Origin of the sequence: Mycobacterium sp. IS-3022 (assembly GCF_001500065.1) — a bacterium.
Taxonomy (GTDB): Bacteria; Actinomycetota; Actinomycetes; order Mycobacteriales; family Mycobacteriaceae; genus Mycobacterium.
In genome coordinates this window covers 171,051-217,494 of record NZ_LQIN01000050.1, presented here as the reverse complement: position 1 = coordinate 217,494, position 46,444 = coordinate 171,051, and the positions used below count along the sequence as shown (strand labels likewise).

The window sequence follows — 46,444 nt, the reverse complement described above, 5'->3', positions numbered from 1 at the left end:
CAGATATCGACCGCCTGCTCCACCGATGGCGCCCCCGCCACCACCGGCACCGCCTCCGCCGCCCGCGAACCCATTGCCGCCTCCGCCGGCGAACCCGTTGGCGCCGCCACCGCCACCAGCACCCCTGCCACCGGCCTGACCGCAGCACGCGCCCGGATAACCTCTGCGGCGTGATCGTGCTTCTTCCGCCCTCGGAGACCAAACGGTCCGGAGGCGACGGGCCACCGCTGCGCCTCGAATCGCTCAGCTCGCCGGAGTTGGAACCGCTGCGCACGGAGTTGCTCGACGAGCTGGTGGAGCTGGCGCGGGACCGGTCGGCCTGCCGGCGTGCACTGGGGCTGTCGGCCGCTCAGGACGCAGAGATCGATCGCAACGCGGAGCTGCGCACCGCGCCGACGCTGCCTGCGATCAACCGCTACACCGGTGTCCTCTACGACGCCCTGGATGTGGAGTCGCTTCGGGGCGCCGCTGCGAGCCGTTCCCGAGCCCGACTGGCCGTCGGTTCGGCGCTGTTCGGACTGTTACGCGCCGACGATCCGGTACCGCCGTACCGGCTCTCGGCGACGTCGAAGCTGCCCGGCCGGCCGACGCTGGCCGCGCGGTGGCGTCCCGTGCTGGAACCCGTGCTCACCCGGTTGGCGACCGAGGACCTCGTCGTCGACCTCCGATCCGGTTCCTACGCGTCGCTCGGCCGGCTGTCCGCCGCCGTCCGCGTCGACGTGGTTGCCGAGCACTCCGACGGTAGGCGCACCGTCGTGACCCACTTCAACAAGGCACACAAGGGGCGACTCGCCCGCGTCCTGGCCGCAAGCCGAGCCGAACCCGACGATGCGGCCGGGGTTGCCGCCATCGCGCGACGCGCCGGGATGCGGGTGGAGCGACGCGGCGACGACCTGACCGTTGTCGTCGCCGCGTGACCCCGCGCGTCAGATGTCTTCGATCCAGTCGCTCGTGTAGAACTCCGCGGGGTTCTGCGAGAAGGCGTCGGGACGGGTGATGAACACCCACGCGCCGGTCGCGCCCGGTTCGACGGCGTCGTGAAGGGTGACGGAGCCGTAGCCGGCCCCATCGATCTGCAACACGCCCGCCGCCACACCGGGGTCGCCGCCGTGGCAGGTGGCCGCCGATGGCCGTGGCGCCTGGATGAGCCGGACGTCGTAGCGCATGTTCGGTATCGCGGTGTTCATCTCGACATCCGCGGAAACGCCCGAACCCGTGCTGCGGATGACGCTGGTGGCGCGTGCGTAGCCGGTCGGCCCGTTGAATTCGGTTCCGCTGTAGTCGCAGCGCCGCAGGACTTGATTCAGCGGAACGAACGTGCCACCGCGCCCCGCGCCGACGGGCCCGTCCGCGACGGCGCTGCCGGTGCTGCTTGCCAGTCCGAGGGGCGCGGTGACGGCGACCGCGGCGGCCAGGGTCATCAACCGGATCGATCGGCGCATGTCTGCCTCCCCGTTCCTCGTTCGCGGCGGTGTGCTTTGCTCACGGGATTGACCTCCGTCGTTACGGTAAACCACGTATCACGGGTCCCGGACCAGTTCGGCGGGTGTTTGGCGCGACTGGAACACGGCCGTACCGTGGAGGCATGACGGTGTTGCCGGATCTGGGTGCCGTGCGCAAGACCCTCGGCCGCGGCTTGTTCGGCATGGTTGCCGGACCCGACGGCCCCGCCAATCGCACGCGAATCCACCACACTCCCGGCCCCCGGTGGTTCGCCGAAGACCGCCCGATCCGCCGGGTGCACGCTGACGCCTCGATGTTCGTGGGCGGTCTACGCGCGTTGTTACTGCAGTCGTTGCATCCCTTGGCGATGGCAGGCGTCGCCGAGCACTCCGACTACCGGGGTGACCCGTGGGGTCGGTTGCAGCGGACCAGCACCTTCCTGGCGGTGACCACCTTCGGACCCGCCGACGAGGCTCAACGCGCGGTCGACCGCGTACGCGGCATCCATCAACGGGTGCGCGGCGTCGCTGCGGACGGCACGCCCTACCACGCCGCCGACCCGCATCTGCTGGAGTGGGTGCACATAGCCGAGGTTGACAGCTTCCTGCTCGCGCACCAGCTGTATGGCGAGACGCCGCTGGACCAGGCCGGCCGAGACGGCTACGTCGCCGACACCGCCCGGGTGGCGTCGGCGTTGGGCGTCGTCGACCCGCCGCGGAGCGAGAAAGAGCTGGCCGAGCGGATCGAGCGATTCCGGCCGGAACTGCGCGGCACCGCCGCCGCCCGCGACGCCGCCCGGTTCCTGCTGCTGACTCCCCCGCTGCCGATCGCAGCCAGGGCTCCGTACGGGATACTCGCGGCGACGTCGGTGGCGATGCTGCCGGCCTGGGCTCGAATGCCGCTGATGCTGCCGTACTTTCCGCCGGTCGAGGCGACCGTCATCCGATTGTCGGGTCGTGTCCTTGTCGGCGGGATCCGGTGGGCGCTGACCGCCGAGCGCGGCGGTTAGTCTCGGCACTCCACGACGTCGTATTCGCCGTCCGCGTACCGGGACCTGATCAGCTTCTTGTCGAACTTGCCGACGCTGGTCTTGGGTACTTCATCGATGAACGTCCAGCGTTCGGGCAGCCAGAAACGGGCGACCTTGTCGCTCAGATGTTTCCGCAACTCCGTGGCGGTTACGGACTCGTCGCTGCCGACGACGACCGCCGCCAACGGCCGCTCCTGCCACCGGTCGTCCGGTACGGCGACGACAGCGGCCTCGAACACCGCGGGATGCTCCGTGATCGCCAGCTCCAACTCCACCGACGAGATCCACTCGCCACCGGACTTGATGACGTCCTTGGCGCGGTCGGTCAGCGTGATGAAGCCCTGTGGATCGATGCGGCCGACGTCGCCGGTGCGCAACCAGCCCGCGTCGAACTTCGACGGGTCGGCATTCTGATAGTAGGAGCCGGTGATCCACGGACCGCGAATCTCGATCTCGCCCACCGCTTTTCCGTCATTGGGTAGCACGGCGCCGTCGTCGTCGACGATGCGGATCTCGACCCCGCACAAGACGCGGCCCGCCGAGGCGCGCAGCGTCCAGTGCTCCTCACCGGTGACCTCCGGCGGCGGTGCGGCGGTGGCCGCCAGCGGCGAGGTCTCCGTCATACCCCATGCCTGGCGGATCTCCACGCCGTACCTGTCCTGATACTCCTTCATCATCCCGAGGGGCACGGCCGATCCCCCGCAGGCGACCCTCTTCAGGGAAGAGATGTCGCGCTCGGGGTTGGCGTGCAAAAACTTCAGGACGTCGTTCCAGATGGTCGGCACCGCTGCAGCGACGGTGGGCCGGTGCCGTTCGATCATGTCCACCAGCGGAGCGGCCTGCAGGAAGCGGTCGGGCAACACCAAGTCCGCGCCGGCCATCATGGCCGCATAAGGTTGCCCCCACGCGTTCGCATGGAACATCGGCACCACCGGCAGTACCCGGTCACCGTCGACGAGGCCGAGGTTGTTGGCCGCGCACACCGCCATCGAATGCAGATAACTCGAGCGGTGGCTGTAGACCACGCCCTTCGGGTTACCGGTCGTTCCGCTGGTGTAACACATTGCGGCGGCGCTTCTCTCGTCGAGCTCGGGCCAGTCGTAGTCGAGCGGCTGCCCGGCGAGAAGGTCGTCGTAGTCGATGACGGTGTGACCCGACGCAGTGAGCTCGGAAACATCACCCTCGCCGACCACCACCACCGTGTGCACGGTCGTCATCTGCGGCAGGATCGGAGACAGCAGCCCGGAAAGCGAGATGTCCACCAGCACAACCGAATCTTCGGCCTGGTTGGCGATGAACGCGATCTGCTCACCGGCCAGTCGGATGTTGAGCGTGTGCAGCACCGCCCCCATGCACGGCGCGGCGAAGTACGTCTCGAGGTGTTCCTGGTTGTTCCACATGAACGTGGCGACCCGCTGCCCGTCGGTCACTCCGAGCGAACGTAGCCCGTGCGCAAGCTGCGCGACCCGTGTCCCGAATTCGCCGTAACTGATCTCGCGATGTCCGTCGGGCGTCGCGGTGATCACTTTTCGGCCGGAATTCCAGCCCGTGCCGTGCCGCAGAATCCCGGTCACGGTCAGCGGAAAGTCCTGCATCGTACTGTCCATGGCATCTCCCCGGTGCCGGCGTGTTAGCGACATGATCGCCGATGTGCACGCGCTGGGGCGGGGAAACCACGCAAGGCGCCGACAGCATCTGCCGTCGGCTGAAACAACTGAGTGAGGCTACGGTTTGGCCTACCGTTAGCCGGGTGGAAGCACACCCGGCAAAAGCCCCCGGCCTGGTAGCGGTCGAGGCACTGCGTTCAGGGGACCCGATCGTCGATGTCAACGGTGGCGGTCAGCACTACACGGTGTTGGAGGCGAAGGACCTCGGCGAAGGCTGCGTCGTCCTCGAACTGGAGTCCAAGGCCCACGACGAACTGCGGGTGATCGAGATGACGTTCCCCGCCGGCTATCAGATGGAAAGATCGCCCCGCCGACTGCTGTAGACCGCCGTCGTCGAACCCTTTCGAGATGGGAGTGCCGGTGTTGCGCGATATCCGGGAGTTGACCGATTCGCCCGAGGAGTACGCCGAGGAACTGCGCAGGCGGTGGGGCGGGCTGTTGAGCTACCGCTACATCGGCCGCAGCTACGCGCAGATGGACCTCGTCGAGGAGGACAACACCGTCGCCGTGCGCCGCGATATGCGCGACGCCGCGGGTGGACTGCTGTTCGCGGTGCTGGGCATCTCCGCGCCCGAGAGCGGGCACATGTCGGACCTGGAGGCGGTGCCCAACCCGGTGATCCACTCCTGCCAGCTGCTCGACCCGGGCCTCGACGTCCGTCGAATCGAGGTGGTGTCCGAGGAGCTGCGGGTCGGCCGCCAGATGGGCTACAGCCGGGCGAAGATCGTCGACGCCGATCGACCCGACCGGGTGCTTGCACTGATCGAAGGCCAGGGCGTCAGCATCGGTACGCCGCCGGAAGGGCTGGACCGGATGGAGGCCAACCCTCTCGAGGTGGTCGACTCCCCCGACCTGCCGCCGCTGTGGCAGGTGTTCGGCGGCCACCGCAGGCCCGACGGTCGGTGGGGACTGCCGGAGTTGTCGGTGGAGGTGGCCTCGCCCGACGCGGCGCTGCACGTCGGGCCGCAGTTCGTCATCCTTGAGACGGCGGCGATCGACGCCGCGGCCAGTGTGGCCGGCACCGACCGTCTGCATGGGGTGTCATGCCATGTCATGTTCATGGCTCGCGGCAAAGCCGGGCCGTTTCGGGTGGATACCGAACCGGTTCGCGGGTCCGACGGCACCGTCGCGGTACGGGCACTGATGCGCGACGAAGGCGTCGGCGATCGCGTCACCACCACCGCGTCCTACGTGTTCCGGGTGGCATAGCTCAAAAGCGCGCCGGCGCGCCATGAGACACTTCGGACATGGTTGTCGCAATCGCCCGCCCCAAGCTCGAAGGCAACGTCGCCGTCGGCGACGATCGTCGGATCGGGTTCGCCGAGTTCGGCGCTCCACAGGGCCGCGCCATCTTCTGGCTGCATGGCACCCCGGGCGCCCGGCGCCAGATCCCGATGGAAGCGCGCGTCTACGCCGAAAAGGCCAACATCCGGTTGATCGGCCTCGACCGCCCCGGTATCGGATCGTCGACCCCGCACCGCTACGACACCGTCGTCGCGTTCGCCGACGACCTGCGCACCATCGCCGACACGCTCGGCATCGACAAGCTGGTCGTCGTCGGCCTGTCCGGCGGCGGGCCGTACACGCTGGGCTGCGCCGCGGCGATGCCCGACCGGGTGGTGGCCGCCGGCGTGATCGGCGGCGTCGCGCCCACGGTGGGTTCCGACGCGATCACCGGCGGCCTGATGGGCAATGTCGGCACGCGCGTGGCGCCGTTGCTGCAGTACGCGGGAACACCGATCGGCCTGGTGGCGTCGGCGCTCATCCGGTTCATCAAGCCCGTCGCCTCCCCGGCCACCGACCTGTACGGCCGGGTGTCCCCGGAGGCCGACCGCCGGCTGCTGGCCCGCCCCGAGATCAAGGCGATGTTCCTCGACGACCTGCTCAACGGCAGCCGCAAACAACTGGCCGCGCCGTTCTCCGACATCGTCGTGTTCGCCCGCGACTGGGGCTTCCGGCTCGACGAGATCAAGGTGCCGGTGCGCTGGTGGCACGGCGACGCCGACCACATCGTCCCGTATGCGCATGGGCAGCATGTGGTGTCCAGGCTCGCCGACGCCGAGCTTTACCCGATGCCCGGTGAAAGTCACCTCGCCGGCCTGGGCCGTGCCGAGGAGATCCTGCAGACGATGATGAAGGTCTGGGACGAGTACGTCCCGTCCTGAAGCACCGAACCGATCGGCCGCCTACGCTCAGCGGTTCAGCCAGCCGGTCACCGTGGGTAGGTCGCGGCTGTAGGCCATCAGGATGTCGTCGTGGTACAGCGCTCCGCCGCTGATCGCGTCGGGTCCCTGCCAGATCACGTGTATCCGCACCGGATGCCGGGTGTAGTAGTCGGTGCGGTCGGCGTCTCGGCGGTCCCATCCGGCCTCTACGGCGCGTTGGGACATCTCGTCGCGCGCGGTTGCCGTCATCGTGCTCCTCCTGTGTTTCACGGACACGGTATCGGAACGGCGGACCGTGTCGGCACGCGCGGCGCTACGGCACCTTCGGCGCGAAGGTGACGACGAGGACGTCGCGGCGCGCCGGTTTCGCTGGGTCCAGGGGTCGGATCGGCGTCACCCCATGCAACGTACGACGGTCGTCGCCGAGCAACAGCGTGCCCGGTTCGCTCAGCGTGGTCGAAAGCAGAAGGCGGCCGTCGGCCGTGAACACCGAACTCTCGCCGCCCACCGCGTTGTCGCGACCGATCAGCAATGAGGTGACCAGCGTGACGCCGTCGCGGTGCAGCCCCTCCGGCGTGGGTTCGCCACCGTCGGACGTCGAGGCCAGTACACGGAACGGGGTCACCTTCACACTCCAGCGGGGCAAGTCGTCCAGCATCGTGGCCACCTGGCCCAGTAGCCGCAGAAACCGTTGCAGCAGGGGCTCTTCGACGAATGCGTCGGTGAGCGGCTCGAAGCGGCGACTGCGGTCGACATAGAGCGGGTTGGATGCCTGCGGCTGTACGAACGCGTCGTGCGGCAAGGGGTCGATGGCACCGTCGGCGGGGACGAAGACGAAATGCCCGTAGCGGCGTAGTCGCCGGGTGCCCAGCTCTGCGGCGTACGGATCGTCGGCCAGGGCGTTCCAGTGCCGGCCGAACCGCTGCCAGGCGTGCCGGTCGGTGCCGAGACCTGCATTGAGTTCCGCGGGGGCCATCAGATAGGCCCCATCGGTGAGCAACCGGTGCTGTGCGAGTGTCATCTCGCCGCCCGAATACCCGCGTGCACGCGGATTGAACGCGGGGACCGCTCAGCTCAGCGCGCGGCGCAGCATGTGCATCGCGACGGTGGTGGACCGCTCGCGGATGTCGGCGCGGTTGCCGGGCAACCGCATCGTTCTGGTGACCGTGGGACCGTCGGTCAGCTTGACAGTGAAACACACGGTGCCCACCGGTTTTTCGGCTGTCCCGCCGCCCGGGCCCGCGACGCCGGTGATCGCGACGGCGGTGTCTACCCCGAATCGGTTCAACGCGCCGTCGGCCATCGCCTCGGCGACGGGCTCGGACACCGCGCCGTGCGTCTCGATCACGGCGGGGCCGACGCCGAGCAGCCCCGCCTTGATGTCGTTCGCGTAGGCGACCACTGCACCGGCGACATACGCCGATGAGCCCGCGAGGTCGGTCAGCCGAGCGGCAAGCAGCCCGCCGGTGCAGGACTCGGCGGTCGCGATGCGTCGACCGCCGAGCAGCCGGGCGACCTGGTCGTCGACGCGGGAGCCGTCCTCGGAAAAGATCGCCTCGCCGTGCCGCTCGCGCAGCAGCGCCATCAGCTGCCCGTAGCTCTCGGCGGCATCGGGCTCGTAGCGTGTGACCACTTCGAGCTCGCCGCGCCGCAGGCAGGTCGTGATCTCGAGGCGGTCGAAACCGGCGATACCGCGCTCGGCGTCGCGCAGCGTGTCGGCGAGGCCGGACTCCGGCAGCCCGAACATCCGGACGGTCTCCTGGCGGTACGCGGTGCGGCCGGCGATCGCCTCCTGCACGGCGGGGGTCTGCACCGCCAGCGGCCACATCGGCTGCAGTTCGCGCGGCGGCCCGGGCAGCACGACGATCGTCGGCTTGCCCGGCACCACCACGCCCGGAGCGGTGCCGACCGGATCGATCACGTCGGCACCGTCGGGAACCAGCGCCTGCTTGCGGTTCGACGCCTGGATCGCCTCGGCGTCGACTTTCGGGAAACGCGCCATCAAGCGAGCCACGATGCCGGCGATCGTAGCCTCGAGTCGTTTGTCCAACACCAACTTTCGGCCGGCGAACCGGGCCACCGTCTCGACTGTCATGTCGTCGGCGGTCGGGCCGAGGCCGCCGCTGGTGACGATCAGATCCACGCCGTCGTCGGCCAGGAACCGCAGCTGTGCCTCGATGTCACCCGGGCGGTCGCCGCAGATGGTGATGTGCGCCAACTCGACACCCAACTCGAGTAGCCGATCGGCGATCCACGGTCCGTTGAGATCCTGCACCCGGCCCGTGAGTACTTCGGTGCCGGTGACGACGATGCCCGCGCGTGCGCTCACGAGCTACGACACTACGGGGCGCCGCGGTCGGAGCTCGCTCGCGAGTGCGGGGTTGGTCGACGCTCGGCGCGGCGGAGCGTCCGGGTAACCCACGTTCGGCGCAGAAGGGGTGGGATGCCGCTACTTGTGCGGGACGTCGTTGGTCAGGCCGCCGTCCATGATGTACTCGGCGCCGGTCGAATAGCTGGACTCGTCGCTCGCCAGAAAGACCACGAACGTCGCGACCTCTTCGGGCTGGCCCGGGCGGCCCAGCGGGATCCGCAGCATGTTGTCCGGGAAGTGTTTGGTCATCGGCGTGCGGATGAAGCCCGGGTGCACCGAGTTCACCCGGATGTTGTGCGCGCCCAGTTCGAGCGCCGCCGACTTGGTCAGCCCGCGTACCGCCCACTTCGAGGCCACGTACGGGTGCACCATGACGGCGCCGCGCAGGCCCTCGATCGAGGAGATGTTGATGATCGAGCCGCCGCCGGCGGCCTTCATCGCCTCCACCGAGTGCTGCATGCCCAGGAAGGTCCCGGTGAGGTTGACGTCGATGACCTTCTGCCACTTGGCCATGTCGAACTGACCGATCTGGCCCAGCGCCACCGTGCCCGCGTTGTTGACCAGGACGTTGAGCTTGCCGAACTCGTTGACGGCGGTCGCGACGGCGGCTTCCCACTGGTCGGCCTGCGTGACGTCGAGGTGGACGTAGCGGGCGGACTCGCCGATCTCGTCGGCCAGAGCCTTGCCCTTCTCGTCGAGGATGTCACCGATCACGACCTTGGCCCCCTCGGCCACCAGCGCCCGGGCGTCGGCGGCGCCCATCCCCTGGGCACCGCCGCTGATCAGTGCAACCTTGTCGTCCACGCGTCCCATGGGGCGTCAGGCTACCGCACGGCTCCGGTGAACTAGAACCTGTTCCAATTTCGCTGTGCAACACGCATACTGCTCGCCATGGCTATTCGGGTGGCGCTCGTCGGGACCGGCAACTGCGGCAGCCTCGCGCTGAAGCAACTAGTCAACGACGCGCGGTTCGACCTGACCGGGGTGTGGGTCTCGTCGGATGCCAAGGTCGGCAAGGACGCCGGCGAGTTGGCCGGCCTGGACGTGACCACCGGCGTCACCGCAATCAACGACCTCGACGCCATCATCGCCGCCGGACCGGACTGCGTCGTGTACTGCGCGATGGGCGACACCCGGCTGCCCGATGCGATGGCCGACGTGCGCAAGATCCTCGCGGCGGGCATCGACGTCGTCGGATCCGGTCTCGGCGTGTTGCAGTATCCGTGGCAGGTGATTCCGGACAAGTACATCCAGCGGGTGGAAGACGCTGCGCGAGAAGGCGATTCGACGGTCTTCATGACCGGCGTCGACCCGGGTTTCGTCACCGACCTGCTGCCGTTCGCGTTGGCCGGCACGTGTCAGAGCATCGAGCAGATCCGCACCATGGAGATCGCCGACTATGCGACCTACGACGGCGCGACGGTGATGTTCGACGTCATGGGCTTCGGCAACGAGATCGGCGACCTGCCCATGCTCTACCAGCCCGGCGTGCTGAGCATCGCCTGGGGCACGGCGGTTCGGCAGTTGGCGGCCGGCCTCGGCATCGAGGTCGACGAGATCCGCGACTCCGTCGAACAGGAACCCGCGCCCGAGGATTTCGACGTCGCCGTCGGCACCATCAAGAAGGGCACCGTGGCGGCGGTGCGCTTCCAGATCGAAGGCATGGTCAAGGGCAGGCCGGTGATCGTCGTCGAGCACGTCACCCGCCTTCGGGAAGACCTGCGACCGGACTGGGCCCAGCCCGCGCAGCCCGGCGGCTCGTACCGCGTCGAGATCGTCGGCGAACCGTCCTACACCATGGACATCTGCCCGACGAGCCGCAACGGCGACCACAACTACGCCGCCATCCTCGCCGCGGCGGGCCGGATCGTGAACGCCATCCCCGACGTCGTCGCGGCCCCGCCGGGCATCCGGACCACCCTCGACATGCCGCTCGTCACCGGGAAGGGCCTGTACGCGGCTCAGTAGGCTAGAGCGCGCCATGCATGCGCAGCCCGCAGCACCCGACCCGATCGCCGAAATCGCCGCGAGCCCGGCCGGGCCGGAGGTGGGCGCATTCTTCGATCTCGACGGCACGCTTGTCGACGGATTCACCGCCACCGCGCACGCGGCCGACCGCATTCGGCGCAGACAGGCGCGCATCGGCGAAGTGCTCGGCGTCGTCGAGGCGTCGCTGCGGTACCGGCTGGGCCGCATGCAGTTCGAGCGGCTTCTGACCCGCGCGGCGGGCTACCTGCGCGGCGAGTCGCTGGCCGAACTCGACGAACTGGGCGAGCGCCTCTTCGTCGAGCGGATTGCTGCGCGCGTGTTCCCTTACATGCACGAGATCGTCCAAGCGCACCAGCAACGCGGTCACACGGTCGTGCTCAGCAGTTCGGCGCTGACCATCCACGCCGAACCGGTCGCCCGGTTCACCGGAATCGATCACGTTCTGTGCAACCATTTCGAGCTCGATGCGGCCGGACTGCTCACCGGCCGGATCGCCAAACCAGTCATCTGGGGACGCAACAAATCCACCGCGGTGCAGGTCTTCTGTGAGACCAATGGCGTTGCCTTGCAACGCAGTTACTTCTACGCCGACGGCGACGAGGACGCGGCGTTGATGGCGCTGGTCGGCAATCCGCGGCCGGTGAACCCACGCCCCGGCCTCGCCGCGATGGCTGCCCGGAACGGTTGGCCGGTGCTGCGGGTCGAGGGTTCGGGCGACCGCAGGCGGGTGTCGCTTCGAAGACTCATCGGCTACGACTGATTTGCGTCGATGCCGAATCGCGCGACCGCCCGACGTGCGGCCGGCACGCTGAAACCGTCGAGGGTGCACATGAGCGCCGCCCGCCAGGCCGCCAGCCATACCCGGGCCGCTGGGCCGCGCTGGTCGAGGACTTTGCGCACGGCGGCTTCGAGCAGGTCGTCCCGTGCGGGCGGCACCGGGGCGCCGACCAGACGAACGCGGCCGGTGTCGACGACGTAGTCGAAACCGACGAGCAGCGCCGCCCTCACGGCAACTTCGGGGGGATCCTCGGCCCGAGCGGCTAGCGCCCCTGCGATGCGGTCCAGCGTGCGTCGTTCAACCTCGAGCCGAACGACCTCGTACAGCCCGAGTTTCGTCTGGAAGTGGTGGTAGAGGGTGCCCGTCGTGACATCCGCCGTCTTGCAGAGTGCCACGACGTTCACATCGTCGAATGCCTCGGCGCTGAACGCGTCCATGGCCCGCAGGACAAGGCGGCCCTTCGGCGAGCTCTCGGTCGGGATCCACTCCGGCACCCGCCCATCATAATCGATTGTGTGCGTGCCATAATTCGATTACGGTACTGTCATGAGCACTCTCGGCTTCTTCTACCTTCCCGTTCCGGATCTGGCGCCGGCGCTTTCCTTCTACCGCGACACGCTGGGATGGCCGGAGGGATGGCGCGAAGGCGACCACACCGTGGCTCTGAACATGCCCGGCGTCGCCGCCCAGCTGATGATCGACGTCGACCCGGAGCGGGTGGGTCGGCCGGGGCCGATGCTCATGGTCGACGACGCGCGCAGCTGGATCGACGAGCGACGGGATGAACTGACGGTGTGGCTCGAACCGGTCGAGATTCCCGGTGGTTGGTGGGCGGGCTTCGAGGATCCCCATGGCAACGCTGTCTATGTGCTCGACCAGTCCAACGACTGAAGTCGAGGACCTCACGATGAGGGTCGTCGAATAGCCGTCGTACACCGTACTTGCGCCGACAGCGCCGCCGGGTACTAAACTAGAACACGTTTCAATTTGTGGCGGCCCATCAAGGAGCAGGCATGCGCACCCCCATCTGTGACGACCTCGGCATCGAGTACCCGATCTTCGCGTTCACCCACTGCCGCGACGTGGTCGTCGCCGTGAGCAAGGCCGGCGGTTTCGGCGTTCTCGGGGCCGTCGGCTATACCCCGGAGCAACTCGAGATCGAGCTGAAATGGATCGACGAGAACATCGGCGACCACCCGTACGGCGTCGACATCGTGATCCCCAACAAGTACGAGGGCATGGACGCCGCCGACCTGTCGCCCGAGGTGCTCAAGAAGACGCTCAACGACCTGGTGCCGCAGGAGCACATCGACTTCGCCAAGAAAGTCCTCGCCGATCACGGCGTGCCGGTCGAGCACAGCGACGACGACGCGCTGCAGCTGCTCGGCTGGACCGAGGCGACCGCGACCCCGCAGGTCGAGGTCGCGCTGCAGCACCCGAAGTGCACGCTGATCGCCAACGCGCTGGGCACTCCCCCCGCCGACATGATCAAGCACATCCACGACGAGGGTCGCAAGGTCGCCGCGCTGTGCGGATCGCCGTCGCAGGCCCGCAAGCACGCCGACGCCGGCGTGGACATCATCATCGCCCAGGGCGGCGAGGCCGGCGGCCACTGCGGTGAGGTCGGTTCGATCGTGCTGTGGCCGCAGGTCGTCAAGGAGGTCGCGCCGGTGCCCGTGCTCGCGGCCGGCGGGATCGGCAGCGGTGAGCAGATCGCCGCGGCCCTTGCGCTCGGCGCTCAGGGCGCCTGGACCGGTTCGCAGTGGGTGATGGTCGAGGAGTCGGAAAACACCCCGGTGCAGCACGCCGCCTACGTCAAGGCCAGCAGCCGCGACACCGTGCGCAGCCGGTCGTTCACCGGCAAGCCCGCGCGGATGCTGCGCAACGACTGGACCGAGGCGTGGGAGGATCCGAACAACCCCAAACCCCTCGGGATGCCGCTGCAGTACATGGTGTCGGGCATGGCCGTCGCCGCCACCCACAAGTACCCCAACGAATCCGTCGACGTGGCGTTCAACCCGATCGGTCAGGTCGTCGGCCAGTTCACCAAGGTCGAGAAGACCTCGACGGTGATCGAGCGCTGGGTGCAGGAGTATCTCGAGGCCACCGGACGGCTCGACGCGATCAACGAGGCCGCTTCGGTTTGATACGCGGCTCGGCCGCGGCGGTCTGATTCGCGGCTCGGCCGTCGGCGTTTCGCGGGTCGGCGTTCACGGTGGCGTGGTACGCCGTACCCATGACGCATATCAGGCGGTGGGGCGCGGTCTACATACTTCTACTGCTGTTCGCCGGGTCGTGGGCCGGTCAGTTCGTCACGCAGCTGGCCGAATTCACCAGCACCCAGCAACAGCACGGGCAGCCCTTCGAGTGGGGCGAGTACCTGCACCAGTTCTTCGCAAGCACTTTCGAGAACTGGCAGAGCGAGTGGCTGCAACTGATCTTCCAGGCGATTCTGTTGCTTGGGGCCAAGCACTGGCTGTTCAAGGTCGACGCCGAAGACCTGGAGCGTATCGAGGCCAAGATCGACGACATCAAGGACCGGCTGGGTCTGCCGACGCCCCCGCCCTGAACGGGTGATTTGGGTGTAGCTGGTTGCGCTGTCCGCAACTAAGTGCACCGAAATCGCTCCAAGTTATGTAAGGTGTCATACATAGCTGGATCGGCGGGAGGTTTCGGCGCATGGCCAGTCATCGCGAGCGGATGGTCGCTTCGGCGGCACTGCTGATCCGGGAACGCGGTGCGCACCCGACGGCGATCGCCGACGTACTCGCGCACAGTGGCGCGCCCCGCGGTTCGGCCTATCACTACTTCCCGGGCGGGCGCACTCAATTACTCTGCGAGGCAGTCGATCTTGCGGGCACGTACGTCGCATCACAAATCGAGGAGGCGGAAAGCGGCGTCGATGCGCTCGACCGGTTGGTGCTCGGTTTCCGAAAGCAGCTCATCAACAGCGAGTTTCGCGCCGGATGCCCGGTCGTCGCGGTGGCCGTCGAATCCGGCGCCAAGGGCGATCAACTCGCGCCGGTGGTCGACCGGGCCGCGGTCGCGTTCGCCCGGTGGAACACGCTGATCACCGACCGGCTGAGAGCCGACGGCGTCGACGCGGATCGCGCCGAGGAACTGGCGACGCTGGCCTTGACCGCCGTCGAGGGCGCGATCGTGGTCGCCCGTGCCGCCCGCGACGTGAAGCCACTCGACCTCGTGCACCGCCAACTTCGGGCGCTTCTCGAGACCGCGACGGAAAGTGAGGCCGAGCGATGAGCGATGATTGGCACCCCACCGCGTGCATCCTGTGCGAGTGCAACTGCGGCATCGTGGTGCAACTCGACGACCGCAAGCTGGCCAAGATCCGCGGCGACAAGGCGCATCCGGCGTCGCAGGGCTATACGTGCAACAAGGCTTTGCGCCTCGATCACTATCAGAACAACCGCGCTCGGCTGACATCTCCGATGCGGCGGAGGCCCGACGGCAGCTACGAGGAGATCGACTGGGACACCGCGATCGCCGAGGTGGCCGCGGGCTTCCGGCGCATCGCCGACGCCCACGGGGGCGACAAGATCTTCTACTACGGAGGCGGAGGACAGGGAAACCACCTCGGCGGCGCCTACAGCGGCGCGTTCCTCAAGGCGCTCGGCTCGCACTACCGGTCAAATGCGCTGGCCCAGGAGAAGACCGGTGAGGCGTGGGTAGACGCGCATCTCTACGGCGGCCATACCCGCGGCGAGTTCGAACACGCCGAGGTTTCGGTGTTCATCGGCAAGAACCCGTGGATGTCACAGAGTTTCCCGCGGGCTCGGACCGTGCTCAACGCGATCGCCAAGGACCCGGGCCGGTCGATGATCGTCATCGACCCCGTCGTGACCGACACCGCGAAGATGGCCGACTACCACTTGCGCGTGCGGCCGGGCACCGACGCGTGGGTCCTTGCTGCGTTGGCGGCGGTGCTGGTACAGGAAAACCTTTGCGACGAAGACTTTCTCGCCGAGCATGTGCACGGCGTCCAGCCGGTACGCGACGCCCTGTTGAAGGTGCCGATCGGCGCCTACGCGTTGCGATGCGGGGTCGACGAGGAACTCGTCCGCGCCGCCGCGCGGCGTATCGGGACCGCGGGCAGTGTCTCGGTCTTCGAGGATCTCGGCGTCCAACAGGCGCCCAACAGCACGCTGTGCTCCTATCTGAACAAGCTGCTGTGGATCCTCACCGGTAACTTCGCCAAGCGCGGCGGCCAGCACCTGCATTCGTCGTTCGGTCCGCTGTTCCGCCATACTCCCGACGTGGGCCGGACCCCGGTCACGGGTGCTCCGATCGTCGGCGGTTTGATCCCGAGCAACGTTGTCCCTCAAGAGATTTTCACTGACCACCCGGACCGGTTCCGGGCGATGATCGTCGAGAGCAGCAATCCCGCGCATTCGCTTGCCGACTCGGCCGCGTGCCGCGAGGCGTTCGCGTCCCTGGAACTGATGGTCGTCATCGACGTGGCGATGACCGAGACGGCGCGACTGGCGCACTACGTGTTGCCCGCCGCGAGCCAATACGAGAAGTGCGAGTGCACGTTCTTCAATCTCGAGTTCCCGCACAACACCTTTCATCTGCGTCAACCCCTACTGGAACCGCTCGACGGCACGCTGCCCGAACCCGAGATCTGGGCCAGGCTGATGCGCGCGCTGGACTTCGTCGACGACGCCGATCTGCAACCGCTGCGGGTGGCGGCGCGCGAAGGTCGGCAGGCCTACACGCAGGCATTCCTCCAGGCGGTCGGCACCAGTCCCACGTTGGCGAAGGTGCTGCCGTTCGTGCTCTACGAAACGCTGGGACCAACACTGCCAGAAGGACTTTCCGGTGCGGCAGCACTGTGGGGGCTGGCCCAGAAGGCCGCTATGAGCTATCCGGACGCAGTGCGACGGGCGGGTCACGCGGACGGAAACGCATTGTTCGACGCGATTCTCGAAGGCCGATCGGGTGTGACGTTCACCCTCCACGAGTACAGCGACGATTTCGCGCTGATCAGCCACCCGGACCACAAGATCGCGCTACACCTGCCCGAGATGCTCGACGAGATCCTGGCGTTGGAGGCGCAGCGCGCGCCCCTGGTCACCGCGGAGTTCCCGATCGTGCTGTCGGCCGGCGAACGGCGCGCCTACACCGCCAACGACATCTTCCGCGACCCGACATGGCGCAAACGTGACCGCGACGGCGCCTTGCGGGTCAGCGTCGAGGACGCCGAAGCGCTCGGCCTCGTCGACGGCGGCAGGGCCCGGATCACCACGGCGGCGGGTACCGGTGAGGCGAGCGTCGAGATCAGCGAAGCGATGCTGCCCGGACATGCGTCGCTGCCCAACGGCTTCGGGCTCGATTTCGTCGACGACGACGGCGTGGCCCACACCCCGGGAGTGGCGCCGAACTCACTGAGGTCCAGCGACTGGCGCGACGCATATGCCGGCACGCCCTGGCACAAACACGTGCCCGCCCGCATCGAGGCCGTCGAAGGTGAACTTGTGCGCGAAGACTTCGAGAAAACTCGCGCATGACCCCACGCTCGACCGTTCCGGTCGAGACGCCAGCGCGTTACGGCGCGGGCGCCGGTGCCGGTGGCGCGGGCGGAACGGGTGCGGGCGGAACGGGTGCGGGCGGCGAAGGCGCCGGCAGCCACGGCAGCGCGGGAGCGGGCGGCGGGGCCGCGGGTTCGGCCGGTGAGATCGGCACGTTCGGCCCCGGTGCCTCATCCGGATAGGGCGTGTTCATGGGGCGTTGCGCGAGCCCCATGATCAACGCTTCCTTGCCGCTGATCTCCTGGTTCTGCACGGCGTGCCACAGGTCCTTGAGATAGCTGACGTTCGGGCGCTCGTTGGGCTTCACGCTGGGGTCCAAGGTGGTTCCCGGCGGCAGCGACTCCGGACTCGGGAGATGGGAAACACCTTCGGTGGGCGCGGCCGGCGCGACATCGCCGGCGGTCGGCGCGACATCACCGGCGGCCGGCGCCGCATCGCCGGCAGGCGGGGCCGGAGCGGCGGCCGCCACCACGGGTGCGCCCGCCGCCGGTCGCGGAGGCGGCGGCGCGGGCGCCGCGGGATCAGCGAGGGCCTGCGGCGCGGTGACCAGCGCCGCGGCGATCCCCGCGCCCAGTAACGACAGATTCTTCGGGTCGAGCACGATCCTCACCGGGGCCCCCTTTCCGGGTTACCGTCCCGCGACGGCACTGGCGCGTCGACGGCGTCACTGTTGCTTCGAAGAGTGTCGCAGAATTGTTACAACAGTGCTCGCTGTGACGAAGCGGTCAATAACCCCACCGTGCGGAACACGTTTCACTTCGCTTTCCGTCGCACTTTCTCGAACCCGCCTCACCCTTCTCCAACTGTGGTGTAGCAATGCGATAGGGAACTAGACCACGTCATGTGAGGAAAGCATCGATGCCGACTCCCAACCTCCCGCCCGGATTCGATTTCACCGATCCCGACATCTACGCAGAGCGACTCCCCGTCGATGAGCTCGCCGAGATGCGGAAGGTGGCGCCCATCTGGTGGAACGAGCAGACGAAGGGCAACCTGGCCTTCGGTGACACCGGTTTTTGGGTGGTGACCAAGCACAAGGACGTCAAGGAGATCTCGCGGCGCAGCGACGTGTTCTCAAGCAACGCGAAGACTGCGCTGCCGAGGTACCGCGACGAGGCCGACCCTGCGTCACTGGAGGCCGGCAAGGTCGTCCTGCTGAACCAAGACGCACCGCACCACACCCATCTGCGCAAGATCATTTCGCGCGCGTTCACCCCCAGGGCCATCGAATCCCTGCGCGAGGAGCTGCGCGAGCGCGCGGCCAACATCGCCAAAACCGCTGCCGCCGAGGGTTCCGGCGACTTCGTCGAGCAGGTGTCGGCCGAGTTACCCCTGCAGGCGATCGCCGGGCTGATGGGCGTCCCGCAGGAGGACCGGATGAAGCTGTTCCACTGGTCCAATCAGATGGTCGGCGACCAGGACCCGGAATACAGCCGGAACGACCCGACGGCTGCATCGGTCGAGTTGATCACCTACGGCATGCAGATGGCCGCGGAGCGGACCAAGAATCCGGGCGACGATCTGGTGACCAAGCTGGTGCAGGCCGACGTCGAGGGGCACAAGCTCTCCGACGACGAGTTCGGCTTCTTCGTCATCCTGCTGGCGGTGGCGGGCAACGAGACGACGCGTAACTCCATCACCCAGGGCATGATGGCGTTCACCGACTTCCCCGACCAGTGGGAGTTGTTCAAACAACAACGACCCGCGACGGCCGCCGACGAGATCGTTCGGTGGGCCACCCCCGTCACCTCGTTCCAGCGCACCGCACTCGAGGACACCGAGTTGGCCGGAGTGACGATCAAGAAGGGCCAACGGGTGGTGATGTTCTACCGTTCGGCCAACTTCGACGAAGAGGTGTTCGACGACCCGTACACGTTCAACATCCTGCGAGATCCCAACCCGCACGTGGGTTTCGGCGGAACCGGTGCGCACTACTGCATCGGCGCGAACCTCGCCAGGATGACGATCGATCTGATCTTCAACGCGATCGCCGACGAGATGCCGAATCTGCGGCCACTGGCCAAGCCGGAGCGGCTACGGTCGGGCTGGCTCAACGGCATCAAGCACTGGCAGGTCGACTACACCGGCGCGGGCAAGGCGTAGTCAGTAGTCGATGATCGAGCGCCAGTACTCCTCGGGTATCTCGGCGTTCGAGCGCAGCACCATCGCCAGGCCGGTCGCCATGGCGATACCCAGCACGCCCAGCCACAGGCCGAAGAATCCGATGACCGCCCACAGCACGGTGGTCACCGTCGGCCACGGCGACAGCACCGCCAGCACCGGCGCGAAGAAGAAGCCGGCGCCGATGTACCAGGCGGACCCGGCGCGGTCGGAGATCAGCACGAAGCGCAGCCACCGCGGAATCGGTGTCGAAGCGGGCTTGACGGTCTCCATGTTTCCTTCCTCTGCTCGACGGACACCTCCGACATTGCTCCCGCGGGGTAATCGGCGCAATTACCTGGGACGTAGTGGTCGCGCCCGTCCTGCTGGGCGACACTGGCAGCCATGACCGCGGTGCGCGTGCAGACCCAGACGTTCGGGGCCTTGATGAAGGAGTGGCGTCGCCGACGCCGGCTCAGCCAACTCGACCTCGCCATCGCGGCCGAGGTGTCGCCCCGGCACGTCAGCTTCATCGAGACGGGCCGGTCGGCGCCGAGCCGGGCGATGGTGCTGCGGCTGGCCGACGTCCTCGACGTGCCGCGCCGTGAACAGAACCAGCTGCTGCTGGCGGCCGGCCTTGCCCCGGCGTATCCCGAGCGGTCGCTCGACGACCCTGAGATGGCCGCGGTTCGCGCGGGGATCGAGCGAGTCCTCGACGCGTACAACCCGTTTCCCTGCGTGGTGGTGGACCGGCGCTGGCACATCGTGCGGGCGAATTCGGGCGCCGGCCTGCTGCTCGACGGTGTCGCGTCAGAACTGCTCGAAGAGCCCAACGCGATGCGCATCGCCCTGCACCCCGACGGGATGGCACCTCGCATCCGCAACCTCGGCCAGTGGCGGCACCACCTCGTCGAGCGGCTGCACCGCGAGGTCGCCGTCAGTGGGTCGAATGAACTGACCGCGCTGCTTAGTGAAATCGATTCCTACCCAGGCGATTCCGACGGCTCACTGGACGTCGGCGGCGTCGCGGTGCCACTCGAGTTGTACACGCCGGACGGCAGGCTGATGACGTTCCTGTCCACCGTGACGACCTTCGGCACCGCGCTCGACCTGACCGCCGCCGAACTGTCCATCGAGGCGTTCCTGCCCGCCGACGAGGCGACTGCTGCCGCGTTGCGGTGAAACCGACCGTCGCCCCGGTAGTCCGACCGAACCGCGCATGTGTGGCCGCCGACACCAATAGAGTCTGACGACATGGACAACCGACTCGTCGCCGCGGCCGCCGTCATCCTCGTCGCCGGTGCCGCGGGCTGCTCGTCGCCACCCGCCGCGCTCGGCGGAACGACCGCGAAGGTAACCATCAACGGCGAGAGCACCGGCGGTCCCCACGCGGTGAGGTGTACGCAGACCGGATGGATGTGGACCATCGAGACTCCTGACGAGGACAAGGGTTTCACGGCCACCATCGGCACCGGAGACGTCGTCACCGCCGAATCGGTCACCTTCCAGGACCTCGGTGGCTTCACCGGAAACTTCTGGAAAGGCAACGTCGGCGAGGCCGAGGTGAAGGGCGAGGGTGGCACGTACACGATCACCGGATCGGCGGACGGCTCGTTCACCGACAACCCGAGCAACGCGGTCACCGCCACATTCCGCATCGAAGCCGACTGCTGAGCGCGCCGTGGTTCACGAGTTCCGCCGCGCGGTCGAAGCGGCCGATCTCGACGCCGTCATGGCCCTGTGCCGCGACGACGTCGTCTTCCGCAGCCCCGTGGTCTTCACGCCCTACGAGGGACGGGATGCGCTGCGGCAGATCCTCGCCGCCGTGATGGAGGTCTTCGACGATTTCCGGTATGTCCGCGAGATCGGAGCCGCCGACGCCCGCGACCATGCGCTCGTGTTCCGGGCGAAGGTCGGCGACAAGGAGATCGAGGGCTGCGATTTCATCCAGGTCGACGAGCACGGCGCCATCAGCGAGCTCACCGTCATGGTGCGTCCGCTGTCTGCGACGCTGACGCTGGCCGAGATGATGAAAGCACGACTCACCGGAACCTGATCGGCACTGGTAAGACCACTTGACCTCTGGCCTGCCGGATGGCAGGCTGGCCGCATGGCACTTCAACCGGTGAACCGTCGCTCAGTGCCCGAGGACGTTTTCGAGCAGATCGTCGCCGAGGTGCTCAGCGGCGAGATGCAGCCCGGTGAGTCGCTTCCCAGCGAGCGCAGGCTCGCCGAGGTGCTGGGGGTTTCCCGGCCCGCCGTTCGGGAGGCGCTCAAGCGGCTCACCGCCGCGGGGCTGGTGGAGGTGCGTCAGGGCGACGCGACCACGGTGCGCGACTTCCGGCGCCATGCGGGTCTGGATTTGTTGCCGCGCCTGCTCATTCGGGCCGGCGAACTCGACTTGTCCGTCGTGCGCAGCATTTTGGAGACGCGGCTGCACAACGGGCCCAAGGTCGCCGAACTGGCCGCCGAGCGGTGCGGTCGCCGCCTGGCCGAACCACTCGACCAAGCGTTGGCTGCCCTCGAGGCCGAAGATGATCCGGTCGAACGACAACGCCACGCGCTGACGTTCTGGGATCACATCGTCGATGGCGCCGACTCAATCGCGTTCCGGCTCATGTACAACACGTTGCGGGCCACCTACGAACCGGCGCTGCCCGCGCTGGCCACCGTGATGGCCGACGAGGTCGGCAGGCCGCTGGCATACCGGGAATTGGCCGACGCAATCACCGCTGGTGATCCGCCGCGGGCCCGAACGGCCGCCCAGAACCTACTCGAACCGGCGACGACGGCGCTTCTCGACGCCCTCGACAATCTGGAGGATCAGTGACGACCTCGACCACGCGTAATCCGCGCACCGATTTCACGCTCATCCATGCACAGCGCGAATTCTGGAAACACCCATCCCCCTGGATGATCGGCACCACTCTGGTCGCCGCGGTGGTGGCCCGGATCGCCGTCGGTGACTGGCAGGTCACCGACGCGATCGTCCCGGTGGTGATGCTGGCGCTGTTTCCGTTCTTCGAGTGGATCATCCACGTCTGCATCCTGCATTGGCGGCCGAAGCGGCTGGGCCCGTTGACGATCGACCCGCTGCTCGCCCGCGAGCATCGGGCGCACCACAGTCGCCCGCGTGACATCCCGCTGATCTTCATCCCGTGGAAGTCGCTGGCCACGTGGGTGTTGCCGCTGACGATCGCGATCGGACTGCTGGCGTTCCCCCAGCTGGGTATGGGCCTGACGTACCTGGTGTGCATCGGCACCCTCGGGTTGGCCTACGAGTGGACGCATTACCTGATCCACAGCGACTACAAGCCGAAAACCGCTCTCTACCGGGCGGTCTGGCGCAACCATCGGCACCACCACTTCAAGAACGAGCACTACTGGTTCACAGTGACCAGTTCCGGGACCGCTGACCGGGTGCTCGGCACCTGCCCCGATCCGGCCGCCGTGCAGAACTCACCGACCGCGAAAAACCTGCACGCCGAACGTCAGCCGGCGTGATTGCACCAGCTGCTCAGTACTGCACGATGACCGGGTCGCCGAGGCTCACGGTGTTGAAGTACCAGTCGGCGTTGTCCGGGCTGAGGTTGATGCATCCGTGGCTGACGTTTTCGTACCCCTGCGAACCCGTCGACCAGGGTGCACCGTGCACGTACACCCCTCCCCAGGTGATCCGGACCGCGTCGTAGACCGTGAGCTTGTACCCCTCCGGATCGTCCAAGGGGATACCGATGGTGCGCGAGTCCATGATGACCACACTCTGCTTCTCGAGAACCGTGAACGATCCGGTCGGCGTTGCGAACCCGTACTTGCCCATCGACGCGGGCATTTCGCGCGCCACCTCTCCGTCGATGCTCACGGTGAACGTATGGGCGCCGATGTCGGCGACGCTCACGACCGCGGCACCGGTCTGAAAGCTCGCCTTGGCATTGCCCGCCGACACCGTGATGGTCGAGTGTGCCGGCCAGAACTCTGCCGGATCCCATTGCAGCACATAATCGTTGACCCAGGTGAAGCTTCCTGGAGGAGATCCTTCGGGCATTGCAGGTGAGGAGATCTCGACGGTCCGCTCGGCGGCCGCCCGGTCACGGATAGCCCGGTCGAACGTCACCGTCACCGGATGCGCGACACCGACCGTCTGTCCAGCTGGTTGGATGCTGGCGACGTCGGTCGGCGTCGTGATGCCCGCAGCGCTGGTCGCGGTGGACCCTGCCAAGGTGAGCACCGCGAGGCTCGCCACCGCTAGCGCATTTCGAAGCTTCAGCACACTTCTATCCTAGTTTGTCTCGTGCAGTTACCTCGGCAACCGCAATTGGCGCCCGCCCGCGCATGTCTGCGCGCAGGCGGGCGTCGTCTTCACTGCCCTTATCGAATGTGCTGCTCAGATCGTTTCACCGGATGTCGAGTCGAGCGCCTGTGACGAATCGGGTGACCGCCAGCAACGCGCCGATGGCCGCCACGACCGCCTGCGGTCACTGAGGCGGCAGCAGTGGAGGTGGAGCGGGTGGGGGTGGCGGCGGCACCACGGGCTGCGGTGGCGGGGGCGGCGCTTCTGGCGCGGGAGGCGCGGCGGGCGGCACGGCGGCCGCGGGCGCCTGCTGAGGTGCGGGATCGTCGCCGCCGATATTGGAGAACCGGTCCCGGATCCGCTGCAGAAAACCTTTGCGCTCGGGCACCGGGGTGGGCTGGGCCGGCACCAGGCCCGGCGCCATCGACTCGGGCGGAAGCACCGGTGCGCCCGGCACGGTGACGACGGGTTCTTCGGGCGGTGCAACGGCCGGCGGCGGGTTTTCCGGCGCCTCGGGGATGTCGACGGCCGCGACGGGCGGTGCGGGGGGCAAGTCTGCGGGTGGAAGCGGAGTCACCACCGGAGGCGCGGGTGCGGGCACCGCCGCGGGCGCGGGTGCAGCGGCCGGACGAGGATCGGCGGCCGGACGAGGATCGGCGGCCGGACGTGGCTCGGCGGCCGCAGCCATATCGGGCGACGATTTGGCGGCCGGGCTGGGCTCGGTCGGCGTGGTGTCCTTCCCGGGCGCCACTTGCATGCTGATCGCGGCCGAAACCGACACCACGAACGTGACCGTGCCGGCGGCCAGCATGGCCAGTGGGCCGGCCTGCGTCGTGTGGCGTTGCCGGTGCTTCTGCGTGGGGTCGAGCGTTTGGTCGCCGGCGAAGGCGAACTCGCGGCTGTGGGCGGAGGCGAGCGCGGCGCCACGAGCCAACGCCAGCTCGGCCTCGGCAGGCGCGAAGACCGGTACCGCCAGCATCTTCTCCAGCCGGGGCATGAGCGCGTCGAGACCGCGACCCGACCCGACCAGGACCAGGGCCTCGGGCCGCCAGTCGGCCTTGGTGAACACGGCGCTCAGCCACCCGGTCAACGACCTCTCACTGTCGATCGAATGGTTGACCGCTGTCTGCACTGCGCCTTCGCGCGTGTTCACCACGAGCGCGATGGCGGTGTCGCGCTCGACGACGCACACCGCGGTGACATCGTTACCGATCATTTCGGCGAGACCCCAGGCCAACGCCTCCGACGCCTCCGACAACTGAACCGGCATGACGTTGTCGAACCCGCAGTGGCTCAAGGACCTGAGCAGTAGCGAGGCCTCGAGGTGGGCGTCGTCGCTCCACGTCACGCCGATCGCATGCAACCGGTGGCCGCGGTTGACGGCAATCGCCTCGGCGCGTAGCACCGCCGCCGCCGCCTCATCGGAGGTCTCGCGCGGCGAGGAGCGACGCGCGGGAAGAATCTCGATGGCATCGCGGTCGACGGTCGCGCCGTCGGCATCCTGTCCTTCGACGAGGACAAGGCCGACAGCGGAACGTGTCACCGACAGGCCCAGTACGGCGTCCACACACACCCCTTCGGACGTCCATCCACCGGGGGTGACCGTAACAGCAGGGCGCGCCGCCGGCTCCGCCGGGCAGCGGCGAGCGGGGCGGGTCACGCCGACCATCGTGTGAATCGAAATGTGCTGTGCCGCTTCAACCCCCTGTAAGCATCGGCTGTTCCCCTTTGCCCAGGGATTCGTTCGCAATCCCGTGTGATCGGGCCCGGGACGCATACTCCCGTGGCAGGGTGACATCCCATGGCAGCAGTCGAGCAGACGCAAGGCGCGCCCAGCAGCCGTACGGTATTCGGGCACCCGATCGGCCTGACCAATCTGTTCGGGGTGGAGTTGTGGGAGCGGTTCTCCTTCTACGGGATGCTGACGATTCTCGGCTACTACCTTTACTACTCGGCCACCGACGGCGGCCTGGATCTTCCCCAGAGCACGGCCACCGGCATCGTCGGCGCCTACGGCGGCCTGGTCTACCTCTCGACGGTGCTCGGCGGCTGGATCGCCGACCGAATACTCGGGATGGAGCGCACCGTGTTCTACGGCGGCGTGGTGGTGATGTTCGGCCACATCGCCCTCGCTGTCGTGCCGGGGCTGGCCGGCGTGGCCGCGGGTCTTGTACTGGTCGCGCTGGGTTCGGGCGCGTTGAAAGCCAATGCGTCCTCTCTGCTCGGCACGCTCTACGACAAGGGCGATCCCCGCTGCGACGGCGGATTCACGCTGTTCTATCTCGGGATCAACCTCGGCGCTTTCATCGGCCCGCTGATCACCGGGCTTCTGCAAACCCGCGTCGGCTTCCACTACGGATTCGGTGCGGCCGCCGTCGGCATGGCTCTTGGCCTGACGCAGTACGTCGTGTTCCGGCGGAACCTGGGCGACCACGGCCGTCACGTGCCCAACCCGCTGCCGCGCAGCGCAATCGGGCGAGCAGCCGGTGTGGCGATGACAGGCATCGTGGTCATCGTCGTGGTCTTCACGACCGGTGTGGTGAAGCTGTCGAATCTGTCGCAGGTCACGACCGGTGTCATCGTCGCGGCATCGGTGACCTACTTCGCGGTGATGCTCACCAGCGCGAAGGTCTCGGCCGTCGAACGGACCCGGGTGCGCGCGTTCATTCCGCTGTTCGTCGCCAATGCGGTGTTCTGGTCACTGTTCCAACAGATCTTCACCGTGCTCGCGGTCTACTCCGACGAGCGTATGAACTGGTCGATCTTCGGATGGACAGCGCCATCGAGTTGGATCGGGTCGATCGAGCCGGTCTGGATCATCGCGCTCTCACCACTTTTCGCGGTCCTGTGGACCCGGCTCGGCGATCGCGCTCCGACCACGCCCCGAAAGTTCGCGTACGGCGTCATCGGAATGGGGTTCGCGTTCCTGCTGTTTCTGCCGATGTCCGGCACCACCGGACGCGCGGTGCCCGCGCTGTTCGTCGTCGGCGTCATGGCAGTGTTCGCGGTCAGCGAGTTGCTACTGTCCCCGATCGGGCTCTCGGCCACCACAAAGCTTGCGCCCGAGGCGTTCCGCGCCCAGATGATGGCACTCTACTTCTTCTCGGTCGGCCTCGGCACCTCGATGTCGGGGGTGTTGGCCGGTTACTACGACCCCGCGCGCGAGTTCGCCTACTTCGGTGTCATCGGGGCGGTCGCGGTGGCGGCGGGCGTGACGGTGTTCACGCTGGCGCCGTGGATCAGTCGTCACATGGAAGGCGTGCACTGACGGGCGCGCCGGCGGTCATGTGCCCAGAATGTCTCGCAGCAGGGCAGGCTCGATGTTACCGCCGGACACGATGATCACGGTTCGGCCCGCGGGGCTGGCCCCCTTACGGTACGCGGCCAGCGTGACTGCCCCGCTGGGTTCGCTCACCAGGTGAGCGCGCTGAGCGAGTTCCACCACAGCCGAACGGATTTCGTCTTCAGTCACCGTGACGACGTCATCGAGCACATGACGTAGATGGGCGAAGGTCAGCTCGGAAGGTTGCGAGCGCAGGCCGTCGGCGATGGTGCGGTTGCGCGCTTCGATCGACCAGTCGACCCGATGACCGGCGCGCAAGCCCTCTGCGGTGTCGGCCGCGAGTTCGGGTTCCACGCCGATCACCCGGGCGTTGGGACACAACGCCTTCACCGCCGTGCCGATACCGGAGGCGAGGCCGCCGCCGCTGACCGGGACCAGCACCGTGTCGACCGTGGGCAGATCCTCGGCGATCTCGAGCCCGATCGTGCCCTGCCCGGCGATGATGTCGGGATGGTCGAAGGGCGGTATGAGTACACCGCCCGTCTCCTGGACCACCTCGGCGGCGACCCGCTCTCGTTGTCCCGCAGCGCACAACACCACCCGAGCCCCGTGGCTGCGGGTGGCCGCCACCTTCACGTTCGGCGTCTCCTCGGGCATCACGATGTGCGCGGGCACCGCGTACACCGCCGCCGCGTAGGCCACCGCCTGGGCGTGGTTTCCGCTCGAGTACGCGACCACTCCCCTGGTCCGCACGGACTCGTCAAGATGACCGATCGCGTTGAACGCCCCCCGCACCTTGAACGCCCCGATCGACTGCAGGCTCTCCGGTTTGACCCAGAGCGGCCGCTCTTCGTCGTCTGCCCACGGCGCCGGAATCAGCGGCGTGCGCAACACGAAGGCGCGGATGCGCGCGCCGGCCTGTTCGATGTCGTCGAGTGTGACCAGATCCACTCTGCCCAGTGTGCCTCCCGGTTGGGACGGCGCGGTGCTCGGGAGGACACTGGAGCCATGGCTGGAACCCTGTACTTCGACGGTAACTGCGGGATGTGTACCCGCGCGGTCTACACAATCGTGAGGTGGAACCGAACCGGGAACTTGCGCACGGAGACATTGCAGAGTTCCGACGCGCCGGAGCGCCTCGGGGTTCCGTCGTCGCGGATCGGCGAAGCCGCCCGCTGGCTTGACGATTCCGGCGATGTCTACGCCGGCGCCGAGGCGATGAACGCGGCGGTGTCGGCCGCGCTGGGAGTTCAGCTGCCCCTTCTGATCTACCGCATCCCCGGCATCCGCTCCCTACAAGACGCCGTGTACCGGTACGTCGCGGGCCATCGGTATCGCTTCCCCGGTACGACGCCGTACTGCGAGTCACATCCGGCCGCCTGCTGACACGATGCGTGTCGTGTCGATGCACCTGCGACTCACCGGAGAACCTCAGGGGCGCAACACCGCTCCATCGCTTCCGGCGATCCCGTCGAGCAGGCGGTCGCAGACGGCATCCATGTCGCGGCGCGCCTGCACCCGATCGGCCGCCCGCGATACATAAAGTGCGGCCTCGTCGAGCGCGCCCAGCAAGACGTGCGCCGTGGCGCGCAGCGGCTGTTCGGGTATGGCGCCCTCGGCGACGGCATGTGCGAGCATCCCCTCGATGACCCCGAGGCCGTACTTCATTCCCACCTCGCGCCAGCGCCCCCAGCCGAGCACCGCCGGGGCGTCGACCAAAACGATCTGCTGCACGTCGGGCTCGGCGCAGCCGTCGAGGAAAAGCCGAGCGCCGACCCGCATGGCTTCCAACGGATCCAATGGCTGCCGTGCGCTTATCTCACGCGCGATGTCGGCAACCATGCCGCATTCGATCTCTTCGTACACCGCTTCGAACAGGCCGGCCTTGTCGCGGAACTGGTGATAGAGCGCGCCGCGGGTGACGCCCGCGGCGGCAACGATGGCCTGGGTGGAGACCTCGGCGAAACCCTTGTCCGCGAACAGTTTCCGGGCGGCATCCATCAGGTGAGCGCGCGTTGCGGCGGTGCGCTCGGCCTGAGTGCGGCGGCCCCGTGAGCCCCCGGCGGCCCGGTCATTGACTTTCATACAACCTGCACGTAACTTTCATACCAAGTGTTTGTAAGTTGTCATGGGAAGGATAGCGAACATGCCCCGACTGGCGCTGGAACAGTCCACGATCGATTACCGCGTGTTGGGCCCGGAAGATTCGCCACATCCGCCGGTGGTCTTCGTGCACGGCATCCTCGTCGACAGCCGGCTCTGGGATCGCGTGGCCGATGGGCTTGCGCGGCAGGGCTACCGCTGTTATCTGCCCACCTGGCCGCTGGGTTCGCACACGATTCCGGTGAATCCCGGTGTGGAGCTGTCACCGCATGCGGTGGCCGGAATGGTCCGCGATTTCATTGCCGCGCTCGGGTTGTCGGATGTGACGCTGGTCGGCAACGACACCGGGGGCGGGCTGTGCCAGTTGGTCGTCGCCGACGATCCCGAGCGCATCGGACGGTTGGTGCTCACCAATTGCGATGCGTTCGAGAAATTTCCGCCGTTCCCCTTCAACGTCGTGTTCGCGATGCTGCGCGGGCCGATTTCGATCAAGGTGTTGTTCAATCTGATGAGGGTGACCGCGCTGCGTCATTCCCCGCTCGGCTTCGGCCTTCTGGCACACCCGGATCCCCAGTTGACCGCGTCATGGCTGGAGCCTGCCCGCACCGACGTGCGGATCCGCCGCGACTTGGCGAGTCTGCTGCGTGCGGTCGCCGGGATGGATCTGACGGATGTGGCCACGAGATTGCCCCGCTTCACCAAGCCGGTCACCCTGGTGTGGGGTCAGCGCGACCGCGCCTTCACACCGGCGCTCGGTAGGCGCCTGGCCGCACAGTTCCCGAATTCGACGCTGGTCGAGGTGCCCGAGTCCAGGACATTCGTGTCCCTTGACGCACCGGCGGCTGTGATCGACGCGATCTCGGAGCCGGTGTCGCTGCGCTGAGTCGAGCTCTTCCTGGGTGAACCGTCGCGAGCTGGGTACTCCCCTCACCGTCTGCCACGGTCGAGGAGGCTGCCGATGAGTCCTGGGGTGCAAACCGGCACGATCACCACGCAGGTCCCGGCTCGGCTGGATCGGCTGCCGTGGTCGCGGTTCCACTGGCGGGTGGTTGTCGGACTCGGCGGAGTCTGGATCCTCGACGGCCTCGAAGTCACCATGGTGGGCAACGTCGCTTCGCGACTGACCGAAAGCGGCAGCGGAATCGAGTTGACCGCAGGCGAAATCGGCATCGCCGCAGCGATCTACATCGCCGGCGCGTGCCTGGGCGCCTTGTTCTTCGGGCAGCTCACCGACAGGTTCGGCCGCAAGAACTTGTTTCTGCTCACCCTTGTGGTCTACCTGACGGCCACGGTCGCAACGGCTTTCGCGTTCGCGCCGTGGTACTTCTTCATAGCGCGGTTCTTCACCGGCGCCGGCATCGGCGGCGAATACGCCGCGATCAACTCCGCCATCGACGAGTTGATTCCCGCCCGCGTCCGTGGCCGCGTCGACCTGATCATCAACGGTTCCTACTGGCTCGGCGCGGCCGGTGGCGCCGCCGGTGCGCTGCTGCTGTTGAACACCTCGATCTTCCCGGCCAACATCGGATGGCGCATCGCGTTCGGCATCGGCGCATTGTTCGGTCTCGTCGTGCTCGTGGTTCGGCGCAACGTGCCGGAAAGCCCGCGCTGGCTGTTCATCCACGGCCGAGAAGACGACGCCGAACGCGTCGTTGGTGAGATCGAGCGTGAAGTGGAACGCGAGACCGGGCAGTCACTCGAAGAACCCGAGGGAACGCTGACCGTGCGACAACGCAAGACGATCTCGTTCCGGGAGATCGCCCGCGTCGCGTTCACGAAGTATCCGCGGAGGGCGGTGCTCGGGCTCGCGCTGTTCATCGGACAGGCGTTCCTGTACAACGCGTTCACGTTCAACCTCGGCACCCTGTTGAGCAACTTCTTCGACGTCGCATCCGGTGTCGTGCCGATGTTCTATGCGCTCTGGGCGTTGAGCAACTTCGCCGGTCCGATTCTGCTCGGCCGGTTCTTCGACACCGTCGGCCGAAAACCGATGATCGCGTTGGCATATCTGGGTTCGGCCGCGGTCGCGGTCGTGCTGACGGTGCTGTTCGTCTCCGAGGCGGCCGGGGTGTGGATGTTCATGGCCGTGCTCGGCGTGTGCTTCTTCCTTGCATCGTCGGGCGCCAGCGCGGCGTACCTCACCGTCAGCGAGATCTTTCCGATGGAGACGCGCGCTCTGGCGATCGCGTTCTTCTACGCGGTGGGAACCGCCGTCGGCGGCATCACCGGACCACTGTTGTTCGGCCAACTCATCGAGTCCGGCGACCGCGGACTCGTCGCGGTGTCGTTCCTGATCGGCGCGGCGGTGATGGCCGTCGGCGGAGTCGTCGAACTGGTGCTGGGCGTGAGGGCAGAAGGTCAGCGACTCGAGGACCTGGCGCTGCCGCTGACGACGGCCGACGAGGACGGCTCTGCGGATGTGCCCGCCGGCCGCGACGATGAGCGTGAGGCCCGGCAGGCCCGCATCGCCGAGCGCACACAGCGCCAGCGGGCGGCCCAGAACCGCGCCCGGCGCTACCGGCCCGGACCGTCTGCGGGGTGGTACGGGGCGTGGCGCGAACCGCCAACACCCGGTGCGCCGGAGTCGGCGCTCGACCACGAAATCGAAACCATCGCGCGGGCGGTGAGCGAGAACGAACCGATGTCGTTGCGTGAACTGCACAGGGCCGTCGGCGCGCGATACTGGGGTCCAGGCGAGTTCCGCAAGGCGATGCGGGAAGCGTTGGCGGAGAACCGGATCGCCCGCCATCCTCGCGGCCGGGTCGGCATGCCACCCGGGACGTCGTCGCAATGACGTTGGCATGCCGTGTATTCGGGCACGACCCGACGTTTCGGGTCGACGGTCACACCATGCGGTGGCGATGCGAACGCTGCGGCGAAGCGCAAGGCGCCAAGGATTACCCGACCGCGCAGGACGCAGCGCGGTACGCCGCCGCGTTCAACAAGCGCGATACCGACGACTTGGGCAAACGCGCGCCGCTACTCGGCTTGCTGCCGCTGCGGCTGTGGCGGACGCTGCGGCGCCGTTAGCTCTTGGTCAGGGTGAACTGACAGACGTCGGTGTAACCCTCGCGGAACAGGTCGGCGCACCCGGTCAGGTACTTCATGTACCGGTCGTAGACCTCTTGGGACTGAATCGCGATCGCCTCGTCCTTGTGCGCCTCGAGCGCCGCGCTCCAGTGGTCCAGGGTGCGCGCGTAGTGCAGCCGCAGGGGCTGCACGAGCCGGACGTTGAAGCCGGCCTTGGTTGCGTGGTTCTTGACCGTCACCGGTTGCGGGAGGTCGCCGCCGGGGAAGATCTCGTCCATGATGAACTTGAAGAAGCGGATCTTCGTCATCGTGACGGGCAGGCCGCGGGCGGCAAATTCGTCGTCATCGGGCTTGACGATGGTATGCAGCATCATCACGCCGTCGCTGGGTAGCGCCTCGTAGGCCATCTTGAAGAACTCGTCGTAACGGTCGCGGCCGAAGTGCTCGAACGCACCGATGGACACGATCCGGTCGACCGGCTCGTGGAACTGTTCCCAGCCCTGCAGCAAGACCCGCTTGCTGCGGGGGCTGTCGAGCGCGTCGAGCACCTTCTGGACATGAGCCTGCTGGTTCTTGCTCAGCGTCAGGCCGACGACGTTGACGTCGTAGCGCTGTACTGCGTGCTTGATCGTCGCGCCCCAGCCGCAGCCGACGTCGAGCAGCGTCATCCCGGGCTGAAGTCCGAGTTTGCCGAGCGACAGGTCGATCTTGGCGAGCTGCGCTTCCTCGAGCGTCATGTCGTCGCGCTCGAAGTAGGCGCAACTGTAGGTCTGGGTGGGGTCGAGGAACAGCCGGTAGAAGTCGTCGGACAGGTCGTAATGCGACTGCACGTCCTCGAAATGCGGCGTGAGATCCTGGGCGGTGTCGGTCGATTTTTCTGGCACGGTAAGCCTCTGGCGTCGGAAGTGGTCTGGTTCGAAGCTCCGCACGGTTCGAGAGCCTCCCCCGTGGGTGGCAGTTTACGCACAGCGCCTGCCCGCAGACGTCATTGCCCTGGTCATAGGGCTGAGCCGCGACGCTCGAGCGCCAGGCGCTGTGTGTCATGCCGCCGGGAACCGCACTATCCTGGCAAGTGCATGTCAGTAGTCCCTCGAGAAGTGGAACGGAGACCGATCATGACCAGACCTGACGGCCTCGCGTTCGGCGAAGCCATTCCCGAAGCAGATGTCGCAGAACAGAGCATTCCGGTGGACCCGGCCGAGCAGGACACCTCGTTGGACGCCTCCGCGGTCTCGACGGCACGCACGTGGGACGCCGACGAGGCGGATCTCATCGATCAGTCGATCGAGGTGCCGATTCCCGACGACGACTTCGATCTCGAGTAACGACGTCCGGCTCGCCCGCGCAGTTCCCGCGGGCATGGCGCACGTCGGGCCGATCGGCTGCCACCATCCGTCGGCGGTAGTAAGCATGAGGCCATGGACCTGCGTGCAGAACTGTTGGAGACACTCGACTTCGATCCCGGCGCGTCCCGTGTCTTCGGCCAACCCTATGAAGCGGCCGACGGCACAACCGTCATTCCCGTCGCAGAGGTACGCGGACGGGCCCGGCGCGGCGGTGACGCGAACGTCAGGGTGCTGACGAAACCGGCCGGGGTGTTCGTCCTCAAGGACGGTGACGCCGTTTGGCGCCCCGCGGTCGATGCGACGCGCATCGCGTTGACGGGCATCCTGGTCGGGCTGGTCTCGGCGACGCTCGCCGGGGTGGCGATGGTGCGTCGCCCGCCGTGGCCCGATCTGTACGGGGATATCTCGTCGCGGTAGCCGGATTCGGTTTCGGCCGTTCGGTGACTATCAAGTCCTGGTGCATCCGACAAGTCCTGGTGCATCCGATCGATTGGACGTTAGGGTGCTGAAAACGCTTGGGAGAGAGCGAGGCATCGGTGGACGGAGCGGTGACGGTGTCGATGGCGGCACCGGCGGAGCGGATCTGGGAGCTGATCGCCGATGTGCGGAACACCGGCAAGTTCTCCCCCGAGGTGATGGAGGCCGAATGGCTCGGCGGCGCGACCGGCCCGGCACTCGGCGCCCGATTCCGAGGACACGTCAAGCGCAATGAGATCGGGCCGGTGTACTGGACGACATGTGAGGTGACCGCCTGTGAACCGGGCCGCGAGTTCGGGTTCGCGGTGCTGCTCGGCGACAAACCGGTGAACAACTGGCACTACCGGCTCACTCCCGTTGACGGCGGCACCGAGGTCACCGAGTCGTTCCGGCTGGCCGAATCGATACCGATGAAGGTGTTCTCGGTGTTGGGTGGTCAGCTTCGACGCCGTCGCAACATCCGCGACATGCGCAAGACGCTCGAGCGCATCAAAGCCGTCGTCGAATCGCCCGACGGCGGGTGAGGCGCGGCGTCGGGCCGGCGGTCAGACGCTGCGCAGGCGACGGACACGATCACTGATCGCCCGCTGCGATATCCCGGCGTTCCTGGCCAGTGCCTCGAATGCGTGCGGGCAACCCGGGTACACGTGCAATTCGGTGGGCACCCCGGCGTCGGCGAGGCGGCACGCATAGGCGATGTCCTCGTTGCGGAAGATGTCGAGGTCACCCACGTCGAGGTAGGTGTCCGGGAGCTCGCTGAGGTCCGCGGCGCGGGCCGGCGCGGCGTACGGCGACACCGAATCCGTTCCGGCGTTCGCACCGAGCAACGCGCCCCAGCCGGTGGCGTTGTCGTCGTAGGTCCATGTCAAAAACGGCGTCAGGGCCGGGTTCGGGCTGCTGGGGCGATCATCGAGCATCGGGTAGATCAGAATCTGCGCAGCGATCGCCGGCCCGCCACGATCCCGAGCGAGAAGGCAGACGGCCGCGGCCAGGCCGCCACCGGCGCTGTCGCCCATCACGGCGATCCGGCCCGGCTCGACACCGAGCGTCGTGGCGTTTCCGGCCAGCCAGCGCAGCGCCGCAAAGCAGTCCTCGACCGGTTGCGGGTGCGGGTGCTCCGGGGCGATCCGGTAGTCGACGACGAGCATCGGCACGCCCGAGGCAGCTACGTAGTCGCGCACCGCCGCGTCGTACAGGCGGCCGATGTGCTCCAGCCCGAAGATCATTCCGCCGCCGTGCAGATACAGCGCCGCGCTGCCGGGCTGTGGCCCCGCTCGCCGGTACCAGCCGAGCGGCAGCGTCGCCCCGTCGTCGGTCCTCAACGAGTACCGCGTGACCTCGACGCCTTCGGCGGGGGTCCAGGCGGCGGCGACCGAGTCGAACATTCGGTGTCCGTTCACGCGCCGCGACTCGACGTCGCCCACCGGTGCAGGTTCGATGTCACCGACTGCGGCCAGAAGCGGCGCCATTTCCGCCAGCACCTGGGCGTCGATGCCGAGAGCCATGACTGAGACACTAACGCGGCTGACCGAGTTTGTGGCACACGATCAGCGCATCGCCCCGTTCGCCTGGACTGTCCGTCGTATTACGTTGTGTCGCTTACGCATTGGATAACCGCTGTCGGTTCGGCGAGGTGTACCTGCCGACTATCGGCCGCCGTCATCGTGTCCTGATTCGGCCTCGCGGCGCGGACGGGTTTGGTAGAACGATGCCAGTTCAGCCGCGAAACCGAGGGAGTGTGCGATGGGTCAGTGGACACGAGAAGAACTCGAGGACGCGTTCCGCGGCTACCAGGATGTGGTGGTCGACATCGGCCAGACGTGGAACTGGGCGAGCTACGCCGACCAGTTCACCGAAGACGCCACATATGTCGAGCATGCGCTCGGAAACATGTCCGGCCGCGAGGCGATCCGCGACTGGATCGTCCCGACGATGAACACCTTCCCGGGCAGCGAAATGCCGTTCTATCCCGTCGAGTGGTACTCGATCGACGTCGACAAGGGCTGGGTCATCAACCGGAACGTCAACACCATGAAGGATCCCGGCGACGGCAGCGTGCACGGCACACCGGTCATCACCGTGCTCAGATATGCCGGCGACGGCAAGTGGAGTTACGAGGAAGACGCCTACAACCCGATGAACTTCCTGGTGATGGTGCAGGGCTACATCCAACGCTGCCATGAGCTCGGCACGATCTCCGACGACGCCCGGGCGTTCGCAGAAAACATGAACTGGCAGCTGTCCTAACGAATCTCCGCTTCTGCGGCCGCACACGGCCTACTCTCGGGAGGGTGGGTATCGCGACATCGCACACGTCTGGAGTCCAGCTGACCCGGGCGAACGGCACGGCGCCGCCGCAGGTGCCGTTGTCCGACATCGACCTGGGCTCCTGGAAGTTCTGGGTGCAGTCCGACGACTTCCGAGACGGCGCCTTTGCCACGCTGCGCCGCGAAGCGCCGGTGTCGTTCCATCTGCCGCTCGAGACACCCGGTGTTCAGGAGGGGCCCGGGCACTGGGCGATCACCCGGTTCGACGACGTCTGGTACGCGAGCCGTCATCCGCACATCTTCAGCTCGAGCCCGAGCATCACGATCAATGACGCCAACCCGGAACTGTCGGAGTATTTCGGCTCGATGATCGTGATGGACGACCCGCGTCATCTGCGGCTGCGCAGCATCGTCAGCCGGGCGTTCACCCCGCGGGTGGTGGCGCGCACCGAGGCGTCGGTCCGCGACAGGGCCCGCCGGCTCGTCGAGGCGATGATCGCCGAACATCCCGACGGCCAAGGCGAAGTCGTCGGGAAGTTGGCGGGGCCACTGCCGCTGCAGGTGATCTGCGACATGATGGGCATCCCGGAGGACGACCACCAGCAGATCTTTCACTGGACCAACGTGATTCTCGGCTTCGGCGACAAGGACATCGCGCAGGACTACGAGGAGTTCGTCAAGGTCGCGATGGACATCGGCGCCTACGCAACCGCCCACGCCGAGGACCGTCGGGCGCGTCCACAGGAAGACCTGACGACCGCCCTGGTGCAGGCCGAGGTCGACGGTGAGCGGCTGACGTCGGCCGAGATCGCCTCGTTCTTCATCTTGCTCGTCGTCGCCGGCAACGAGACCACCCGCAACGCGATCAGCCACGGCGTGCTGGCGCTCACCCGCTACCCCGAGGAGCGGGCGCGGTGGTGGGCAGATTACGAAACCCTCGCGCCGACCGCGGTCGAGGAGATCGTCCGGTGGGCCTCGCCGGTGATCTACATGCGTCGCACACTCACCGAGGACTGTGAACTGAGCGGCGTCAAGATGGCCGCCGGCGACAAGGTCACACTGTGGTACTGCTCGGCGAACCGCGACGAGGACCGGTTCGCCGACCCGTGGACATTCGACGTGGGACGTAACCCCAATCCCCATGCCGGGTTCGGCGGCGGCGGCGCGCATTTCTGCCTCGGTGCGAACTTGGCCCGGCGCGAGATCAGCGTCGTCTTCGAGGAATTGCACCGGCGGGTACCAGACATCGCCGCGACCGAGGAACCGGCGCGGCTGCTGTCGCCGTTCATCCACGGGATCAAGCGCTTACCGGTGTCCTGGACACCCCCGTCGTCGCCACGCTGAGCGCAAGCGAGCTCGCTCGTGCGGCCGTCCACGGGAAAACCTGTGTCGTCGGCTGCTCGACGGGTAACCAACGGCCATGCAACCCGAACACTTCCGCACCTTGCTGACCTCGAACGGCCCGTACGCGTCGGTGTACTTCGACGATTCGCACAACACAGCGGATGCGGCCGCGCAGATGGAGTTGAAGTGGCGGTCGCTGCGTGAGCAACTCGAGCAGCAGGGCGCCGATCCGGCGGTGACGCAGAGCATCGAACAGGCCGTCGTGGAGACCACGCCGCCGGTCGGCCGCAGCGGCCGCGCCGTGGTGGCGAGCCGCGACGGCATCCTCGTCAACGAGCACCTCATCCGGCCGATCAGCCCCGTCGTGCGGGTCTCGACGCTGCCCTACATCGTCCCGGTCGTCGAACACGCCCTCGACCGGCCGACATACGCGGTGGTGATCGTCGACCACGAGGGTGGCGACATCACGCTGTATCGCGAGGGCACCGCGGTGTCGGACACGGTTGACGGTGATGCGTACCCGGTGCACAAGGCGTCAGCGGCGGAGACACCGGGCTACGGCGATCCGCAACGCGCCGCCGAGGGGGCGCGCCAACAGAACATCCGCGCGGTCGCGGGCGAGCTCACCACCTTGGTCGACGACGCCCGCCCGGAGGTGGTGTTCGTCGTCGGCGAAGTTCAGTCCCGCACCGATCTTGTCGCGCACCTGCCCGAACGAGTCACCGCCCTGGTCGTCGACGTGAATGTCGGCGCGCGGCACAGTGGTTTTGACGACGCAGACCTGCAGCACGCAATCGAACAGGAGTTCCAGCACCGTCGCCTGGCCGCGATCGACGATGCCGCACAACGGTTCGGCGCAGAGTTGGGCCGAGGTGAAGGCCTGGCGACCGAAGGCCTCGGCGGCGTCACCGCGGCCCTGCGGGCCGGCGCGGTCGAGACGCTGATCATCGGCGACGTCGGTGATGCGACCGTCGTCGCCGGTGACGACCTCGCGACGGTTGCACCGAATGCCATCGTGCTCTCCGAACTCGGGACGGCTCCGACCCAGACCCTGCGGGCGGACGAGGCGCTCCCGATGGCGGCGATCGCGACCGGTGCCGCTCTGATCCGCACCGATGAGCGCATCGCCCCGGCCGACGGCGTCGCGGCGATCCTGCGGTACGCGCTGCCCCGCTGACCGCAGCCGCCGCTCAGCGGGAGCCGACGATGTTGGCCAGCGCCGCGATCGAAGTGTCGTCCAGGTGCTGGCACAGCTCCAGAGGATGTTCGAAAACCCGCTGCGCCCCAGACTTTTCGAGCTCTGAACGGGACACTCCCCCGCTCAGCACCCCGATGCTGCCGACTCCGGCGCGCCGACAGGCCTCCATGTCCCACACCGTGTCGCCCAGGAAAATGGCGTGCGAGGCCGTCACCCCGGCGCGCTCGAGCGCGATCTCGATGATGTCGGGTTCGGGTTTGGCGGTGTCCACATCCTTCGACGACGTCACCGCGAACACCAGGTGGTCGCAGTCGAGCACCTCGCGCAGGACCGACAACTCCTCCTCCGGCGCCGAGGTGGCCAGCACGACCCGAATGTCGAGCTTGTGGACGGCTTCGAGCAGTTCCCGCGCGCCGGGCAACCGTCTGAGATGGGGTGCCAATTCCTTGTAATAGCGCGAGTGCAGATCCTTGGCCTGCTCGCACGCTGCCGCGCCGGCTTCCCCGGCCAGGGTGTTGACCAGTGTCGTGCCGTCCATTCCGATCGAGCGGTGGATACGCCAGGCCTCGACGGGGTGGCCGGCCTCCTCGAACGCCCGATACCACGCATACACATGGAGGTAGTTCGAGTCGACCAGCGTGCCGTCGACGTCGAACAACACCGCCGACGTCGTCTTTGCCCGGCAGCTCACGGACGCCGCTGTTCCGGTGCCCGGGTGTGGTCGGAACGGGTGGGTGGATCCGCCGGCGTCCCATCGACTGTGGTGGCGGCGGCATCCGTGGTGCCGCGCCTGGGGTCGAGGGCGTCGGCGCGGGCGCGTTGTTCGTCGAGTTCGTCGCGCTTGGTGGTCACCTCGTCGCGATGCGTGCGCGCGGCGTCCTGCAGCCGGGCTGCTTCGGCGGCCTTCGCCTCCGCCTCGGCCTGCGCGGCGCGGGCCCGTGCCTCGGTCTCCTGGGCCACATTCTCGCGCTTGTCGACGTGCTGGGTCTTCTGGTCGATTTCCGTCCGGAGCCGGTCGGCCTCCATGCGGCGGCGCTTGGTGCGCGCATTGCGTGCCAGGAACGCCACCAGCGCGATGACGGCGATCACCGCGATGGCGACGACGATCCACACGATGACGTTGCTATCCATGTCGGCTCCTTCGATCGGTCGAGCCGGCTCATTGACGAACCCGCTAATTCTGCGGGTAACCGGGCGCAGGCCCGATTAAACGGGCGGGCCGGGGTCGCTACAACGTCGCGGTCAGCGGGCCGGCCGGCGCGCAGACCGGTTGCGGCGGGTTACCCGTCGTCGAGCAACCTCGACCGGTGGCTACGTAGGTCGCGCCGGGCTGGTGCGGCGAGAAGTACACCCGCGCCGGCAACAGCCCGTTGTTCTGCTCGCACCGCCCGGGGCCCTGGCCGCCCTGCAGTTGGACGCAGGCGATCGATTGATACGGGATGGCGCCGTCGCATCCCGCCGGAGACATCGTCACGGCCACCATTTCGGTGCCCGATACCTGGACGACGTGTGGCGGGGACAGCGTGTAGGTGCACGGCGGCGTCTGCGGGTCGGCGCCCGCCGCGGCGGTGATCGGTAGACAGCTCAGGGCGACGGTGAGGCCCGAAACCATCAGCGGCCTGATCATTCCCAGATCCTAAGCCACCCTGGGTGCGTAAATGGCCGTCTCGCCGCCGTTTGAGTCAGCGCACGCCCAGCGCCTGGAGCATGCCGGTCGCGGCCCTCGGCCAGGTGAATTGTTCGGCGCGGCGGCGGGCCTCGTTGCGTCGCACGGTTTCCGGACGGCTGATGACCGACGCGACGGCGTTCGCGATCGCGACCGGGTCGTTGTCGGCCGCCGCTCCGCTTTCGGCGTCCAGGATCTCGGTCAGCGCCGACGTACGCGACACCACCGCTGGTGTCCCACAGGCGAGCGCTTCCAGCGCGGCCAGCCCGAACGTCTCGTGCGGGCCGGGCGCCAACGCGACGTCGGCGGTCGCCAGGATCGTCGCGACGGTGTCGCGGCAGCCGATGTAGCCGGTGAAGTCGACGGGCAGACGCGCGGCCTGCCGTTCGAGTCGCGGCCGCAGCGGCCCGTCCCCCACGACGACCAGCCTCGCGTCGACGCCCGTCGCGCGCAGTGCCGCAACGGTGTCGATGCTGCGATGGGCATGCTTTTCCACCGACAGCCGACCGCAGTGCACCAGCAGCGTCTGCTCCGGGCGGGCCCAGCGTCGCCGGACCGACGCGGAGCGGTGGCGGGGATGGAACTGGTCGAGGTCCACACCCAGCGGCACGGTGAACACGTTCGAGGCGTGGATGCGGTCGAACTCGTCACGCGCGAACCCCGTCGTACACACCACCGCGTCATAACTTTGGGCGGTGCGACGGTTCGCGATGTCGGCGACCATGCGCGCGGCCCGCTTCGGAAGCACCTGCCCGACAAGGCGATCGAGCCGCTCATGCGAAATCATCACCGTGGCGACTCCGTGGTGTCGGCCCCAAGCACCCAGGGAACGCAGCGTGAGCCGATCCGACACCTCGACGGCGTCGGGCGTGAGCTGTTCCAGCAGTGCGGTCACCGGACCGGGCAGCGCCGCGCGATAGCCGCCGGTGAACGGAATACTGCGCGCGGGCAACGAGATTCGAACGACTCCTGACGGCAGCTGCCGCGACTCGGGGCGTGCTCCCGGCACGACGAGGTAAACCTCGTGGCCGCGTGCGCAGTATTCCGCACCGAGTCGGTCGACCGCCGTGCGTAGGCCGCCCGAGCGCGGGCCGTAGAAGTTCGCTACCTGCACAACCCGCATGCGCTCAATGTGACCGCGATGCGTGTGCGGTTACCAACGAGGCGATGAACCTTGGCCGAAGTGCCCGTTAACACCGCCGAGTGTCCGTGTTTGTCCGCGACACTCCGCGTCTCGGCGTACAAATGCGGTCGCTCGCTTGGGATGGTGGCGGCGCGTCAGCCGACGTAGCGGGTGAACCAGTCCTGCACACGGCGCCACGCGTCGGCGGCCGCGGTGGCGTTGTATCGCTCGCGGGTGTCGTTGAAGAACGCATGGTCGGCGTCGGGTTCGGTGACCACTTCGTAAACCAGGCCGGCCTTCTCGAGGGCCGCCCTGGCGACGGGCTCGGTGGCGTTCACCCGTTGATCCTGGGCGGCGTAAATCCCCAGCACCGCAACATCCTTCGAACGCGAGAAGTCCGGATCCTCGGGCGTCGGGCCGTAGAACGGTACCGCCGCCGACAGCCGCGGCTCCCCGGCGGCCAGCAGTCGCCAGACATAACCGCCACCCATGCAGAATCCGACGGCGGCGACCTTCTTGCCGGGTACGCGTCGCTGGAGTTCGTCGACCGCGGCCCTCAGGTCGGCCAGCGCCTCCTCGGGCGGGATCTTGCCCAAGGCGGCGGTCGCCTCTGCGGGGTCGGTGAACGTTGCCGTTCCGCCCTGCGCCGAAAGCAGATCGATCGCCAACGCGGAGTAGCCGATTCCCGCGAACCGACCCGCCACCGAGCGGGTGTGATCGTTGAGTCCCTTGTTCTCGTGGATGACCAGGACGGCGCCCCGGGCGTTCGGCGCTTCGGCCCAGGCGCCCTGAAGGTCACCTCGAGGCCCGCCCCAGGTGATCGGCGCGGTGGGCACCGCGTTCTCGGCGCCCGGTGGCGGTGCGCCCGCGGTTGCGGGGTCACTCGAGGTCACCGGCGCCTCCGCCGCGGGCTCGCGGGTTCGGCTGCACGCGGCGAACAACGCCGTCGCCCCGGCGGTGCCGACACCGAGCATGGCGAGCCGACGCAGGGCCTCGCGCCGCGACAGCAGCCCGTCGACGTGGTCGGTGGCGATCTCTTCAGCGATATAGCGCTGCAGCGGGGTCACCTCGGCGAGTATGCCCCCGCATTCGACATCACAACAGTGCACGTCAATCGCATCAGTAGACACAAATCGAAATCTGTTCACGATTTTCATTGACACTCGTCAACTCGGACTGTTCTATGGCGTGGTGAGCTACGACACGATCATCCGCAACGGTCGTTGGTTCGACGGCACCGGTGCCCCGTCGGCCGTGCGAAACCTCGGTATCCGCGACGGCCGCGTCGTCGCGGTCAGCCCCGACGACCTCGACGCGACCGACTGCCCCCAGGTCATCGACGCGACCGGCAAGTGGGTGCTGCCGGGCATGCTCGACATCCACACGCACTACGACGTCGAGGTACTGGCCGGCCCCGCCCTGGCCGAATCGCTGCGACACGGCGTGACCACGGTGATGCTCGGCTCCTGCTCGCTGTCGACGGTGCACGTCGACGCCACCGACGCGGGCGACATCTTCGGCCGGGTGGAGGCGATCCCCCGAGAACACGTCATCGGCGCGATCGAGCAGCACAAGACCTGGACGAACTGCGAGGAGTACATCGAGGCGCTGGAATCGCGGCCGCTGGGTCCCAACGTCGCGGCCTTCATCGGGCACTCCGACATGCGAGCCGCGGTGATGGGCCTGGACCGCGCCACCCGTAAGGATGTGCGACCCAGCAAGGGCGAACAAGCGCAGATGGAGCGCTGGCTGGCCGAGGCGCTGAAGGCCGGGTTCGTCGGAATGTCTTCTCAACAACTGCTTTTCGACAAGCTCGACGGCGATGTGTGCCGGTCGCGGACGCTGCCGTCGACCTACGCCAAGCCGCGGGAGCTGCGCCGGTTGAAGTCACTCCTGCGTCGCGCCGGACGGGTGCTGCAGTCGGGCCCGGACATCCAGAATCCGCTCAACCTCGGCTCGCAGTTGGTGCAGTCGCTGGGCATCGTCCGCAATCCGCTCAAGACCAGCCTGCTGTCGGCGGCGGACGTGAAATCCAACCCGTACAGCATTCACGCATTGGGTCCGGCGGCCCGGCTTGTCAACAAGCTCGGCGGCAACTTCCGGTGGCAGCACCTGCCGGTGCCGTTCGAGGTCTACGCCGACGGCATCGACCTGGTGGTCTTCGAGGAGTTCGGGGCGGGCGCGGCGGCGCTGCACCTGCGCGACGAGGTCGAGCGCAACGAGTTGATGCGCGACGAGGCCTACCGCCGTCGCTTCCGCAAGGAGTACGAAAGCAAGCTGGGCATCCGCGTGTGGCAGCGCGACTTCTTCGACGCCGAGATCGTCGCCTGTCCGGATGCGTCGGTCGTCGGCAAGTCGTTCGGCCAGGTCGGCCGGGACCGCGGCGGACTGCACCCCGTCGACGCGTTCCTCGATCTGGTGCTCGACCACGGCAGGGCGTTGCGCTGGCGGACCACGATCTCCAATCACCGGCCCGAAGTGCTCAGAAAGCTCGCGCGCGACACCGGTATCCAGATGGGCTTCTCCGACGCCGGCGCACACCTGCGCAACATGGCGTTCTACAACATGGGTCTGCGGTTGCTGCGCCACGTGCGCGACGCCGAGAACGCCGGACGGCCTTTCATGACGGTCGAACACGCGGTGCACCGGCTCACCGGGGAACTGGCCGACTGGTACCGCATCGACGCGGGCCATCTGCGTATCGGGGACCGCGCCGACGTCGTTGTCATCGACCCCGCGCATCTCGACGACTCGCTGGACCGCTACGCCGAAGCGGAGGTCGACCAGTACGGCGGGCTCTCACGAATGGTCAACCGCAACGACGACACCGTGGCCGCCGTGTTGGTCGGAGGGCGTGCGGTGTTCCTCGACGGAAACCTCACCGACATCGTCGGCAATCGGCGGACCGGGCGGTTTCTGCGTGCGGCGCACAAGGCGCCGGCGCTCTCGCGACAGGAAGGTGAACTGGCCAGTGTCAGTTAGCGATACGGTGCTCGGCATGTGGAAGGCGCTTTCGGCGCGGGACTGGGAGGCGGTGAAGACCTTCCTGTCCGACGACTGCACCTACCTCGACGTGCCGGTCGGTCCGACCGCTGCCGCGCGTGGGCCGGAAGACATCGTCAAGCGCCTCAAGATCGGCCTCGAGCCGCTGGCGTCCTACGAGAACTTCGATGGCCTGATGCTCGACAACGGTGCGGACGTGATGTACGAACATCACGAGGAATGGCACTGGGCCACAGGCGAGTCCGCGGTCCTGAAGTTCGTCAGCGTGCACCGCGTCGAGAACGGCAAGATCACGCTGTGGAAGGACTACTGGGACATGGGGGCGCTGGCCAACAACGCGCCGCCCACCTGGATGGAAGACTTCGCCAACGCCGACATGTCGTGGGTGTTCGACGCGACCGGCCTGGTCTAGGTCGTCATACGCTCCACGCCAGGCGGAACTTGTCGGCGATCTCCTCGGGGCTCAGCGCGCCGTAGTTGTCGTGCTCGTAGCGGCGCACGGCGACCACGGCGTCGACGGCTTCGTCGCCGAGAATCCTTCGCATCAACGACGATCGGTTCAGCGCATCGAGCGCATCGGTCTGTTTTTCGTGGAGCAGTACGACGCCCGTCTCCCGGCGCTGGGCATCGGTCAGCGTCGCGGGGTCGACGGTCGTCTCCGGCGGTAGCTGCAGTCCGCGTTCGATCCCGTCCAGCGCAAGCCCCAGGATCGCCGCGGTCGCGAAGTATGGATTGGCCGACGGGTCGACCACCTTGACTTCGATGTTCGCGCCGTAGGGATTGCTCGGCCCGCCGATCAGGTACCGCACTGAGGCTTCGCGGTTCTCGGTTCCCCAGCAGACGTACGCACCGGCCCAGTTCCCCGGCTGCATACGCTGACCGGACAACACCGAACCGGCGAGCACGCCCTGCGCCTCGGGCAGGCCGGCGACCAGCCCCGCGATCGCCGACTCGCCCTCCCGCGTCATCCCGTTGGCGCCGGTGCCGTCGAAGAACAGCTCCGTCTCCCCTCGCTTCATCGAGAAGTGTTGATGCGCACCGGATCCGACCCCGCCGGCGAACGGCACCGGCGACAGGCTCACCCGCATGCCGTACTGCCGCGCAACCCGTCCCACGATGATGCGCGTCAGCACCAGCGCGTCAGCCGCCGCGACGGGTGGCAGTGGGGCCAGCGAGATCTCGAACTGGTTGGCCCCGTACTCGGGGTGGAACTGTTCGATCGCGACGCCCGACGCGGTTGCGGCGTTGGTGACGTCGCGCACGAACCCTTCGAACTCCAGCACGCCGGCCAACCCGTACTGCGCCCACAGGTGCGACGGTAGGCGCCCGCCGTCGGGACCGACGAGCACGAACTCCATCTCGTGTCCGACCACGGCGGTAAGGCCCTCGTCCGTCAACCGGCTCTGCACCCGGCTCAACGCCCCGCGGCTGCAGTACGGATCGGGAGTGCCGTCCTGGTTGAAGAACATCCCCGGCGCCCAGGCCAACCCGTCGCCGAGGATGCGAAGCGCGCCGAGGTCGATGCGGATCCGTTGATCCCCCACCGGCGTGATCGCCCTGCTGTAAACGATGCCGGCGTGGTCGATCGCGAAGGCGTGCCAGACCGGGCTGGCGCCCAGGCCGGGATCGGCGAAGGCCCCCATGCGGCGCAACGGCACCGTCTTGGCGTGTGTGAGCCCCGCCGGGTTGACGACCGTGCCGATCAGCGTGGCGACCCCATCGGCTTCCAGTTGGGCGATCGCCGCGGCGGCGAGGGGCTTGGCTGCCACTGGATTCACGACAGCCATTGTGCGCGGTCGCGCCGCGGCTTACAGCGTGATCTTGCAGCTTTGACCGATGTCGAGCGTGCGAAGCATGCGGCCCATACCGAGCCACATCGCGCACGACAACGCCAAGTCGGTCAGCAGTTCGTCGCTGAAGTGCTCGCGGCAGCGGTCCCAGAAGTCCTCGTCGTCCCGCAGCCCGGTGTGGTCGCTGGCGAAGCGCTCGGCGAACTCCGCGGCGACGCGTTCCTGTGCGCTGTAGCCCGGCCAGGTCCGCCATTCGGCGGCGTGGTCGTAGAGATCCTCGTCGACACCGGCGGCCAAACCCTCTGAGTCGCGGGTGTTTTGACAGACGACACATTCGTTGTCGAGCGCGATGACCATCCGTGCGAGTTCACGGACCCGCATGGGTAGCCGGTTCTTGGTGTAGACCGCGTTGGTGAAACCTGCCATCGCGA

At 67.5% G+C, this 46,444-nt stretch carries 53 protein-coding genes (1 of these 53 running past the window's edge); 31 read left to right on the top strand and 22 right to left on the bottom strand.

From position 1 onward, the window contains the following. Nucleotides 1–170: 170 nt before the first annotated feature. Nucleotides 171–917: a peroxide stress protein YaaA gene (gene yaaA / locus AU188_RS23785; protein WP_059165920.1), complete on the top strand. Its 747-nt coding sequence runs from the start codon at nt 171–173 to the stop codon at nt 915–917. 9 nt (nt 918–926) lie between these two features. Here yaaA and AU188_RS23780 read toward each other — a convergent pair whose 3' ends face one another. Beyond that, complete coding sequence (locus tag AU188_RS23780; protein ID WP_059165919.1) at nt 927–1,442, bottom strand: hypothetical protein; 516 nt, start codon at nt 1,440–1,442, stop codon at nt 927–929. Nucleotides 1,443–1,585: 143 nt separating this feature from the next. Between AU188_RS23780 and AU188_RS23775 the strand changes: the two genes are divergently transcribed. Next, nucleotides 1,586–2,452 (top strand): oxygenase MpaB family protein, encoded by an 867-nt coding sequence (locus tag AU188_RS23775; protein WP_059165918.1) that lies wholly within the window; start codon nt 1,586–1,588, stop codon nt 2,450–2,452. On the opposite strand, the gene AU188_RS23770 is transcribed toward AU188_RS23775, so the two are convergent. Continuing rightward, nucleotides 2,449–4,080, bottom strand: coding sequence for a fatty acid--CoA ligase (locus AU188_RS23770; protein ID WP_059165917.1), 1,632 nt, complete (start codon nt 4,078–4,080; stop codon nt 2,449–2,451). The genes AU188_RS23775 and AU188_RS23770 overlap by 4 nt on opposite strands. A 143-nt stretch (nt 4,081–4,223) precedes the next feature. Here AU188_RS23770 and AU188_RS23765 point away from each other — a divergent pair, with 143 nt between their 5' ends. Genes AU188_RS23765 through AU188_RS23755 form a run of 3 tightly spaced genes read left to right on the top strand, consistent with a single transcriptional unit; the run spans nt 4,224 to nt 6,305 of the window. After that, on the top strand, nt 4,224–4,463 hold the full coding sequence (locus tag AU188_RS23765) for a hypothetical protein (protein ID WP_059102287.1): 240 nt from the start codon (nt 4,224–4,226) through the stop codon (nt 4,461–4,463). A gap of 37 nt (nt 4,464–4,500) precedes the next feature. After that, nucleotides 4,501–5,349, top strand: a complete 849-nt coding sequence (locus tag AU188_RS23760; protein ID WP_059165944.1) for a hypothetical protein — start codon at nt 4,501–4,503, stop codon at nt 5,347–5,349. A 38-nt stretch (nt 5,350–5,387) separates the two neighbouring features. After that, a complete protein-coding gene (locus AU188_RS23755; RefSeq protein WP_059165916.1) occupies nt 5,388–6,305 on the top strand; it encodes an alpha/beta fold hydrolase in 918 nt (305 codons plus the stop codon). Between the two features lie 27 nt (nt 6,306–6,332). On the opposite strand, the gene AU188_RS23750 is transcribed toward AU188_RS23755, so the two are convergent. The 4 genes from AU188_RS23750 to AU188_RS23735 all read right to left on the bottom strand — a co-directional run bounded on the left by AU188_RS23750 (nt 6,333) and on the right by AU188_RS23735 (nt 9,489). Beyond that, the gene (locus tag AU188_RS23750) at nt 6,333–6,554 is read right to left on the bottom strand and encodes a hypothetical protein (protein WP_059165915.1); all 222 of its coding nucleotides are present in this window, start codon (nt 6,552–6,554) and stop codon (nt 6,333–6,335) included. Between the two features lie 64 nt (nt 6,555–6,618). Beyond that, on the bottom strand, nt 6,619–7,326 hold the full coding sequence (locus AU188_RS23745) for a 2OG-Fe dioxygenase family protein (protein WP_059165914.1): 708 nt from the start codon (nt 7,324–7,326) through the stop codon (nt 6,619–6,621). 48 nt (nt 7,327–7,374) lie between these two features. Next, nucleotides 7,375–8,634: a competence/damage-inducible protein A gene (locus tag AU188_RS23740; protein WP_059165913.1), complete on the bottom strand. Its 1,260-nt coding sequence runs from the start codon at nt 8,632–8,634 to the stop codon at nt 7,375–7,377. Between the two features lie 120 nt (nt 8,635–8,754). Beyond that, nucleotides 8,755–9,489, bottom strand: coding sequence for a glucose 1-dehydrogenase (locus AU188_RS23735; RefSeq protein WP_059102293.1), 735 nt, complete (start codon nt 9,487–9,489; stop codon nt 8,755–8,757). A 78-nt stretch (nt 9,490–9,567) separates the two neighbouring features. Between AU188_RS23735 and AU188_RS23730 the strand changes: the two genes are divergently transcribed. Both AU188_RS23730 and AU188_RS23725 read left to right on the top strand, forming a co-directional pair. After that, nucleotides 9,568–10,644, top strand: coding sequence for an NAD(P)H-dependent amine dehydrogenase family protein (locus AU188_RS23730; protein ID WP_059165912.1), 1,077 nt, complete (start codon nt 9,568–9,570; stop codon nt 10,642–10,644). Between the two features lie 13 nt (nt 10,645–10,657). Continuing rightward, nucleotides 10,658–11,425, top strand: a complete 768-nt coding sequence (locus AU188_RS23725) for an HAD family hydrolase (RefSeq protein ID WP_059165911.1) — start codon at nt 10,658–10,660, stop codon at nt 11,423–11,425. On the opposite strand, the gene AU188_RS23720 is transcribed toward AU188_RS23725, so the two are convergent. Continuing rightward, on the bottom strand, nt 11,416–11,937 hold the full coding sequence (locus AU188_RS23720; protein ID WP_059165910.1) for a TetR/AcrR family transcriptional regulator: 522 nt from the start codon (nt 11,935–11,937) through the stop codon (nt 11,416–11,418). The genes AU188_RS23725 and AU188_RS23720 overlap by 10 nt on opposite strands. A 52-nt stretch (nt 11,938–11,989) precedes the next feature. Here AU188_RS23720 and AU188_RS23715 point away from each other — a divergent pair, with 52 nt between their 5' ends. The 5 genes from AU188_RS23715 to AU188_RS23695 all read left to right on the top strand — a co-directional run bounded on the left by AU188_RS23715 (nt 11,990) and on the right by AU188_RS23695 (nt 16,971). Next, nucleotides 11,990–12,334: a VOC family protein gene (locus AU188_RS23715; RefSeq protein WP_059165909.1), complete on the top strand. Its 345-nt coding sequence runs from the start codon at nt 11,990–11,992 to the stop codon at nt 12,332–12,334. Nucleotides 12,335–12,456: 122 nt separating this feature from the next. After that, on the top strand, nt 12,457–13,590 hold the full coding sequence (locus AU188_RS23710; protein ID WP_059102299.1) for a nitronate monooxygenase: 1,134 nt from the start codon (nt 12,457–12,459) through the stop codon (nt 13,588–13,590). 89 nt (nt 13,591–13,679) lie between these two features. After that, nucleotides 13,680–14,012 (top strand): DUF6766 family protein, encoded by a 333-nt coding sequence (locus AU188_RS23705; protein ID WP_059165908.1) that lies wholly within the window; start codon nt 13,680–13,682, stop codon nt 14,010–14,012. A 110-nt stretch (nt 14,013–14,122) separates the two neighbouring features. Continuing rightward, nucleotides 14,123–14,704: a TetR/AcrR family transcriptional regulator gene (locus AU188_RS23700; protein WP_059165907.1), complete on the top strand. Its 582-nt coding sequence runs from the start codon at nt 14,123–14,125 to the stop codon at nt 14,702–14,704. Next, on the top strand, nt 14,701–16,971 hold the full coding sequence (locus AU188_RS23695) for a molybdopterin-dependent oxidoreductase (RefSeq protein WP_059165906.1): 2,271 nt from the start codon (nt 14,701–14,703) through the stop codon (nt 16,969–16,971). Before AU188_RS23700 ends, AU188_RS23695 begins: the two co-directional genes overlap by 4 nt. A 37-nt stretch (nt 16,972–17,008) precedes the next feature. Here AU188_RS23695 and AU188_RS23690 read toward each other — a convergent pair whose 3' ends face one another. Continuing rightward, nucleotides 17,009–17,602 (bottom strand): hypothetical protein, encoded by a 594-nt coding sequence (locus AU188_RS23690; protein WP_156426798.1) that lies wholly within the window; start codon nt 17,600–17,602, stop codon nt 17,009–17,011. 248 nt (nt 17,603–17,850) lie between these two features. Here AU188_RS23690 and AU188_RS23685 point away from each other — a divergent pair, with 248 nt between their 5' ends. Beyond that, complete coding sequence (locus AU188_RS23685) at nt 17,851–19,095, top strand: cytochrome P450 (protein ID WP_059165905.1); 1,245 nt, start codon at nt 17,851–17,853, stop codon at nt 19,093–19,095. On the opposite strand, the gene AU188_RS23680 is transcribed toward AU188_RS23685, so the two are convergent. Beyond that, complete coding sequence (locus tag AU188_RS23680; RefSeq protein ID WP_059165904.1) at nt 19,096–19,386, bottom strand: hypothetical protein; 291 nt, start codon at nt 19,384–19,386, stop codon at nt 19,096–19,098. A gap of 111 nt (nt 19,387–19,497) precedes the next feature. Between AU188_RS23680 and AU188_RS23675 the strand changes: the two genes are divergently transcribed. The 5 genes from AU188_RS23675 to AU188_RS23655 all read left to right on the top strand — a co-directional run bounded on the left by AU188_RS23675 (nt 19,498) and on the right by AU188_RS23655 (nt 22,596). Further along, on the top strand, nt 19,498–20,274 hold the full coding sequence (locus AU188_RS23675) for a helix-turn-helix domain-containing protein (protein ID WP_059165903.1): 777 nt from the start codon (nt 19,498–19,500) through the stop codon (nt 20,272–20,274). Between the two features lie 72 nt (nt 20,275–20,346). Next, nucleotides 20,347–20,766, top strand: coding sequence for a lipoprotein LpqH (locus tag AU188_RS23670; RefSeq protein WP_059165902.1), 420 nt, complete (start codon nt 20,347–20,349; stop codon nt 20,764–20,766). A gap of 7 nt (nt 20,767–20,773) precedes the next feature. After that, on the top strand, nt 20,774–21,148 hold the full coding sequence (locus AU188_RS23665) for a nuclear transport factor 2 family protein (protein ID WP_059165901.1): 375 nt from the start codon (nt 20,774–20,776) through the stop codon (nt 21,146–21,148). Between the two features lie 54 nt (nt 21,149–21,202). Further along, entirely contained in the window at nt 21,203–21,922 is a 720-nt protein-coding gene (locus AU188_RS23660) for a FadR/GntR family transcriptional regulator (RefSeq protein WP_059165900.1), read from the top strand. Continuing rightward, nucleotides 21,919–22,596: a sterol desaturase family protein gene (locus AU188_RS23655; protein ID WP_059165899.1), complete on the top strand. Its 678-nt coding sequence runs from the start codon at nt 21,919–21,921 to the stop codon at nt 22,594–22,596. The genes AU188_RS23660 and AU188_RS23655 overlap by 4 nt, the downstream gene beginning before the upstream one ends. A gap of 13 nt (nt 22,597–22,609) precedes the next feature. Here the strand turns inward: AU188_RS23655 and AU188_RS23650 are convergent, their stop codons facing one another. Together AU188_RS23650 and AU188_RS23645 are read right to left on the bottom strand one after the other, a co-directional pair. Beyond that, nucleotides 22,610–23,362 (bottom strand): L,D-transpeptidase, encoded by a 753-nt coding sequence (locus AU188_RS23650; protein ID WP_059165898.1) that lies wholly within the window; start codon nt 23,360–23,362, stop codon nt 22,610–22,612. Between the two features lie 205 nt (nt 23,363–23,567). Then, complete coding sequence (locus AU188_RS23645) at nt 23,568–24,950, bottom strand: DUF7159 family protein (protein WP_059165897.1); 1,383 nt, start codon at nt 24,948–24,950, stop codon at nt 23,568–23,570. Nucleotides 24,951–25,184: 234 nt separating this feature from the next. Between AU188_RS23645 and AU188_RS23640 the strand changes: the two genes are divergently transcribed. After that, entirely contained in the window at nt 25,185–26,651 is a 1,467-nt protein-coding gene (locus AU188_RS23640) for a peptide MFS transporter (RefSeq protein WP_059165896.1), read from the top strand. Between the two features lie 15 nt (nt 26,652–26,666). Here the strand turns inward: AU188_RS23640 and AU188_RS23635 are convergent, their stop codons facing one another. After that, nucleotides 26,667–27,617 carry a threonine ammonia-lyase gene (locus AU188_RS23635; RefSeq protein WP_059165895.1) on the bottom strand — a complete coding sequence of 317 codons (951 nt, stop codon included), beginning with the start codon at nt 27,615–27,617 and terminating at the stop codon, nt 26,667–26,669. Between the two features lie 57 nt (nt 27,618–27,674). On the opposite strand from AU188_RS23635, the gene AU188_RS23630 reads away from it, so the two are divergent. Beyond that, nucleotides 27,675–28,052: a thiol-disulfide oxidoreductase DCC family protein gene (locus AU188_RS23630; protein ID WP_059165894.1), complete on the top strand. Its 378-nt coding sequence runs from the start codon at nt 27,675–27,677 to the stop codon at nt 28,050–28,052. A gap of 45 nt (nt 28,053–28,097) precedes the next feature. Here the strand turns inward: AU188_RS23630 and AU188_RS23625 are convergent, their stop codons facing one another. Further along, a complete protein-coding gene (locus AU188_RS23625) occupies nt 28,098–28,751 on the bottom strand; it encodes a TetR/AcrR family transcriptional regulator (RefSeq protein ID WP_059165893.1) in 654 nt (217 codons plus the stop codon). A 61-nt stretch (nt 28,752–28,812) separates the two neighbouring features. Between AU188_RS23625 and AU188_RS23620 the strand changes: the two genes are divergently transcribed. The 3 genes from AU188_RS23620 to AU188_RS23610 all read left to right on the top strand — a co-directional run bounded on the left by AU188_RS23620 (nt 28,813) and on the right by AU188_RS23610 (nt 31,799). Then, complete coding sequence (locus tag AU188_RS23620; RefSeq protein WP_059165892.1) at nt 28,813–29,652, top strand: alpha/beta fold hydrolase; 840 nt, start codon at nt 28,813–28,815, stop codon at nt 29,650–29,652. A gap of 75 nt (nt 29,653–29,727) precedes the next feature. Next, nucleotides 29,728–31,563, top strand: coding sequence for an MFS transporter (locus tag AU188_RS23615; RefSeq protein ID WP_059165891.1), 1,836 nt, complete (start codon nt 29,728–29,730; stop codon nt 31,561–31,563). A 56-nt stretch (nt 31,564–31,619) separates the two neighbouring features. Beyond that, on the top strand, nt 31,620–31,799 hold the full coding sequence (locus AU188_RS23610; protein WP_286137648.1) for a hypothetical protein: 180 nt from the start codon (nt 31,620–31,622) through the stop codon (nt 31,797–31,799). Here AU188_RS23610 and AU188_RS23605 read toward each other — a convergent pair. Next, the gene (locus tag AU188_RS23605) at nt 31,796–32,683 is read right to left on the bottom strand and encodes a cyclopropane mycolic acid synthase family methyltransferase (RefSeq protein WP_059165889.1); all 888 of its coding nucleotides are present in this window, start codon (nt 32,681–32,683) and stop codon (nt 31,796–31,798) included. The two genes, AU188_RS23610 and AU188_RS23605, sit on opposite strands and share 4 nt — an antisense overlap. Before the next feature lie 231 nt (nt 32,684–32,914). Here AU188_RS23605 and AU188_RS23600 point away from each other — a divergent pair, with 231 nt between their 5' ends. The 3 genes from AU188_RS23600 (at nt 32,915) to AU188_RS23590 (ending at nt 34,146) form a co-directional block, all read left to right on the top strand. Next, the gene (locus AU188_RS23600; RefSeq protein ID WP_059165888.1) at nt 32,915–33,124 is read left to right on the top strand and encodes an Rv3202a family protein; all 210 of its coding nucleotides are present in this window, start codon (nt 32,915–32,917) and stop codon (nt 33,122–33,124) included. A gap of 93 nt (nt 33,125–33,217) precedes the next feature. Beyond that, nucleotides 33,218–33,562, top strand: a complete 345-nt coding sequence (locus AU188_RS23595) for a hypothetical protein (RefSeq protein WP_059165887.1) — start codon at nt 33,218–33,220, stop codon at nt 33,560–33,562. Between the two features lie 119 nt (nt 33,563–33,681). Then, nucleotides 33,682–34,146, top strand: coding sequence for an SRPBCC family protein (locus tag AU188_RS23590; RefSeq protein ID WP_059165942.1), 465 nt, complete (start codon nt 33,682–33,684; stop codon nt 34,144–34,146). Nucleotides 34,147–34,167: 21 nt separating this feature from the next. On the opposite strand, the gene AU188_RS23585 is transcribed toward AU188_RS23590, so the two are convergent. Next, nucleotides 34,168–35,127 (bottom strand): alpha/beta hydrolase, encoded by a 960-nt coding sequence (locus AU188_RS23585; RefSeq protein WP_059165886.1) that lies wholly within the window; start codon nt 35,125–35,127, stop codon nt 34,168–34,170. 238 nt (nt 35,128–35,365) lie between these two features. Here AU188_RS23585 and AU188_RS23580 point away from each other — a divergent pair, with 238 nt between their 5' ends. The 3 genes from AU188_RS23580 to AU188_RS23570 all read left to right on the top strand — a co-directional run bounded on the left by AU188_RS23580 (nt 35,366) and on the right by AU188_RS23570 (nt 38,410). Then, on the top strand, nt 35,366–35,869 hold the full coding sequence (locus AU188_RS23580) for a Cif family virulence factor (protein ID WP_059165885.1): 504 nt from the start codon (nt 35,366–35,368) through the stop codon (nt 35,867–35,869). 80 nt (nt 35,870–35,949) lie between these two features. Next, complete coding sequence (locus AU188_RS23575) at nt 35,950–37,233, top strand: cytochrome P450 (protein ID WP_156426804.1); 1,284 nt, start codon at nt 35,950–35,952, stop codon at nt 37,231–37,233. A 76-nt stretch (nt 37,234–37,309) separates the two neighbouring features. Continuing rightward, complete coding sequence (locus AU188_RS23570; RefSeq protein WP_059165883.1) at nt 37,310–38,410, top strand: Rv2629 family ribosome hibernation factor; 1,101 nt, start codon at nt 37,310–37,312, stop codon at nt 38,408–38,410. Between the two features lie 13 nt (nt 38,411–38,423). Here the strand turns inward: AU188_RS23570 and AU188_RS23565 are convergent, their stop codons facing one another. From AU188_RS23565 to AU188_RS23545, 5 genes are all read right to left on the bottom strand, one after another. Beyond that, nucleotides 38,424–39,122, bottom strand: coding sequence for an HAD family hydrolase (locus AU188_RS23565; RefSeq protein WP_059165882.1), 699 nt, complete (start codon nt 39,120–39,122; stop codon nt 38,424–38,426). Next, entirely contained in the window at nt 39,119–39,562 is a 444-nt protein-coding gene (locus AU188_RS23560) for a hypothetical protein (protein WP_059165881.1), read from the bottom strand. The genes AU188_RS23565 and AU188_RS23560 overlap by 4 nt, the downstream gene beginning before the upstream one ends. Before the next feature lie 97 nt (nt 39,563–39,659). Further along, nucleotides 39,660–40,058, bottom strand: coding sequence for a hypothetical protein (locus tag AU188_RS23555; RefSeq protein ID WP_059165880.1), 399 nt, complete (start codon nt 40,056–40,058; stop codon nt 39,660–39,662). 55 nt (nt 40,059–40,113) lie between these two features. Next, complete coding sequence (locus AU188_RS23550) at nt 40,114–41,220, bottom strand: glycosyltransferase (RefSeq protein ID WP_059165879.1); 1,107 nt, start codon at nt 41,218–41,220, stop codon at nt 40,114–40,116. Between the two features lie 155 nt (nt 41,221–41,375). Further along, nucleotides 41,376–42,287 carry a dienelactone hydrolase family protein gene (locus AU188_RS23545; RefSeq protein ID WP_059165878.1) on the bottom strand — a complete coding sequence of 304 codons (912 nt, stop codon included), beginning with the start codon at nt 42,285–42,287 and terminating at the stop codon, nt 41,376–41,378. A 124-nt stretch (nt 42,288–42,411) separates the two neighbouring features. On the opposite strand from AU188_RS23545, the gene AU188_RS23540 reads away from it, so the two are divergent. Both AU188_RS23540 and AU188_RS23535 read left to right on the top strand, forming a co-directional pair. After that, entirely contained in the window at nt 42,412–44,202 is a 1,791-nt protein-coding gene (locus AU188_RS23540) for an N-acyl-D-amino-acid deacylase family protein (RefSeq protein ID WP_172799581.1), read from the top strand. Next, nucleotides 44,192–44,635, top strand: a complete 444-nt coding sequence (locus AU188_RS23535; RefSeq protein ID WP_059165876.1) for a nuclear transport factor 2 family protein — start codon at nt 44,192–44,194, stop codon at nt 44,633–44,635. The genes AU188_RS23540 and AU188_RS23535 overlap by 11 nt, the downstream gene beginning before the upstream one ends. A 4-nt stretch (nt 44,636–44,639) precedes the next feature. On the opposite strand, the gene AU188_RS23530 is transcribed toward AU188_RS23535, so the two are convergent. Further along, entirely contained in the window at nt 44,640–46,010 is a 1,371-nt protein-coding gene (locus tag AU188_RS23530; RefSeq protein WP_059165875.1) for a type I glutamate--ammonia ligase, read from the bottom strand. 21 nt (nt 46,011–46,031) lie between these two features. Further along, nucleotides 46,032–46,444 carry the 3' portion of a carboxymuconolactone decarboxylase family protein gene (locus AU188_RS23525; RefSeq protein WP_059165874.1) on the bottom strand. 70 nt of this gene lie beyond the right edge of the window, so only the last 413 of its 483 coding nucleotides appear in the window; its start codon lies beyond the right edge, outside the window; the stop codon is at nt 46,032–46,034.

Excerpts from the sequence above, each read along its gene's own strand:
- AU188_RS23560 (WP_059165881.1), bottom strand. The coding sequence starts at position 39,562 with ATGGATAGCAACGTCATCGTGTGGATCGTCGTCGCCATCGCGGTGATC.
- AU188_RS23625 (WP_059165893.1), bottom strand. The coding sequence starts at position 28,751 with ATGAAAGTCAATGACCGGGCCGCCGGGGGCTCACGGGGCCGCCGCACT.
- AU188_RS23675 (WP_059165903.1), top strand. The coding sequence starts at position 19,498 with ATGACCGCGGTGCGCGTGCAGACCCAGACGTTCGGGGCCTTGATGAAG.
- AU188_RS23595 (WP_059165887.1), top strand. The coding sequence starts at position 33,218 with ATGGACCTGCGTGCAGAACTGTTGGAGACACTCGACTTCGATCCCGGC.
- AU188_RS23610 (WP_286137648.1), top strand. The coding sequence starts at position 31,620 with ATGCGGTGGCGATGCGAACGCTGCGGCGAAGCGCAAGGCGCCAAGGAT.
- AU188_RS23775 (WP_059165918.1), top strand. The coding sequence starts at position 1,586 with ATGACGGTGTTGCCGGATCTGGGTGCCGTGCGCAAGACCCTCGGCCGC.
- AU188_RS23750 (WP_059165915.1), bottom strand. The coding sequence starts at position 6,554 with ATGACGGCAACCGCGCGCGACGAGATGTCCCAACGCGCCGTAGAGGCC.
- AU188_RS23680 (WP_059165904.1), bottom strand. The coding sequence starts at position 19,386 with ATGGAGACCGTCAAGCCCGCTTCGACACCGATTCCGCGGTGGCTGCGC.
- AU188_RS23660 (WP_059165900.1), top strand. The coding sequence starts at position 21,203 with ATGGCACTTCAACCGGTGAACCGTCGCTCAGTGCCCGAGGACGTTTTC.
- AU188_RS23580 (WP_059165885.1), top strand. The coding sequence starts at position 35,366 with ATGGGTCAGTGGACACGAGAAGAACTCGAGGACGCGTTCCGCGGCTAC.
- AU188_RS23710 (WP_059102299.1), top strand. The coding sequence starts at position 12,457 with ATGCGCACCCCCATCTGTGACGACCTCGGCATCGAGTACCCGATCTTC.
- AU188_RS23735 (WP_059102293.1), bottom strand. The coding sequence starts at position 9,489 with ATGGGACGCGTGGACGACAAGGTTGCACTGATCAGCGGCGGTGCCCAG.
- AU188_RS23770 (WP_059165917.1), bottom strand. The coding sequence starts at position 4,080 with ATGGACAGTACGATGCAGGACTTTCCGCTGACCGTGACCGGGATTCTG.
- AU188_RS23640 (WP_059165896.1), top strand. The coding sequence starts at position 25,185 with ATGGCAGCAGTCGAGCAGACGCAAGGCGCGCCCAGCAGCCGTACGGTA.
- AU188_RS23600 (WP_059165888.1), top strand. The coding sequence starts at position 32,915 with ATGACCAGACCTGACGGCCTCGCGTTCGGCGAAGCCATTCCCGAAGCA.
- AU188_RS23725 (WP_059165911.1), top strand. The coding sequence starts at position 10,658 with ATGCATGCGCAGCCCGCAGCACCCGACCCGATCGCCGAAATCGCCGCG.
- AU188_RS23630 (WP_059165894.1), top strand. The coding sequence starts at position 27,675 with ATGGCTGGAACCCTGTACTTCGACGGTAACTGCGGGATGTGTACCCGC.
- AU188_RS23585 (WP_059165886.1), bottom strand. The coding sequence starts at position 35,127 with ATGGCTCTCGGCATCGACGCCCAGGTGCTGGCGGAAATGGCGCCGCTT.
- AU188_RS23745 (WP_059165914.1), bottom strand. The coding sequence starts at position 7,326 with ATGACACTCGCACAGCACCGGTTGCTCACCGATGGGGCCTATCTGATG.
- AU188_RS23670 (WP_059165902.1), top strand. The coding sequence starts at position 20,347 with ATGGACAACCGACTCGTCGCCGCGGCCGCCGTCATCCTCGTCGCCGGT.
- AU188_RS23530 (WP_059165875.1), bottom strand. The coding sequence starts at position 46,010 with ATGGCTGTCGTGAATCCAGTGGCAGCCAAGCCCCTCGCCGCCGCGGCG.
- AU188_RS23620 (WP_059165892.1), top strand. The coding sequence starts at position 28,813 with ATGCCCCGACTGGCGCTGGAACAGTCCACGATCGATTACCGCGTGTTG.
- AU188_RS23555 (WP_059165880.1), bottom strand. The coding sequence starts at position 40,058 with ATGATCAGGCCGCTGATGGTTTCGGGCCTCACCGTCGCCCTGAGCTGT.
- AU188_RS23780 (WP_059165919.1), bottom strand. The coding sequence starts at position 1,442 with ATGCGCCGATCGATCCGGTTGATGACCCTGGCCGCCGCGGTCGCCGTC.
- AU188_RS23755 (WP_059165916.1), top strand. The coding sequence starts at position 5,388 with ATGGTTGTCGCAATCGCCCGCCCCAAGCTCGAAGGCAACGTCGCCGTC.
- AU188_RS23570 (WP_059165883.1), top strand. The coding sequence starts at position 37,310 with ATGCAACCCGAACACTTCCGCACCTTGCTGACCTCGAACGGCCCGTAC.
- AU188_RS23550 (WP_059165879.1), bottom strand. The coding sequence starts at position 41,220 with ATGCGGGTTGTGCAGGTAGCGAACTTCTACGGCCCGCGCTCGGGCGGC.
- AU188_RS23685 (WP_059165905.1), top strand. The coding sequence starts at position 17,851 with ATGCCGACTCCCAACCTCCCGCCCGGATTCGATTTCACCGATCCCGAC.
- AU188_RS23715 (WP_059165909.1), top strand. The coding sequence starts at position 11,990 with ATGAGCACTCTCGGCTTCTTCTACCTTCCCGTTCCGGATCTGGCGCCG.
- AU188_RS23700 (WP_059165907.1), top strand. The coding sequence starts at position 14,123 with ATGGCCAGTCATCGCGAGCGGATGGTCGCTTCGGCGGCACTGCTGATC.
- AU188_RS23730 (WP_059165912.1), top strand. The coding sequence starts at position 9,568 with ATGGCTATTCGGGTGGCGCTCGTCGGGACCGGCAACTGCGGCAGCCTC.
- AU188_RS23615 (WP_059165891.1), top strand. The coding sequence starts at position 29,728 with ATGAGTCCTGGGGTGCAAACCGGCACGATCACCACGCAGGTCCCGGCT.
- AU188_RS23695 (WP_059165906.1), top strand. The coding sequence starts at position 14,701 with ATGAGCGATGATTGGCACCCCACCGCGTGCATCCTGTGCGAGTGCAAC.
- AU188_RS23705 (WP_059165908.1), top strand. The coding sequence starts at position 13,680 with ATGACGCATATCAGGCGGTGGGGCGCGGTCTACATACTTCTACTGCTG.